Annotated in this window: 54 protein-coding genes, 2 tRNA genes and 1 pseudogene (1 of these 57 cut by a window edge); 29 read left to right on the top strand and 28 right to left on the bottom strand. The window is 67.9% G+C overall.

Annotated features, from left to right (window positions below; all coding sequences use genetic code 11):
• Window positions 1-22, bottom strand: the start of a protein-coding gene (locus OR37_RS06315; RefSeq protein ID WP_004617171.1) for a hypothetical protein. It extends 800 nt beyond the left edge of the window; only the first 22 of its 822 coding nucleotides appear in the window; its start codon is at window positions 20-22; the stop codon falls past the left edge of the window.
• A gap of 200 nt (window positions 23-222) precedes the next feature.
• On the bottom strand, window positions 223-1,101 hold the full coding sequence (locus tag OR37_RS06310) for an HpcH/HpaI aldolase/citrate lyase family protein (protein WP_004617169.1): 879 nt from the start codon (window positions 1,099-1,101) through the stop codon (window positions 223-225).
• 120 nt (window positions 1,102-1,221) lie between these two features.
• On the opposite strand from OR37_RS06310, the gene OR37_RS06305 reads away from it, so the two are divergent.
• Window positions 1,222-1,602 carry a DUF2237 family protein gene (locus OR37_RS06305; RefSeq protein ID WP_004617167.1) on the top strand — a complete coding sequence of 127 codons (381 nt, stop codon included), beginning with the start codon at window positions 1,222-1,224 and terminating at the stop codon, window positions 1,600-1,602.
• A 7-nt stretch (window positions 1,603-1,609) separates the two neighbouring features.
• On the opposite strand, the gene OR37_RS06300 is transcribed toward OR37_RS06305, so the two are convergent.
• Entirely contained in the window at window positions 1,610-2,575 is a 966-nt protein-coding gene (locus tag OR37_RS06300) for a complex I NDUFA9 subunit family protein (protein ID WP_004617165.1), read from the bottom strand.
• Between the two features lie 168 nt (window positions 2,576-2,743).
• Here OR37_RS06300 and OR37_RS06295 point away from each other — a divergent pair.
• The 9 genes from OR37_RS06295 to ptsN all read left to right on the top strand — a co-directional run bounded on the left by OR37_RS06295 (window position 2,744) and on the right by ptsN (window position 9,241).
• Window positions 2,744-2,830, top strand: a tRNA-Leu gene (locus tag OR37_RS06295).
• Window positions 2,831-2,976: 146 nt separating this feature from the next.
• On the top strand, window positions 2,977-3,594 hold the full coding sequence (locus OR37_RS06290) for a ribonuclease D (protein ID WP_004617163.1): 618 nt from the start codon (window positions 2,977-2,979) through the stop codon (window positions 3,592-3,594).
• Window positions 3,595-3,607: 13 nt separating this feature from the next.
• A complete protein-coding gene (lptC, locus tag OR37_RS06285) occupies window positions 3,608-4,228 on the top strand; it encodes an LPS export ABC transporter periplasmic protein LptC (RefSeq protein ID WP_004617162.1) in 621 nt (206 codons plus the stop codon).
• Between the two features lie 61 nt (window positions 4,229-4,289).
• Window positions 4,290-4,859, top strand: coding sequence for an LptA/OstA family protein (locus OR37_RS06280; protein ID WP_004617161.1), 570 nt, complete (start codon window positions 4,290-4,292; stop codon window positions 4,857-4,859).
• 7 nt (window positions 4,860-4,866) lie between these two features.
• Complete coding sequence (lptB, locus tag OR37_RS06275) at window positions 4,867-5,625, top strand: LPS export ABC transporter ATP-binding protein (protein WP_004617160.1); 759 nt, start codon at window positions 4,867-4,869, stop codon at window positions 5,623-5,625.
• Between the two features lie 201 nt (window positions 5,626-5,826).
• On the top strand, window positions 5,827-7,329 hold the full coding sequence (gene rpoN / locus OR37_RS06270) for an RNA polymerase factor sigma-54 (RefSeq protein WP_004617159.1): 1,503 nt from the start codon (window positions 5,827-5,829) through the stop codon (window positions 7,327-7,329).
• 54 nt (window positions 7,330-7,383) lie between these two features.
• Window positions 7,384-7,995 (top strand): exopolysaccharide biosynthesis protein, encoded by a 612-nt coding sequence (locus OR37_RS06265; RefSeq protein ID WP_004617158.1) that lies wholly within the window; start codon window positions 7,384-7,386, stop codon window positions 7,993-7,995.
• Between the two features lie 61 nt (window positions 7,996-8,056).
• Complete coding sequence (gene hpf / locus OR37_RS06260) at window positions 8,057-8,689, top strand: ribosome hibernation-promoting factor, HPF/YfiA family (protein ID WP_004617157.1); 633 nt, start codon at window positions 8,057-8,059, stop codon at window positions 8,687-8,689.
• A gap of 87 nt (window positions 8,690-8,776) precedes the next feature.
• Window positions 8,777-9,241 carry a PTS IIA-like nitrogen regulatory protein PtsN gene (gene ptsN, locus OR37_RS06255; RefSeq protein WP_035017040.1) on the top strand — a complete coding sequence of 155 codons (465 nt, stop codon included), beginning with the start codon at window positions 8,777-8,779 and terminating at the stop codon, window positions 9,239-9,241.
• Between the two features lie 153 nt (window positions 9,242-9,394).
• Here the strand turns inward: ptsN and OR37_RS06250 are convergent, their stop codons facing one another.
• From OR37_RS06250 to OR37_RS06235, 4 genes are all read right to left on the bottom strand, one after another.
• Window positions 9,395-9,667: a DUF1150 family protein gene (locus tag OR37_RS06250; protein WP_004617146.1), complete on the bottom strand. Its 273-nt coding sequence runs from the start codon at window positions 9,665-9,667 to the stop codon at window positions 9,395-9,397.
• Between the two features lie 84 nt (window positions 9,668-9,751).
• Complete coding sequence (locus OR37_RS06245) at window positions 9,752-10,177, bottom strand: Hsp20 family protein (protein WP_004617144.1); 426 nt, start codon at window positions 10,175-10,177, stop codon at window positions 9,752-9,754.
• A gap of 180 nt (window positions 10,178-10,357) precedes the next feature.
• Window positions 10,358-10,433 (bottom strand) — tRNA-Ala (locus OR37_RS06240).
• Between the two features lie 213 nt (window positions 10,434-10,646).
• Window positions 10,647-11,114, bottom strand: a complete 468-nt coding sequence (locus tag OR37_RS06235; RefSeq protein WP_004617142.1) for a TIGR02300 family protein — start codon at window positions 11,112-11,114, stop codon at window positions 10,647-10,649.
• Between the two features lie 118 nt (window positions 11,115-11,232).
• Between OR37_RS06235 and aroA the strand changes: the two genes are divergently transcribed.
• The 6 genes from aroA (at window position 11,233) to mscL (ending at window position 18,092) form a co-directional block, all read left to right on the top strand.
• Window positions 11,233-12,573, top strand: coding sequence for a 3-phosphoshikimate 1-carboxyvinyltransferase (aroA, locus tag OR37_RS06230; protein WP_004617140.1), 1,341 nt, complete (start codon window positions 11,233-11,235; stop codon window positions 12,571-12,573).
• A 2-nt stretch (window positions 12,574-12,575) separates the two neighbouring features.
• Entirely contained in the window at window positions 12,576-13,217 is a 642-nt protein-coding gene (gene cmk / locus OR37_RS06225; protein WP_004617139.1) for a (d)CMP kinase, read from the top strand.
• A gap of 146 nt (window positions 13,218-13,363) precedes the next feature.
• Window positions 13,364-15,073 carry a 30S ribosomal protein S1 gene (rpsA, locus tag OR37_RS06220; RefSeq protein WP_004617138.1) on the top strand — a complete coding sequence of 570 codons (1,710 nt, stop codon included), beginning with the start codon at window positions 13,364-13,366 and terminating at the stop codon, window positions 15,071-15,073.
• 147 nt (window positions 15,074-15,220) lie between these two features.
• The gene (locus OR37_RS06215; RefSeq protein WP_004617137.1) at window positions 15,221-17,182 is read left to right on the top strand and encodes a DUF3857 domain-containing protein; all 1,962 of its coding nucleotides are present in this window, start codon (window positions 15,221-15,223) and stop codon (window positions 17,180-17,182) included.
• A 117-nt stretch (window positions 17,183-17,299) separates the two neighbouring features.
• Window positions 17,300-17,590: an integration host factor subunit beta gene (locus OR37_RS06210; RefSeq protein WP_004617135.1), complete on the top strand. Its 291-nt coding sequence runs from the start codon at window positions 17,300-17,302 to the stop codon at window positions 17,588-17,590.
• An 82-nt stretch (window positions 17,591-17,672) separates the two neighbouring features.
• Window positions 17,673-18,092: a large-conductance mechanosensitive channel protein MscL gene (mscL, locus tag OR37_RS06205; protein WP_004617125.1), complete on the top strand. Its 420-nt coding sequence runs from the start codon at window positions 17,673-17,675 to the stop codon at window positions 18,090-18,092.
• Between the two features lie 55 nt (window positions 18,093-18,147).
• On the opposite strand, the gene OR37_RS06200 is transcribed toward mscL, so the two are convergent.
• Window positions 18,148-21,024, bottom strand: a complete 2,877-nt coding sequence (locus tag OR37_RS06200) for a M16 family metallopeptidase (RefSeq protein ID WP_004617123.1) — start codon at window positions 21,022-21,024, stop codon at window positions 18,148-18,150.
• A gap of 165 nt (window positions 21,025-21,189) precedes the next feature.
• Between OR37_RS06200 and OR37_RS06195 the strand changes: the two genes are divergently transcribed.
• From OR37_RS06195 to OR37_RS21960, 3 genes are read left to right on the top strand one after another with little or no spacing between them, the layout of a single operon-like run.
• Complete coding sequence (locus OR37_RS06195) at window positions 21,190-21,780, top strand: biliverdin-producing heme oxygenase (RefSeq protein ID WP_004617121.1); 591 nt, start codon at window positions 21,190-21,192, stop codon at window positions 21,778-21,780.
• On the top strand, window positions 21,767-23,380 hold the full coding sequence (locus OR37_RS21965) for a GAF domain-containing protein (RefSeq protein ID WP_200864125.1): 1,614 nt from the start codon (window positions 21,767-21,769) through the stop codon (window positions 23,378-23,380). Before OR37_RS06195 ends, OR37_RS21965 begins: the two co-directional genes overlap by 14 nt.
• Window positions 23,343-24,284, top strand: coding sequence for an HWE histidine kinase domain-containing protein (locus OR37_RS21960; RefSeq protein ID WP_004617117.1), 942 nt, complete (start codon window positions 23,343-23,345; stop codon window positions 24,282-24,284). Before OR37_RS21965 ends, OR37_RS21960 begins: the two co-directional genes overlap by 38 nt.
• Here the strand turns inward: OR37_RS21960 and OR37_RS06185 are convergent.
• From OR37_RS06185 to OR37_RS06165, 5 genes are all read right to left on the bottom strand, one after another.
• Entirely contained in the window at window positions 24,281-24,685 is a 405-nt protein-coding gene (locus OR37_RS06185) for a thiol-disulfide oxidoreductase DCC family protein (RefSeq protein WP_004617114.1), read from the bottom strand. The two genes, OR37_RS21960 and OR37_RS06185, sit on opposite strands and share 4 nt — an antisense overlap.
• Entirely contained in the window at window positions 24,682-25,239 is a 558-nt protein-coding gene (locus OR37_RS06180; protein ID WP_004617113.1) for an SRPBCC family protein, read from the bottom strand. Before OR37_RS06180 ends, OR37_RS06185 begins: the two co-directional genes overlap by 4 nt.
• A gap of 33 nt (window positions 25,240-25,272) precedes the next feature.
• Window positions 25,273-27,201 (bottom strand): acetate--CoA ligase, encoded by a 1,929-nt coding sequence (acs, locus tag OR37_RS06175; RefSeq protein ID WP_004617112.1) that lies wholly within the window; start codon window positions 27,199-27,201, stop codon window positions 25,273-25,275.
• Between the two features lie 125 nt (window positions 27,202-27,326).
• Complete coding sequence (gene adh / locus OR37_RS06170; RefSeq protein WP_004617110.1) at window positions 27,327-28,847, bottom strand: aldehyde dehydrogenase; 1,521 nt, start codon at window positions 28,845-28,847, stop codon at window positions 27,327-27,329.
• Window positions 28,848-28,968: 121 nt separating this feature from the next.
• Window positions 28,969-29,913 (bottom strand): GAF domain-containing protein, encoded by a 945-nt coding sequence (locus tag OR37_RS06165; RefSeq protein ID WP_004617109.1) that lies wholly within the window; start codon window positions 29,911-29,913, stop codon window positions 28,969-28,971.
• A 137-nt stretch (window positions 29,914-30,050) separates the two neighbouring features.
• Between OR37_RS06165 and OR37_RS06160 the strand changes: the two genes are divergently transcribed.
• On the top strand, window positions 30,051-30,806 hold the full coding sequence (locus OR37_RS06160; RefSeq protein ID WP_004617107.1) for a creatininase family protein: 756 nt from the start codon (window positions 30,051-30,053) through the stop codon (window positions 30,804-30,806).
• A 27-nt stretch (window positions 30,807-30,833) separates the two neighbouring features.
• Here OR37_RS06160 and OR37_RS06155 read toward each other — a convergent pair.
• Window positions 30,834-31,891 (bottom strand): annotated as a pseudogene (locus tag OR37_RS06155) (XdhC family protein).
• On the opposite strand from OR37_RS06155, the gene OR37_RS06150 reads away from it, so the two are divergent.
• Both OR37_RS06150 and OR37_RS06145 read left to right on the top strand, forming a co-directional pair.
• Window positions 31,884-32,762, top strand: a complete 879-nt coding sequence (locus OR37_RS06150) for a bifunctional regulator KidO (RefSeq protein WP_004617102.1) — start codon at window positions 31,884-31,886, stop codon at window positions 32,760-32,762. The pseudogene OR37_RS06155 and the gene OR37_RS06150 overlap by 8 nt on opposite strands.
• 155 nt (window positions 32,763-32,917) lie before the next feature.
• Complete coding sequence (locus tag OR37_RS06145) at window positions 32,918-33,622, top strand: glycosyltransferase family protein (protein ID WP_004617100.1); 705 nt, start codon at window positions 32,918-32,920, stop codon at window positions 33,620-33,622.
• Window positions 33,623-33,821: 199 nt separating this feature from the next.
• On the opposite strand, the gene ald is transcribed toward OR37_RS06145, so the two are convergent.
• On the bottom strand, window positions 33,822-34,934 hold the full coding sequence (gene ald, locus OR37_RS06140; RefSeq protein ID WP_004617098.1) for an alanine dehydrogenase: 1,113 nt from the start codon (window positions 34,932-34,934) through the stop codon (window positions 33,822-33,824).
• A 120-nt stretch (window positions 34,935-35,054) separates the two neighbouring features.
• On the opposite strand from ald, the gene OR37_RS06135 reads away from it, so the two are divergent.
• Window positions 35,055-35,528, top strand: a complete 474-nt coding sequence (locus OR37_RS06135) for an Lrp/AsnC family transcriptional regulator (protein WP_004617097.1) — start codon at window positions 35,055-35,057, stop codon at window positions 35,526-35,528.
• Between the two features lie 32 nt (window positions 35,529-35,560).
• Here the strand turns inward: OR37_RS06135 and OR37_RS06130 are convergent, their stop codons facing one another.
• The 7 genes from OR37_RS06130 to OR37_RS06100 form a co-directional block, all read right to left on the bottom strand.
• The gene (locus tag OR37_RS06130) at window positions 35,561-36,187 is read right to left on the bottom strand and encodes a hypothetical protein (RefSeq protein ID WP_004617095.1); all 627 of its coding nucleotides are present in this window, start codon (window positions 36,185-36,187) and stop codon (window positions 35,561-35,563) included.
• Between the two features lie 130 nt (window positions 36,188-36,317).
• The gene (locus tag OR37_RS06125; RefSeq protein ID WP_004617094.1) at window positions 36,318-38,516 is read right to left on the bottom strand and encodes a 3-hydroxyacyl-CoA dehydrogenase NAD-binding domain-containing protein; all 2,199 of its coding nucleotides are present in this window, start codon (window positions 38,514-38,516) and stop codon (window positions 36,318-36,320) included.
• Between the two features lie 18 nt (window positions 38,517-38,534).
• Window positions 38,535-39,740 (bottom strand): acetyl-CoA C-acetyltransferase, encoded by a 1,206-nt coding sequence (locus OR37_RS06120; RefSeq protein ID WP_004617093.1) that lies wholly within the window; start codon window positions 39,738-39,740, stop codon window positions 38,535-38,537.
• Between the two features lie 65 nt (window positions 39,741-39,805).
• The gene (locus OR37_RS06115) at window positions 39,806-40,186 is read right to left on the bottom strand and encodes a hypothetical protein (protein WP_004617092.1); all 381 of its coding nucleotides are present in this window, start codon (window positions 40,184-40,186) and stop codon (window positions 39,806-39,808) included.
• The gene (locus OR37_RS06110) at window positions 40,183-41,346 is read right to left on the bottom strand and encodes an acyl-CoA dehydrogenase family protein (protein ID WP_004617090.1); all 1,164 of its coding nucleotides are present in this window, start codon (window positions 41,344-41,346) and stop codon (window positions 40,183-40,185) included. The genes OR37_RS06115 and OR37_RS06110 overlap by 4 nt, the downstream gene beginning before the upstream one ends.
• A 2-nt stretch (window positions 41,347-41,348) precedes the next feature.
• On the bottom strand, window positions 41,349-43,142 hold the full coding sequence (locus tag OR37_RS06105; RefSeq protein ID WP_004617087.1) for an acyl-CoA dehydrogenase C-terminal domain-containing protein: 1,794 nt from the start codon (window positions 43,140-43,142) through the stop codon (window positions 41,349-41,351).
• Window positions 43,143-43,232: 90 nt separating this feature from the next.
• On the bottom strand, window positions 43,233-43,712 hold the full coding sequence (locus OR37_RS06100) for a MerR family transcriptional regulator (RefSeq protein ID WP_004617085.1): 480 nt from the start codon (window positions 43,710-43,712) through the stop codon (window positions 43,233-43,235).
• Window positions 43,713-43,907: 195 nt separating this feature from the next.
• Here OR37_RS06100 and OR37_RS06095 point away from each other — a divergent pair, with 195 nt between their 5' ends.
• A complete protein-coding gene (locus OR37_RS06095) occupies window positions 43,908-44,546 on the top strand; it encodes a S24 family peptidase (protein WP_004617083.1) in 639 nt (212 codons plus the stop codon).
• 18 nt (window positions 44,547-44,564) lie between these two features.
• Here the strand turns inward: OR37_RS06095 and OR37_RS06090 are convergent, their stop codons facing one another.
• The 5 genes from OR37_RS06090 to OR37_RS06070 form a co-directional block, all read right to left on the bottom strand.
• The gene (locus OR37_RS06090) at window positions 44,565-44,774 is read right to left on the bottom strand and encodes a hypothetical protein (RefSeq protein WP_004617082.1); all 210 of its coding nucleotides are present in this window, start codon (window positions 44,772-44,774) and stop codon (window positions 44,565-44,567) included.
• Window positions 44,775-44,977: 203 nt separating this feature from the next.
• Window positions 44,978-46,636, bottom strand: coding sequence for a lysine--tRNA ligase (locus OR37_RS06085; protein WP_004617080.1), 1,659 nt, complete (start codon window positions 46,634-46,636; stop codon window positions 44,978-44,980).
• A gap of 46 nt (window positions 46,637-46,682) precedes the next feature.
• Entirely contained in the window at window positions 46,683-48,320 is a 1,638-nt protein-coding gene (gene pgm, locus OR37_RS06080) for a phosphoglucomutase (alpha-D-glucose-1,6-bisphosphate-dependent) (protein ID WP_004617079.1), read from the bottom strand.
• Between the two features lie 87 nt (window positions 48,321-48,407).
• Window positions 48,408-49,352, bottom strand: coding sequence for a cation diffusion facilitator family transporter (locus tag OR37_RS06075; RefSeq protein WP_004617077.1), 945 nt, complete (start codon window positions 49,350-49,352; stop codon window positions 48,408-48,410).
• Between the two features lie 78 nt (window positions 49,353-49,430).
• A complete protein-coding gene (locus OR37_RS06070; protein WP_004617075.1) occupies window positions 49,431-50,309 on the bottom strand; it encodes an isoaspartyl peptidase/L-asparaginase family protein in 879 nt (292 codons plus the stop codon).
• Between the two features lie 70 nt (window positions 50,310-50,379).
• Here OR37_RS06070 and OR37_RS06065 point away from each other — a divergent pair, with 70 nt between their 5' ends.
• From OR37_RS06065 to OR37_RS06045, 5 genes are all read left to right on the top strand, one after another.
• Entirely contained in the window at window positions 50,380-51,378 is a 999-nt protein-coding gene (locus tag OR37_RS06065; protein WP_004617073.1) for an NADPH:quinone oxidoreductase family protein, read from the top strand.
• Between the two features lie 105 nt (window positions 51,379-51,483).
• On the top strand, window positions 51,484-52,422 hold the full coding sequence (locus OR37_RS06060; protein WP_004617071.1) for a WecB/TagA/CpsF family glycosyltransferase: 939 nt from the start codon (window positions 51,484-51,486) through the stop codon (window positions 52,420-52,422).
• Window positions 52,423-52,492: 70 nt separating this feature from the next.
• Window positions 52,493-52,711 (top strand): hypothetical protein, encoded by a 219-nt coding sequence (locus OR37_RS06055; RefSeq protein ID WP_004617069.1) that lies wholly within the window; start codon window positions 52,493-52,495, stop codon window positions 52,709-52,711.
• Window positions 52,712-52,787: 76 nt separating this feature from the next.
• The gene (locus tag OR37_RS06050) at window positions 52,788-53,678 is read left to right on the top strand and encodes an SDR family NAD(P)-dependent oxidoreductase (RefSeq protein ID WP_004617067.1); all 891 of its coding nucleotides are present in this window, start codon (window positions 52,788-52,790) and stop codon (window positions 53,676-53,678) included.
• Window positions 53,675-54,574, top strand: a complete 900-nt coding sequence (locus OR37_RS06045) for a DMT family transporter (RefSeq protein WP_004617066.1) — start codon at window positions 53,675-53,677, stop codon at window positions 54,572-54,574. The genes OR37_RS06050 and OR37_RS06045 overlap by 4 nt, the downstream gene beginning before the upstream one ends.
• Here OR37_RS06045 and OR37_RS06040 read toward each other — a convergent pair.
• Window positions 54,562-55,551, bottom strand: a complete 990-nt coding sequence (locus tag OR37_RS06040) for an NAD-dependent epimerase/dehydratase family protein (RefSeq protein ID WP_035017037.1) — start codon at window positions 55,549-55,551, stop codon at window positions 54,562-54,564. The two genes, OR37_RS06045 and OR37_RS06040, sit on opposite strands and share 13 nt — an antisense overlap.
• Window positions 55,552-55,561 lie beyond the last annotated feature (10 nt).

The raw sequence follows: 55,561 nt of genomic DNA, 5'->3' as shown, positions 1-55,561 counted from the left end.
GCTGGGCGATCAGGTCGGCCATCGGGTCGAGGGCCTGGGGAATCCGCGAGGAATCGTCCGGCGTGGCGGGGGGGTGCGGGGCGGGTTGAGCCGGCGTCGGCGCCAGGGACTGAACGGCGCTCGAAGGGGCGGCAGCGGGCGTCGCGGTCGGAGCTTGCTGGGCCAGTGCCGGGCTAGCGACCAAGACGACGGATAGAACAATAGCCCGCATACGAACCCTTCTTAGTCCCCCTGGCCCGCGATCGCCGCCGCGACGGCGACAAGACGCTCGGCCTGAGCCAGATGCAAGCGTTCGGCCATCTTGCCGTCGACCCGCAAGGCTCCTTTGCCAGCATTTTCGGGCGCGTTGAAGGCCGCGATCACCGCCTGGCTCCAGGCGATCTCCTCGGGCGACGGGGAGAAGACCTTGTTGCAGATCTCCAGGTGCTTGGGATGGATCAGGGTCTTGCCGTCGAAGCCGAAATCGACGCCCTGGACGCAGACGGCTTCCAGGGCCGCCAGGTCTTCGATGTCGTTGTGCACGCCGTCCAGAATGGTCAGGCCATGGGCGCGAGCGGCGGCCACCGACAGGGTCAACAGGGGCAGGAACGGCGCGCGATCGGGCGTCTGGCGCGCCCGCATTTCCTTGGCGAAGTCGTTGACGCCCATGACCCAGGTCGACAGCCGCGTGCCATGGACCGCGCCGGCGATTTCCCACAGGTGGAAGGCGGCCTTGGCCGTTTCGATCATGGTCCAGAGCCGGGTGTGCGGCGGGGCGGCGTTCAGATGCTGGTCGTAGAGGCGCACGTCGGCGGCGTCATCGACCTTGGGAACCAGAACCGCGTCTGGACCGGCCTCGGCGGCGGCGCGAAGGTCCTCGGCGCCCCAGGGGGTGTCGAGACCGTTGACGCGGATCACGACCTCGCGCGCGCCGAAGCCGCCGGCCTTGACCGCAGCGACAGCCGCCTCGCGGGCCGCAGGCTTGGTCTCGGGGGCGACGGCGTCCTCCAGATCCAGGATGATCACGTCGGCGGGCAGCGTCCGGGCTTTCTCGACCGCCTTGGCGTTCGAGGCCGGCATGTAGAGCGCGCTGCGGCGCGGGCGGATGGCGGCGTCGGTCATGAAATTCCCCTGCGTCCTGTCCGGCGGACCTTACCAGCGCCGCGACGCGGCAAAAGCTTTCCCGTGCGAGAATCGCGCGAACCGGCTTGGCGCCGCCGGGCGCGCGCGTAGGATCGCGCCATGACCACGCGGTATGACAAGAGCGCGCGCAACGTGCTGGGGGGCGAGCTGGCCCCGTGCTCGATGGATCCGCTGACGGGCTTCTACCGCAACGGTTGCTGCGAGACCGGTCCGCATGACCTGGGCCTGCACACCGTCTGCGCGGTGATGACCGATGACTTCCTGGCCTTCTCCAAGGCGCGCGGCAACGACCTGTCGACGCCCCGGCCGGACCTGGCCTTTCCGGGGCTGAAGGCTGGCGACCGCTGGTGCCTGTGCGCCGGCCGCTGGACGGAGGCCCTGGAGGCCGGCATGGCGCCTCAGGTCGTGCTGGAGGCCACGCACGAGGAGATGCTGGCCGTCGTGCCGCTGGGCGTGCTCAAGGACCACGCCGCCGCTTGACCCGAATCTAGAATGCGCCAGCGGGGGTCGGAGCGTACTGGCCGCCCTTGCGGTAGCGGTAGAGGTACGACGGGATGACGGCCTCGACGGCGGTCGGCGTGACCCCCGCCTCGGCCAGGCCCGGCAGGCCGGCCTCGGCGACGTTGTCGCTCTTCAGCATCTCGACCTGGTCGGTGGTCAGCGGGGGGGCGAGCGGCAGGATCGAGGCCTGGATGTCGCCCAGCGAACCGATCAGCGACGCCACCGGCCACGGAACGGGCGCCAGCGGACGCTTGCGGCCAGTCTCGGTCAGGATCAGCTCGAGAATCTCGCGCATCGTATAGACGGTCGGGCCGCCCAGCTCATAGGTCACGCCGACGGCGGCTGGGTCGGAGACCGCCTTGGCGATCACGGCGGCCACGTCGCCGACGAACACCGGCTGGAACCGGGTGTCGCCGCCCACCAGCGGCAGCACCGGCGCCAGGGCGGCCATCTGGGCGAAGCGGTTGAAGAAGTCATCCTCGGGACCGAACACGATCGAGGGCCGGACGATCGTCGCGCCCGGGAACGCCTCGCGCACCGCGACCTCGCCTTCGCCCTTCGTGCGGGCATATTTGGCGACGGCGTCCACGTCGGCGCCGATCGCGCTGACGTGGACCAGATGCTTGACGCCGGCGTCGGCCGCGGCCTTGGCGACGTTGCGCGCGCCCATCATGTGGATCGACTGGAACTTCTGGCGGCCGCTCTCCCAGAGCACGCCGACCAGGTTCACGCAGGCCTCGGCGCCCGCCAGCGCGCGGGCCACCGAGGCCGGGTTGCGGACATTGGCCTGCACGACCTCGATCTGGCCCACATCGCCGAGCATCCGCATGCGATAGGCCAGGTTCGGCTGGCGCACCGCCACCCGCACCCGATGGCCCGCCTTGGCGAGCGCCCGCACGACCTGGCCGCCCACGAAACCCGTGCCGCCGAACACCGTGACCAGACCTTGCATCTTCGTCCCTCGTCGCAAGCGATGACTCCACCGCGATAATGGGGGGATTAGACGACGCGGCGCTTGTCCGCAAGAAATCACGATTTGTCGTTTTTTGTCTGTTGACGCGGTCTGAAGCTTTCCCTAAACGTCCCGGCCTCGCGGCGACCTAAGCGGTTGTGACAGCGGGCCCAGGTGGCGGAATTGGTAGACGCGCTGGTTTCAGGTACCAGTGGCTTAACGGCCGTGGAGGTTCGAGTCCTCTCCTGGGCACCACCCCTTTACCAAGCTTCTTCGGAAGCCGGGGTGGCGCCAAACTAGATATCCCGTTCATCGTGAGTATAAGTGTCGCGCGCCTATATTGGGCGTGAGATCCGGCGCGACCGTTCGACGCGACGAAGTCCAGCGGAGAATTCTGAGACTTGGCCAATTTTGTTCACGAAGGCGACCTTCCCGACGGCGTGTTCGCCGGCGCGTCCATCATCGCGATCGATTCGGAGACCATGGGCCTGCGCCTGGGCCGCGATCCGTTGTGCGTGGTCCAGCTGTCGTCCGGCGACGGCGACGCCCATGTCGTCCGTCTCAAGCGCCCCGGCTACGACTGCCCCAACCTGAAGGCGCTGCTGACCGATCCGGCCATACTGAAGCTTTTTCACTTCGGCCGCTTTGATATCGCCATGTTCGAACTCCATCTGGGAGTCGTGACCGCGCCCGTCTACTGCACCAAGATCGCCTCGAAGCTGGCCCGCACCTATACCGACCGCCACGGCCTGAAGGACGTGACGCGCGAGTTGCTGGGCGTGGAACTGTCCAAGGCTCAGCAGTCTTCGGACTGGGGCGCGCAGACGCTCAGCGCCGACCAAGTGGCCTACGCGGCCTCGGACGTGCTGCACCTGCACGCCCTGCGTGAAAAGCTCAATGTCATGCTCGAGCGCGAGGGCCGCATGGGCCTGGCGCGGGCGGCCTTCGACTACCTTCCTCACCGCGCGTCCCTGGACCTGGCGGGCTGGGAGGACGTTGATATCTTCGCCCACAGCTGACGACGGGACGCGAATGACCACGGCCGCGGCCATGACCGGACGATCGATGAGCGCCGACCTCGCGCGCTGGCGTCGTCGCTCGCGCCGCGTCAAGCTGGCCCGCGTGGTCCTGCCCGCCGGGATCGCCTTCATGGTGGCCATGATCGGCGTTCAGGTCGGTTGGCGCTCCTACATGGCCGCCACCCACCCGCTGGTCGAGGCCAAGACCGAGATCCGCCTGATCACGCCGCGATTCTACGGCCAGTCCAGCGACGGACGCAGCTTCAAGATCACCGCGCGCTCGGCCGTTCGCGACGACGCCGACCCGCGCCGCATCTTTCTGGACGAGCCGGCCCTGACCCTGGGGCTGGGCTCGCCGACCCCCACGCGCATGACCGCCAAGCACGGCGTCTATCGTCAGGACGACTTCAGCCTGGACCTGAAGGGCGACGTCCGGCTGGACGACGGGGCGGGCTATCGGTTCGCGTCCGAGGCGTCCCTGGTCGACACCAAGACCGGAAATGTCACGGGCGAAACCACGATGAACGGCGAAGGTCCCACCGGACAGGTGCAATCCAGCGCCTACTCCGTATATGACAAGGGCGATCGCATCGTCTTCCGCGGCGGGGTTCGCGCGCGGTTCGAACGGCAGTAAAGAAGAAATAGCGCCGGTTCGCTTCGGAAGGCGGATCGCGACGGATGAGGACATGGTTCTGATGAAGCGATGGACGGCCGCAGCGGCGACGACCGCGTTGATCCTGTGTGGGATTGGGGCCAGCGGCGCGGCCTATGCTCAGAAGGGCGATTCCAGCACGCCGATCGACGTGGCCGCCGATCAGCAGGAAACGATCAACAGCCGGTGCATCACGATTTTCCGCGGCAACGTGGAAATTCTGCAGAATCGCTCCCGGATGCGCGCCTCGCTGGTCACGGTCTACAGCGCCAAGAAGCCCGGGGCGGAGAACGCTTGCGGCAACGCCCAGCGCATGGAAGCCGAAGGACCGGTCTATCTGGTCAACGAGCTGCAACAGGCGCGTGGCGAGCACGCGGTCTACACCTTTGACAACAATATCGCGGTCCTGACTGGCGACGTGGTGGTCGTGAAGGGCAAGGATGTGGCGCGTGGCGACAAGCTGACCGTCAACACCAAGACCAACGACGCTCGTCTGGAGTCCAACACGCCTGGCCGCGCCGCCCCGCGCCGCGTCCGCGCGGTGTTCTATCAGGACGACAACAAGAACGACGCGTCGGCCCCGGCCCAGACGCCGCCCGCCCCGCGCCAGTAGGACCCGCATGACCCTGTCTCCCAGCGACGCGGACGGCCTGTTCGTCGATTCCGTCGGCAAGTCGTTCGGCGACCGCCCGGTCGTCAAGAACGTGTCCCTGCGCCTGAAGCGCGGCGAGGTCGCCGGCCTGCTCGGCCCCAACGGCGCGGGCAAGACCACCTGCTTCTACATGGTCACCGGCCTGATCGCCGCCGACTATGGCGCGATCTATCTGGACGGCGAGAACATTACCGCCCAGCCGATGTTCCAGCGCGCCCGCCTCGGCGTCGGCTATCTGCCGCAGGAGGCGTCGATCTTCCGCGGCATGACGGTCGAGCAGAATGTCATGGCCGTGGTCGAGATGCGCCAGAAGGATCAGCGCAAGGCGCGCGAGCAGGTCACCGGCATCCTGGAAGAGCTGCGCATCACCCATATCCGCAAGTCGCCGGCCGTCGCCCTGTCGGGCGGCGAACGTCGCCGCGTGGAAATCGCCCGAGCCCTGGCCAGCGAGCCGTCATTCATGCTGCTGGACGAGCCGTTCGCCGGCATCGACCCGCTGGCCATCGCCGACATCCGCGACGTCATCACCTATCTGAAGGGGCGCGGCATCGGGATCCTGATCACCGACCACAACGTGCGCGAGACGCTGGACATCATCGACCGCGCCTCGATCATCCACGCGGGCGAGGTGCTGTTCGAGGGTTCGCCCAAGGAAATCGTCGAGAACCCGGAAGTGAAGCGCGTCTATCTGGGCGACAGCTTCTCCGAACCCCGGCTTGGGGATTAATCCGCGAGAGGGCGGACGGCGAGACGCGCCCAGCACGTCTCGCGATTGACTAAGTCCTTGATGATAAAGGCTTAAGGCGCTCGGGCCGATCCCCTTCGGGACGGAAGGTCGCACCGGCCCGATTATTGCAGGCGTTGGCGACCCGTTAACCAAAACGCCCCTTCAATGACGGTCGAAGTTTTCGTTCGTCAGGAGGGCGCATTGGCGCTCAGCCACCGCCTCGAGATCCGTCAGGGTCAGGGCCTTGTCATCACCCCGCAACTGCAGCAGGCCATCAAGCTGCTGCAGCTGTCGAACATCGAGCTCGACGCCTTCGTCGAGGCCGAGCTGGAGCGCAATCCGCTCCTGCAACGCGATGAGGGCGATCACGAGCCGTCGGGTGATGTCGAACCTGCTCGCGACGCCAGCCTGACCCACGTCGACGCCGTGGCCGACACGACGGCCGGCCGCGAGATGGACGCTCCGCCGGAGGATGTTTCACCCGGCGAGCGCGCCACCGGCGACGGCGCGGAGTCCGAGTCCGCGGCCGAGCAGGCGGGCGGCCAGATCGACTGGTCGCGGGCGGGCGGCGGCGGCTTTGACGGCGACGACGGCTATGAGCGCGCTCTGACCGAGGTTCCGACCCTGGCCGCGCATCTGCGCGCTCAACTGGTCCAGGCCGGCCTCGACCCCGCGCGCAACGCCATCGCCGAGATCCTGATCGACGCCGTCGACGACGGCGGCTACCTGCGCCTGGACGTGGCGGAACTGGCCGAGCGACTGGGTTGTCCGCTCGCTCTGGTCGAGGCGGTGCTGACCACCCTGCAGGGCTTCGAGCCGGTCGGCGTCTTCGCCCGCGATGTCCGCGAGTGCCTGGCGCTGCAGCTGAAGGACCGGAACCGCCACGATCCGGCCATGGCCGCGATGCTGGACAATCTCGAGCTGCTGGCCAAGCGCGACCTGGCGGCCCTGCGTCGGCTCTGCGGCGTCGACGACGAGGACCTGCGCGAGATGATCGCCGAGATCCGCGCCCTGACCCCGCGTCCGGGCGCGGCCTATCACAGCGAGCCGGCCGAGACCTTGGTGCCGGACGTGATGGTGCGCGAAGGGCTCGGCGGCCTCTGGCATGTGGAGCTGAACACCGACACCCTGCCGCGCGTGCTGGTCGACCAGCGCTACCACGCCCGCGTTTCCAAGGGCGCGCGCAGCGATCAGGAAAAAACCTTCGTCGCCGACTGCATGGCCAGCGCCAACTGGCTGGTGAAAAGCCTCGACCAACGCGCCAAGACCATCCTGAAGGTCTCCAGCGAGATCGTGCGCCAGCAGGATGGCTTCCTGGCCTATGGCGTCGAGCACTTGCGGCCGCTGAACCTGAAGACCGTCGCCGACGCGATCGGAATGCACGAGAGCACGGTCAGCCGCGTCACATCCAACAAGTATATCTCCACGCCGCGCGGCGTGTTCGAGCTGAAGTTCTTCTTCACCTCGGCCATCCAGTCCTCGGAAGGCGGCGAGGCCCACTCGGCCGCCAGCGTTCGCCACAAGATCCGGGCGCTGGTCGACAGCGAGAAGACGGAAGGCGACGTCCATTCCGACGATCGCATCGTCGAGATTCTCAAGGCCGCCGGGGTCGACATCGCCCGCCGGACCGTGGCCAAGTACCGCGAGGCGATGCGGATCCCCTCGTCGGTCGAGCGCCGCCGCCAGATGAAGGAAACCGCTTAGAAGGCGTCTCCAAGGCCCTTCCATGCGTTCCCATCGGTGATGGGAAGGGTAGGAATGCACGAAAAGAGCCTGGCGGAAGTGATCGAGGGGTTCAGCGAGGACGCCAGCCCCACGCTGACGGTCGGCCAGATGCTGGAGGCCTTCGACAGCCGCGCCTTCGGGGCGGTGCTGATGGTGTTCGGGGCGTTGAACTGCCTGCCCCTGCCGCCGGGCTCCTCGACGATCCTGTCCCTGCCGATCCTGTTCATCGCGCCGCAGATCGCCTTGGGCGCCGATACGCCGTGGCTGCCGCGCCGGCTCGCGCACAAACCCTTGAAGCGCGACGACCTGCGGGGGCTCTTCCGACGGTTGGTTCCGATCGTCCGCCAGATGGAACTGATCACTCGTCCGCGCCTGCGGCCAATGTTCGCACCCGCCGGCGAGCGACTGATCGGCGTGGTCTGCACCTTGCTGGCCATCGTGCTCGTTCTGCCGATCCCCTTGGGCAATCTGGCGCCGGGCGCGACGGTCGCCGTCCTGGCCCTGGCGCTGCTGCAGCGGGACGGCGTGCTGGCGCTGCTGGGGTATCTGATGACGGCGGCCAGCGGCGCTCTGTTGTTGCTCAGCGCCCACGTCGTGGTCCTGGCCGCGCGCAAGCTCATGGCCGTCTTTTCCGGGCTCTTATGACGCCGCCCTTAAGGTCCAAAGCTCGCTTGACACCTGTTGGCGACAGGCGCGTTGTATCAGCATGCAAGTCCAAGTTTCCGGCAAGCATGTCGACGTCGGCGAGGCTCTGCGAGCGCGAGTCTCAGACGAAATCGCCCTGAGCATTGGCAAATACTTCGATCGCGGCGGCGCCGCCGAGGTCGTGGTCAGCAAGGATGGCTTCGCCTTCCGTGTCGATTGCTCGGTAAAGCTGGCTTCGGGTCAGCAGCTGATCAGCCACGGTTCCGGAGGCGACGCCCACGCGGCGTTCGACTCGGCCCTGGCCAAGATCGACACGCGGATCAGGCGGTACAAGCGACGCCTGAAAAGCCATTCGGCGGCGGCCACGGCCAAGCAGGTCGAGAACGCGGCGATGTTCGTGCTTCGCGCGCCGGCCGACGACGAAAGCGAAGAGCAAGACTGGGATGTGGATGTCGACCACCCGACGGGCGCGCCCGCGGCCATGGTCATCGCGGAAACCCAGGCCGCGCTGAAGACGATGACTGTTTCCATGGCTGTCATGGAACTGGACTTGACCGGATACCCGGCAATCGTGTTTAGGAACGCCGCCCACGGGGGCCTCTCCGTGGTCTATCGACGTCCAGACGGGAATATCGGCTGGATCGACCCCGAACGCACGAAGTCGCTGAACGGGCACGGGTCCACCGCCAGCTAACCCGACCATGGCATGGTCGGCGGCGCCGTCGGCGGATTCGCGGCGACGGCGCCAAGGCGGTCGACAATGAGCGAGCGTTGGAAGTCCATGACCATCGGCGATCTTCTGGACCCCGGAGCGGTGGCGCTGCGCGCCAGCGCCCCCGGCAAGCGCCAAGCCCTTTCGATGGTCGCCGACCTCGCCGCCCGCGTGCTGGGCGTGGAGGCCGATCAAGCTCTGGCCGGTCTGGTCGAGCGGGAAGCCGCCGGCTCCACCGGGGTCGGCGAAGGCGTCGCCCTGCCGCACGCGCGGCTGGACGGTCTGGATCGGGTCCGCGCCGTCGTGGTGCGCCTGGATACGCCCGTCGCCTTCGACGCGCTTGATGACAAGCCCGTGGACCTGCTGGTGGCGCTGTTCGCGCCGCCGGAGGCCAACGCGCAGCACCTGCGCGCCCTGGCCCGGGTCGCGCGCCTTATGCGCCAGCCCGAGCTCCGCGCGGCCCTGCGCCAGGCTCGCTCGACCGACGCGATCCACGTACTTCTAACGCACGAGACGACCGGCGCGGCGGCTTGATGCCAGCGACGAGCGGCCCCTAGAGCCTTTAGCCTGAAATCGGAATCGATTTCAGGCGTTAAAAAGGCTCTAAATCAAATGTTTAGAGCGTGAGGCTGAAACCGGTTCCCACTTTCAGCCTCACGCTCCTGAGGGGACCGCTCCTCCTTGTTTCTAGTGAACCGAAACCGGGGCCAGTTCGTGGGCCAGGGCGGCGGCGATCGCCGTGTCGCGGTCGATCATCACGGCCAGGCGCGCGCCATCGGCGCGGCACACGGCGTAGAGGGTCTGCTCGGGCGACAGGTTGAAGTCTTCGACGCCCTCCGGGACATCGGCGAGAATCTCGGCGGCCTTGATCGGCCGGACATAGACGAGGTCGGGCGCGCCAAGGGCCGCGAACGCTTCGCTCGTAAGGAGCGGGCTGCTGTGGTGGGTGTTGGGCGTCATGATGACCACCTCCTTCATTGAGGGAACGCGCCTTTCTCCGGCCGGTTCAGCGCCGCGCCGAAGGGACGTGTTCCGCGCGGCCTTTCAGCCCGCGCTGCGGATAGGGATGCGCTTGACCAGTCGCTCGGGTTCGGGACGGGCCAGGTCGATATGCAAGAGGCCGTGCTCCAGGGTCGCCGCGGTCACCTCCATGCCCTCGGCGAGGACGAAGGTGCGCACGAACCCCCGGGCGGCGATGCCTCGGTGCAGGAAGGCCCGCTCGGCGTCGGCGCGGCCATCGGCGTCGCGCTTGCCGGCCACGACCAGTTGCCCGGCCTCGACGGTCACGTGCAGCTGGTCGGGCCCGAAGCCGGCCACGGCCAGGGTGATGCGCACGCCGCCGTTCTCGGCCTGCTCGACATTGTAAGGCGGGTAGCTCTCGGCCGCGGCCTTGGCGGCGCGTTCGATCAGGTCTCGCGTATGCTCGAAGCCCAGCAGGAAGGGGCTGTCGAACAGAAGGGTTCTGGTCATCGCGAAGTCCTCGCTCAAGCGACTTCGTTCGCGGAGACAAACCCGAGGATCGGCGCCGATCCCCACGACACGGCCCTAGATGTGGAGGCCGTGGACGGAGGGTTCAAGAGGCAAGAAGGGGCAGACCGCGCCTGGGGCCCAGAAACGGACAAGGCCCGGACGTTTCCGTCCGGGCCTTGATGGTGGAGCTAAGCGGAGTCGAACCGCTGACCTCTTGAATGCCATTCAAGCGCTCTACCAGCTGAGCTATAGCCCCAAATTTTCCTGGAACACCTTGCGGTAACTCTCGGAAATACTTGGTCTCTTCGGCGTTTCGACTGGTGTCGCTCCCCGAAGAGGCGCGGAACCTAGTCCGGGATTTTTTTGGGATCAAGTCTCTTCTCGAACTTTTTTCGAGAAAAATGTCGCGCCCCTGAAAACCCCTGTGGATAGCGGGTTTCGACGGTTCGAAACCCGCTATCCAGCGGTGTTAGTCGTCGTCGCCCTCGCCGGGGAGGCCTTCGATCTCGTCGTCGAGATTGTCGTCGTCGTCCTCGTCCTCCAGGAACGGAACGTCGTCGGCCTCGTCCTCGGCGAGGTCTTCGTCCTCGGCGAAGTCGACGCCAAGGTCGTCGCCGCCGGCGGGCGCGGCGCCGGGTTCGGCGTCCTCGTCGTCGGTCTCGATGACGTCCGCCTCTGCGGCCTCGTCGATTTCCGGCGTTTCGTCGACCTCGTCCTCGTAGCCATCGACCTCCTTGGGCGCGACGGCTTCCTTTTCATCGTCGGCGTCATAGTCCGGCGTGATGGCGCGGGCGCGGACGCGGCGCGACTTCAGAGCCTCTTCCGGGTCGAACTGCTCGCCGCACTTGGGGCAGACGGCGGGACGACGGTTGAGGTCGTAGAACTTCGATTGGCAGTTGGGGCAGATTTGTTTTGCGCCCAAGTCGGGATTGGCCAAGTTGGCGACCCTTTGATCCGGATGGGAAAAGCGGCGGGTCACTTGCCATGACGAGAGCCCGCTGTCAAAAGCAAACCCCTTCGCGAAAACCACCAAGTACTAAGGAGCCGGTTTCGGCATGTCGTCGGCTGGATTGAAGAGCGCCCCCGGAAGCGCTCTGCGAGGGATCGTGCGCGCTCCGGGAGACAAGTCCATTTCCCACCGTTCGATGATCCTGGGCGCGCTGGCGACCGGGACCACGACGGTCGAGGGGCTTCTGGAAGGCGACGACGTGCTCGCCACCGCGCGGGCCATGCAGGCGTTCGGCGCGCGCGTGGAGCGGGAAGGCGTCGGGCGCTGGCGCATCGAGGGTCAGGGCGGGTTCGCCGAACCTTCCGACGTGATCGACTGCGGCAACGCCGGCACCGGCGTGCGCCTGATCATGGGCGCGGCGGCGGGCTTTGCGATGTGCGCCACCTTCACCGGCGACAGCTCCCTGCGGGGGCGGCCGATGGGGCGTGTCCTGGATCCGCTGGCCCGCATGGGCGCGACCTGGCTCGGGCGCGACAAGGGCCGCCTGCCGCTGACCTTGAAGGGTGGGAACCTTCGCGGCCTGACCTACACCCTTCCCATGGCCTCGGCCCAGGTGAAGTCGGCCGTGCTGCTGGCCGGCCTGCACGCCGAGGGCGGCGTCGAGGTGATCGAGCCGGAAGCCACCCGCGACCACACCGAGCGGATGTTGCGCGCCTTCGGAGCCGAGGTGATCGTCGAGGACCGCGTCGCGGGCGACAAGACCATTCGTCACATCCGGCTGCCGGAGGGCCAGACGCTGACCGGGACGCATGTGGCCGTTCCCGGCGATCCGTCCTCGGCGGCCTTCCCGCTGGTGGCGGGCCTGATCGTTCCGGGCTCCGAGGTGACGGTCGAGGGCGTCATGCTCAATGAGCTGCGCACCGGGCTGTTCACGACCTTGCGGGAGATGGGCGCGGATCTGGTCATCTCGAACCGTCGCATGGCCAGCGGCGAGGAGGTCGGCGACATCACGGCCCGGTATTCCGCGCTGAAGGGCGTGGTCGTTCCGCCGGAGCGGGCGCCGGCGATGATCGACGAGTATCCGATCCTGGCCGTCGCGGCCGCCTTCGCCGACGGTCCGACCGTCATGCGCGGCATCGGCGAGATGCGGGTCAAGGAAAGCGATCGCATCGCCCTCACCGCGGCGGGTCTGCGGGCCTGCGGGGTCGCCGTCGAGGAGGAGCCCGAAGGCATGACCGTGGTCGGAACCCGCGGCGGCGGCCATCCCGTTCGCGGCGGCGGCCTTGTCCATACGCACGGCGATCACCGCATCGCCATGAGCCACCTGATCCTGGGCATGGCCGCCCAGGAGCCCGTGGCCGTCGACGAGCCGGGCATGATCGCCACCAGTTTCCCGGGCTTCGCCGAGCTGATGCGCGGCCTCGGGGCGACTCTGGCGGAGGCCTGAGCATGGCCTTCGTCATCGCGGTCGACGGCCCGGCCGCTTCGGGGAAGGGCACCATCGCCGGACGCCTGGCGGCCCTGTACGACTATCCATTGCTGGACACCGGCCTGCTGTATCGCGCGGTCGGGGTCGCGATTCTCGACGGCGGCGGGGACCTGGACGATCCGATCGCGGCCGAGGCCGTGGCGCGCGCGCTCGACCTCTCGGCGCTGGACCGAACCGAGGTGCGCACCCGCGCGGCCGGCGAGGCCGCCAGCCGCTGCGCCGTCCACCCCGGGGTCCGCGCCGCCCTGCTGGATCTGCAGCAAGCCTTCGCCGCCCGCCAGCCCGGCTCGGTCATCGACGGCCGCGACATCGGCACGGTGATCGCGCCCCACGCCCCGGCCAAGCTCTATGTCACCGCCCGCCCGGAGGTGCGCGCCGAGCGCCGCTGGAAACAGCTGGTCGGGCAGGGCGAGGACGTGACCTTCGAGGACATCCTGGCCGACATCCACAAGCGCGACGCGCGGGACGGCGGCCGCAAGGACGCGCCGATGACGCGGGCGTCCGACGCGGTCTTGCTCGACACCTCGGAAATGACTATAGAGCAGGCCTTCGATGCGGCCCGCCGTATCGTCGAGGACGCGCGCGCCCATCACCGGCTCTAGCCGGAGGGCAAATCCACCGCCGGCCTCGCCGCGATCAAGAACATCGCGGGCCGTCCTTCTAAACATGATTCAACCGAACGCTCGGGAACCGTGTTCGTCACGGGCCCTTTCATGGCGTTCCCCAACCCTAGAGACCAAAGATCAGCATGGCTGACGATATGAGCTTCAATCCGACGCGCGACGACTTCGAAGCGCTCCTCAACGACTCGATGGGCGGCCGCGACTTCGCGGAAGGCAGCGTCGTGAAGGGCAAGGTCGTCGGCGTCGAAAAGGACTTCGCGATCATCGACGTCGGTCTGAAGACCGAAGGCCGCGTCCAGCTGAAGGAATTCGGCGTCGACGAAAACGGCAAGGCCACGGTCAAGGCCGGCGACACCGTCGAAGTCTTCCTGGAACGCCTCGAAAACGCCATGGGCGAAGCGGTCATCAGCCGCGAAAAGGCCAAGCGCGAAGAAGCCTGGACCCGTCTGGAAGGCGTCTACGCCCGTAACGAACCCGTCATGGGCGCGATCGTCGGTCGCGTGAAGGGCGGCTTCACCGTCGACCTGGGCGGCGCCTCGGCCTTCCTGCCGGGCTCGCAAGTCGACATCCGTCCGGTCCGCGACGTCGGCCCGCTGATGGGCAAGGAACAGCCCTTCGCCATCCTGAAGATGGACCGGCCGCGCGGCAACATCGTCGTCTCGCGTCGCGCCATCCTGGAAGAAGCCCGCGCCGAGCAGCGCACCGAGCTGGTGTCGCAGCTGCAAGAGGGTGAAATCCGCGAAGGCGTCGTCAAGAACATCACCGACTACGGCGCGTTCGTCGACCTGGGCGGCATCGATGGCCTGCTGCACGTCACCGACATGAGCTGGAAGCGCGTCAACCACCCGAGCCAGGTGCTCGCCGTGGGCGACACCGTGAAGGTCCAGATCGTCAAGATCAATCCGGACACCCAGCGCATCAGCCTCGGCATGAAGCAGCTGCAGTCGGATCCGTGGGACGGCGTGGAAGCCAAGTACCCGGTCGGCGCCAAGTTCACGGGCCGCATCACCAACATCACCGACTACGGCGCCTTCGTGGAGCTGGAAGCCGGCGTCGAAGGCCTGGTGCACGTCTCGGAAATGTCCTGGACCAAGAAGAACGTCCACCCCGGCAAGATCGTCTCGACCTCGCAGGAAGTCGACGTGGTCGTGCTGGACGTCGATCCGTCCAAGCGTCGCGTCTCGCTGGGCCTGAAGCAGGCCCTGGCCAACCCGTGGGAAGCCTTCCTGGAAGCGCACCCGGTCGGCTCGGCCGTCGAAGGCGAAGTCAAGAACGCGACCGAATTCGGTCTGTTCATCGGCCTCGACAACGACATCGACGGCATGGTCCACCTGTCGGACATCGATTGGAGCGTTCCGGGCGAAGAAGCCATGGCCCGCTACAAGAAGGGCGACATGGTCAAGGCGAAGGTTCTCGACGTTGACGTCGAGAAGGAACGCATCTCGCTGGGCATCAAGCAGCTGGCCGGCGACCCGATGTCGGGCGACACCTTCCGCAAGAACCAGACCGTGACCGTCACCGTCACGGAAGTCACCTCGGGCGGCATCGAAGTCCGCTTCGGCGAGGACGACGCCCCGATGACCGCCTTCATCCGCAAGTCGGACCTGTCGCGCGATCGTCAGGAGCAGCGTCCGGAACGCTTCGCCGTGGGTGACCGCGTCGACGCCCAGATCACCAACGTGGACAAGGCCGCGCGCCGCGTCTCGCTGTCGATCAAGTCGCTGGAAATGGCCGAAGAGAAGGAAGCCATCGAGCAGTTCGGCTCGTCGGACTCCGGCGCTTCGCTGGGCGACATCCTGGGCGCCGCTCTGCGTGAGCGCGCTTCCAAGGAATAGGCCTCTCCTCCTTGTGAGGTGAAGCTGACGGCGGCTGGAGCGATCCAGCCGCCGTTTTCTTTTTTCGCGCCGCCTTCCGCGCGGGCGTTTCCTTTCGCCGAAAACCCTGGCAAACTATTCAAGTTAAAGTTGTGTCGAGGGGCGCGCGTGCGGGGTCTCAAGTGGGCGGCGATCGCCGCGGTGTCGGGTTCGCTTTTGGCGGGGGCGGCGTTGGCCGACGACAAGCCCCTTTATGGCCCGCCGGCCAAGTGGGTGCGGGTGGCCGACATTCCGCCGCCGCCCAAGGATGATCAGGCCCCCTCGACCCAGGTCCTGCTGGACGACAGCCAGTCCTGGCATGACGGAACCGGTTCGACCTTCTACACCCGCCGCGTGGTCAAGGTCCTGAGGTCCGAGGGACTGCAGGGCGGCTCGCGCTCGGTCACCTGGGATCCGGTGCGCGAAAAGGTGACGCTCCACACCCTGGCCATCGTGCGGGACGGCCAGCGCATCGACCTTCTGAAGCAGGGCGAGGACGTACTGGTCCTGCGCCGCGAAAGGAACCTTGAACGCGCCATGCTGGACGGCCGCATGACCGCGTCGGTCCAGATCAAGGACCTGCGGGTCGGCGACGAGGTCGACTTCGCCTACACGCTCGAGCACCGCGAACCGCTGCTAGGCGGCCGCACGAACGACTTCGAACGGATGGGCTGGACCGGCGTCGCGGGCCGCTATCGCGCTCGCCTGCTATGGCCGGACGGAACGCCCCTGACCTGGCGCGCCACGGCGGCCTTCCCCACGCCTAAGGTCGATAAGTCCGGCGGCGTGAACGAACTGGTGGTCGACATCAACGACGCCAAACCCCCCAAGGCCCCTGTCGGCGCGCCGGCGCGCTTCCAGCGCCTCGGCATGCTGGAGGCGACGACCTATTCCGGCTGGGACGATATCTCCCGCCGCATGGCGCCGCTCTATGGCAAGGCGTCCGAGCTCTCGGCCGACTCGCCGCTGCGGGCCGAGGTCGCCGCGATCGCCGCCTCCAGCCCCGACCCCAAGGTCCGGGCGTTCAAGGCGCTGCAGCTGGTCGAGGACAAGACCCGCTATCTGTTCCTGGGCATGGGCGACGGCGGCTACAAGCCCGCCTCGGCGGACGAGACCTGGGCGCGCAAGTTCGGCGACTGCAAGGCCAAGACGGTGTTGCTGCTGGCTCTGCTGCGTGAACTGGGCGTCGCGGCCGAACCGGTGCTGGTGCAGACCGCCGGCGCCGATGGTCTGGACGAACGCGCGCCCTCGGCGTCGTTGTTCAACCACGTGCTCGTTCGCGCCCGCATCGACGGCAAGAGCTACTGGCTGGATGGAACTCGTTCGGGCGATATCGGCGGCATCGACGGCCAGCGTCCGCCGCCCTTCCGCTGGGGCCTGCCGGTGCGCGCGACCGGCGCCACGCTGGAGGAGATCGTGCAGGCGCCGCTCTCCAGGCCCGAAACCGAGGGCAAGATCCACATCGACGCCTCGGGCGGCCTCGACAAGCCCGCGCCGAGCACCATGACCATGACCTTCAGAGGCGACGCCGGCCTGGCCCTGGCGCGCGCTCTGCGCACCACCTCGCGCGCTGATGTCGAGCGCGGCCTCAAGCAGCAGCTCTCGTCCAGCAGCAGCTGGCTCACGATCCAGACCATCGATTTCGACTTCGCTCCCGATGGGGTCGCCAAGGTGATGATCGCCGGCTCGGCCGATATGGACTGGCGGATGAACGACGATATCGGCGCCCGGGAATACAAGTTCCCCGGGTCGGGATCGGGCGCCGCCGCGACCTTCCCGCGCCGCGAGCCCGGCCCCAATGACGACGCGCCCTATGCGACGCCGTTCCCGACCTACAGCAGCGCGGTGGTCGAAATCGTGCTGCCCAACAAGGGCGAGGGCTTCTCGGTCAAGGGCCTGAATTGGTCGGGACGTCTGGCCAATAGCGAGATCGTCCGAACGGCCACCCTCAACGACGGGGTCGCGCGCTTCACCCAAAGCAATCGCTCCGTCGGCCGCGAACTGCCGTTCAGCGAGGTCGAGGAAGCCAACAAGACCGCGCGACGGCTGGCCGCCGAGGGGGAGATCATCCGCGCGCCGAAGGGTTCTTAAGGGCTCGAATTAACCGAACCTCGTTCGAGAATCTTATGCAACCCCTTGAAGACTCAGCCGTCGTTGGGCAAAGGTCCGCTCGCGCCCTTCTCTCCCAAGGGCGTTCCGGGGATATCGATGATCAAGTCCGAACTCATCGCCAGGCTCGCGAATGAAAATCCGCACCTGACGCAGAAGGACGTCGAACGGGTAGTCGGCGTCATCCTGGAACGCATGATCGGCGCTCTGGAGGACGGCGGTCGCGTCGAGCTGCGCGGCTTCGGCGCCCTGTCGGTCCGATCGCGCCCCGCGCGCACCGGCCGCAATCCGCGCACCGGCGAGGCGGTCGAGGTCCGGGCCAAGCATGTGCCGTTCTTCAAGAGCGGCAAGGAGCTGCGCGCCCGCCTGAACGCGGACGGCGACGAATAACGGCAAACAATTCCAGGGGTTGACCCCGGGTCGCGAACGCCGTCAGCCTCCGAAGCTGTTTCGAGGCAGAGAGGGGTTCGCCATGAGCGTCGTCAAGGAATTCCGTGAGTTCATCGCCCGCGGCAACGTGATCGATCTAGCCGTCGGCGTGATCATCGGCGCGGCGTTCAACAGCATCGTCAAGAGCCTGGTCGACCAGGTGATCATGCCGCCGATCGGCCTGCTGACCGGCGGCCTTGATTTCGCCAAGCTGGAATGGGTGCTGCGGCCCGACAATCCCGCGACCGAGAAAATCGAGAAGGTGTCGATCCAATACGGCGCCTTCATCAACACCGTGATCCAGTTCTTCATCGTCGCGGTGGTGGTGTTCTTGCTGGTCAAGCTGGTCAACGAGATCCGCCGCAAGGACGCCGAGGAGCCCGCGCCCGCCGCGCCGCCGGCCCCGACGCCGGAAGAAAAGCTGCTGACCGAAATCCGCGACCTGCTGGCGAATAAGTCCTAGAAAGGGCGCGCGCCCGGCTTGGCGTCCAGGACCTTGATCCTGGACGCCGCCTCCATCAGCGGGTCAAGGACGGGCTGTCCAGGTCCAGCTTGGCGGCAGGAATGACCGTGGCGTTCGGCGCGGCCTTGAGCAGTGCATCGCCCATGACCTTGGCGTCGCCGGCGACGATCACGCTCATCTGGGCCGGGTCCAGCCTGTCCTTGGCGAAGGCCTGCACCTCTTCCGGCGTCACGGCCTCGACCTTGGCGGCATAGGCTTGAATCTCGGTCAGCGGCACGCCGTAGATGGCGAGGTTGCCGAGGATGTTGGCCAGCCCCTCCGACGTGCCCAGTTCGCGGCCATAGCTGCCGACCAACACCGACTTGCGGGCCGAGAGCTCGCTCGCGGCGGCGGGTTCGGCGGCCAGGCGGGTGATCTCGGCGCGGGTCAGGCCGATGACCTCGCCGGCCGACTCGTTCTTGGTCTGCACCCGGGCCGAGAAGCCGCCGATGCGCCCCTGAGGGGTCAGGCTTGAGCCGGCGCCATAGGACAGGCCGCGCTTGATGCGGATCTCCTGATTCAGGCGCGAGGAGAACCCGACGCCCAGCACCGTGTTGGCGACGACGCCTTGGTAATAGCGCGGGTCGGCGCGGGTGATGGCCGGCTTGGCTAGCACCACGGCCGCCTGGCCCGTGCCCGGCAGGTCGATGACCAGGTTGCGGGGCGCGTAGGCGGTCGGCGCGGCGGGCGGCGTCGGCGGAGCGGCGGCGGGTTTCTTCCACGACCCGAACGCCTTTTCGGCCAGGGCGAAGCCGGCCTCGGGCGTCAGGTCGCCGGTCAGCACCAGCACCGCGTTGTCGGGCCGCCAGTAGGCCGCGTGGGTCTTGACCAGGTCGGCCGGCTTGATCCGAGGCAGCGAGCCCGGCGTGCCGCCGGCCACGTGGCCATAGGCCGAGCCGGCGTAGAGCAAGGGCGCCGTGGCGAAGCCGGCGAGGCTTCCGGGGCGCTGGAACGAGACCGAAAGACCGTCGAGGGTCTCGGCGCGCACCCGCGCCAGCTCCTGGGGCGAGAAGGCCGGATGCTCGGCGACGTCGGCCATGATCGCCATGGCGGGCGTGGCGTTGCTGGCCGTGACGCTGAGGGTCAGCGAGGCGGCCTCCCAGCCCGAACCGGCTTCGAGATTGGCGCCCAGGGCCTCGATCTGGCGGGCGACATCGGTGGCCGAGCGGGTGGTGGTGCCCTCGGTCAGCAGTTCGGCCGTCAGGCTGGAGGTTCCGGCCAGGCCTTTCGGATCCGAGCTGGCGCCGCCCTTCACGGTCAGGTCGGCGGTGATCAGGGGCAGGTCGCTGGACTTGGCGACGATGACCCGCAGGCCGTTGGCGAGGGTCTTCTCGGCCGGTGTCGGTAGGACGGCGGCGACGGGCGCGCCGACCGGCGGCGGCTTCTGGCGCTCGGACTCGGGGGCGAGGGTGACGATCGGGCCGTCGTACTTGACCGAGGCGACCTTGGGGATCGGCGGCGTGGCGTCCTTTTCGCCGGCCGGTCGGTCCTTCTCCGGCAGATAGCGGATCACGGTGCGGCGGTCGTCGGCCAGATACTTCTGGGCCACGCGCTGGACATCGGCGGCGGTCACCGCCTGCAGGGCGGCCAGGTCCGTATTGGCCCGCGCCGCGTCACCCTCGACTTCCTGGGCGAAACCCAGGGCGAAGCCTCGGCCGTCGATCTCCTCCCGCTTGCGCACGGCGTCGGCCAGCAGGCCGGCCTTGGCCTCGGCCAGTTCGGCGGGGCTGACGCGCTGGTCTCGGACCCGGGCGACCTGGGCGCGCAGGGCGGCCTCGCCCTGGGCCACCGTCTTGCCGCCGGCCATTACGGCGCCGACGTAGAAGATGCCCGGCTGGGCGTTGTTCGGCGCGTTGGAGAACACCGACTGGGCGATCTTCTGCTCGTAGACCAGGGTGTCGTAGAGCCGCGAGGACTTTCCGGCCGACAGCACCGCGTCCAGAACGGTCAGGGCCGCGGCGTCCTTGTCGCGGGCCGACGGCGCCAGCCAGGTGATCGCCAGGGCCGGCAGCGGCACATTCGGGCCGTAGGTGTTGACGGTGCGCGGGCCGGATCGGGCGGGCTCGACCGCCGTGACCTGGGGGATCGGCGTCGAGGGCTTCTCGATCGGCGCGAAGTACTGGTCGATCATCGCGTCCAGTCGGGCCTGATCGAAATTGCCGACGACGATCAGGGTGGCGTTGTCGGGCCGGTAGTAGGTCTGGTGGAAGGCGCGGACGTCGTCGACCGTGGCCGCGTCCAGCTCCTCGATCGAGCCGATGCCCGGGCGCTTGTAGGGATGGGCGGCGTAGGACTGTTGCGGGATCGCCAGCGAGAAGAAACGGCCGTAGGGATCGGCCAGAACGCGCTGCCGCAGCTCTTCCTTCACGACGTCGCGTTCCGAGGCGAAGACGGGCTGGTCGATGACCAGGGCCTTCAGGCGGTCGCTCTCGGCCCACAGGAGCCGTTCCAGATGATTGGCGGGGGCGACCTCGTAATAGTTGGTGAAGTCGTCCCAGGTGGAGGCGTTGTTGAAGCCGCCGACGTCCTCGGTCAGGCGGTCCAGCGTCTCGCTGGGCATGTTGCGGGTCGCCTTGAACATCAGATGTTCGAAGAGATGGGCGAAGCCCGAGCGGCCGTTGGGGTCGTCCTTGGAGCCGACGCCGTACCACATCTGCACCGAGACGTTGGGCGTGGTCGTGTCGCGCGACGTGATCACCTTCAGGCCATTGGGCAGGACCCGCCGCTGGTAGATGATCGGGGGCGCGATGATCGGCGCGGCGACCAGGGCCTTGGACGCCGCCACGCTCACGGGCTTCGGCTTGGCCTTGGCTGGCGCCGCCATGACCAGCGGCGACAGCGCCGTCGTTGAAAGAGCGGCCGCCGCGAGGGCGAACTTGGCGGTGCGAAGCATGGGCGCGATAGCCTCCAAAAAGGGAACCGAGACCCTAGCACCTGCGACTTTTGGGTAAACCTTACCGAACCGTCATGCTTGGGCGGAACCGAACGGCGCTATCCGCATTAGGAACAGTTGTCTCGCCCCAGCATCCCCGCAGGGTCCGATACGCCCGGGGGGAAAGTGTCCGAATCGTCTCTGAGAGGCCGACTGCGCGAGGCCACCGCGCAAGATCACGCGATCCTCGACGCCAGGGTCGCGGGCTGGCGGATTGAAACGCCCGCCGGCTACGCCGCTTTCCTGCTCGCCTCCGCGATCGCCCTGACGCCGCTGGAGCTGGCTCTGGAGCGGGCCGGCGTCCAGACTTGGCTGCCGGACTGGCCGGTTCGCGCGCGGCGGGACGCCCTGGCGGCCGATCTCGCCGTTCTAGGCGTGGAGGTCCCCGTCTTCGAGCCGGCCTTCGTGCCCTCGCCGGACTTCGGCGCCGGGCTGCTCTACACCCTGGAAGGTTCGCGTCTGGGCGCTCGCGTCCTGGCGCGGCAGGCGCGCGGCGCCATGGATGGTCCCCCGCTAGCCTATCTGACCCACGGTCAGGGTCGGCCGCTCTGGCGCGATTTCCTTACATGGCTGGAGAGCATACCCAAAGTCGGGTCGCGGACAGACGCCATCCAGGCCGGCGCGCGATATGGCTTTAACCGTTTCTCGGATGCGTTCGAGATTGTCCCCTCGCCCCAGGGTCTGAATGTCCGAACCGTCGTCCATGACCGGGTTTGAGGTCGACCTGACGAACTGCGATCGCGAACCGATCCATATTCTCGGGTCGGTGCAGCCGTTCGGCTTCCTGCTGGCCGTCAATTCCGACTGGGTGATCGTTCACGCCTCGACCTCGACCCTGCGCTATCTGGGCTTGGCGCCTGCTGACGTGCTGGACAAGCCGTTGACCCAGGTGATGAGCGGCCACGCCATCCACGCGATCCGGGGGCGCTTGCAGGTGTTGCGCGGCGCCGACGCGGTCGAGCGGATGTTCGGCGTGCCGCTGACCGACGGCGGCGAGGACTTCGATCTGGCCCTGCACTATTCCGGTCGCCTGCTGATCATCGAGGGCGAGCCCAGCCTTGCCGACGCCCTGATCGAGGCCGCCTCGGCCGTGCGTTCAATGACCGCGCGCATCGTCGCGCGGCCCGACTTCGAGGGCTTCTGCCACGAGGCCGCCCGTCAGGTCCGGGCCCTGACCGAGTTCGACCGGGTGATGATCTATCGCTTCGGCCACGACGGGGCCGGAGAGGTGATCGCCGAGTCGGTTCGGCCCGGCATCGGCTCCTTCCTTGGGCAGCGCTATCCGGCGTCGGACATTCCGGTCCAGGCCCGCGCTCTCTACGAACGCAACTGGCTGCGCATCATCGCCGATGTCGACGCCCAGGTTTCGCCGATCGTCCCCGAGGTCAGCGTCTCGGGCGAACCGGTGGACCTGTCCATGAGCATGTTACGCGCCGTCTCGCCGATCCACATCGAGTATCTGCGCAACATGGGGGTGGCGGCCTCGCTGTCGATCTCGATCCTGCGCGACGGCAAGCTGTGGGGTCTGTTCGCCTGCCACCACTACGCGCCCAAGCACATCAGCTATGAGCGCCGCACGGCCGCCGAACTTTTCGGCCAGCTGTTTTCCCTGACCCTGGAAAGCCGCGAACGCGAGGTCGAGACCCGGCGCCTGGCCGAGGCCCGCAATCTGCACGACCGCATGATGAATGCGGTGGTCAAGGCCAACCAGGGCGCCGACAGCCTCAGTCCCTATCTCGACGATCTGTGTCGTCTCGTGCACTGCGACGGTCTGGCCCTGTGGCTCGAGGGGCGGCTGACCCTGCGCGATTCCACCCCTGACGCCAGCGACGTCCATAGCCTGATCCGTCTGCTGAGGGAGAAGGACACCCACGCGGTCTTCGCGACCAGCGAGATCAGCGCTCTGATGCCCTCGGCGGCGGCCTGGGCCGCAAAGGCCGCCGGCATGATGGCCGTGCCGCTGTCTCGCGCCCCCCGCGACTACATGATCTTCTTTCGCAAGGAAGAGGCTCAGACGGTGGTTTGGGCGGGCCAGCCGGCCAAGCTGGTTCAGGTCGGACCGCTTGGCGACCGCCTGACGCCGCGCAAGAGCTTCGAGGCTTGGGAAGAGACCACGCGCGGCCAGAGCCGGCCGTGGACCGTGGTCGAGAGATCTCTGGCCGAGAGTATGCGCGCCAGCCTTCTGGAGATCGTCTTCCGGCTGACCGATCTGGCCGACGAGGAGCGCCAGCGCGCCAAACCAGCGTCAGGAACTGCTGATCGCCGAACTGAATCACCGGGTGCGCAACATCCTGGGTTTGATCCGTGGTCTGATTAGTCAGACCCGCTCCGGCGTCGCCAGCGTCGAGGAGTTCGCCGAGGTGGTCGGCGGGCGGGTCCAGGCCCTGGCCCGCGCCCATGATCAGATCACCCGTCATCAATGGGGGCCGGGGGCGCTCAGCGATCTGATCACCGCCGAGGCCGAGGCCTATCTGTCGAACAAGGCCGAGCGCGTGACGCTGACCGGCGCGCCGATCGCCCTGGCGCCGGACGCGTTTTCGATCCTGTCGTTGGTCATCCACGAGCTGATGACCAACTCGGCGAAATACGGCGCCCTTTGCGACCAGCGCGGCCAGGTCGGGATCGACTGGACCCGCGACGCCAAGGGCGACCTGATCATCGATTGGCGCGAGCGGGACGGCCCGCCCGTCAAACCGCCGACCCGGAGGGGCTTCGGCTCGACCATCATCGAGCACTCGATCCCGCATGACCTGAATGGCGAGGTCAGCCTCGATTACCGGCCCGAGGGCTTCCAGGCCCGAATCCGCATCCCAGGCCGCTATGTCACCAGCGAGGGCGTGGTCGCGACCGTGAAGCCGGCGCGGCGCGCCGAGACGCCGGTGCGGGCGCCCGATCGGATGCTGGTGGTCGAGGACAACATGATCATCGCGCTGGATCTCGAAGACATGCTGACCCGGCTGGGGGTCAAGTCGATCACCCTGGCCTCCAGCGTGGCGCAGGCCCTGGACGCCCTGGCCGAGGACATGCCGCCCTTCGCCATCCTGGACGTCAATCTGGGTCACGAGACCAGCTTCCCGATCGCGAAGGCCCTGCAAGACGCCGGCGTGCCGTTCGCCTTCGGCACCGGCTTTGGCGACAGCGCGGCGTTTCCCGACCGCTTCAAGGACGCGCCCGTGCTGCAGAAACCCTACAGCGCCGAGGCCTTGGCCGGGCTTTTCTAGTCCAGGATGAACCGCGCTCGTTGCTCGTCCGTCGGGACCCGGCAGCGATCCCTCTTCCCCAGAAGCCGATAGCGGTTGGCCGCGATCCAGTCATAGGCGGCGTCGGCGGGACCGCGCGGCAGGCGGTCGACGACGGCCAGCCAACGCCACGGCGCGGGCAGTCTGCGCAACAGCGCGGCGACGGCGGCGGTCTTGGTCAGCGGGCGACCGCGATCGAAGAATAGGAAACTCTCGGGCGCGTTGGGGTCCAGGCCGTGGGTCAAGGCGAGCTTCCGGCCGTAGGGTGAAAGGATCGGCGTGAAGCGGACGACGCCCGCGCGGTCCAGCCGCAGAACGGTCCGGACCGCGCCGTCGCACAGGTGGCAGACGCCATCGAACAGCATAAGGCCGTCGGGGCTCATCCGGCTTCGCACTCGCGCCGCAGGGCCTTCAGCGAGGCGGGGACGTCGCGGCGCATCATGCCGCTGATCAGGCGGGCTGGAACCGCGAAGGGGGCGGTGGCCCACAGATCGTAGGTGACCCGCGTGCGCGCGCCGCCGTCGAGGGGCTCCAGCGTCCAGCTTCCCTCGCAGGCGCGGATGTCGCCGCCGATGCAGGTGAATCCGACCCGCCGGTCGGGCTCCAGCGTCACGCGCGAGGTCGAGCGTAGGGTGGGCATGAAGAAGGTCCACTTGACCGCGTGCTCGCGGATCTCGGTCCCGTCCGGCGCGCGCGAGACGACGCGGCAGTGTTTGACGCCCGGACTCATCCGGGCGGCCCGATCGCAGTCGAGGATGATGCGGAACACGACCGCCGGCGGGGCGGCGATATCGATGCTGGCGTGGACCACGCCCCGGCCCTGGTCGTCGGCATGGGCCTCGACCGCGACGCCGTCGTCCTTCACCGCGAATTCGCTGGCCGCCTCCGCGGGTTGGGCGAGGACGAGCAGGACGAGAAGGGAGACCAACCGGCGCATTACCTGGAGGCTAACGCGCCGGTGTGGCTTTCGTCAGGCGCCCGCGCGGTTTTTCACCAGGTCGTCGACCACCGACGGATCGGCCAGGGTCGAGGTGTCGCCCAGGTTCTCCAGCTCGTTTTCGGCGATCTTGCGCAGGATGCGGCGCATGATCTTGCCCGAGCGGGTCTTTGGCAGGCCCGGCGCCCACTGGATGACGTCCGGCGTGGCGATCGGTCCGATCTCGCGGCGGACCCAATCGATCAGCTCCTTGCGCAGGCTTTCCGACGCCTCGACGCCCGCGTTGAGGGTGACGTAGCAATAGATGCCCTGGCCCTTGATCGGGTGCGGATAGCCGACGACCGCGGCCTCGGCGACCCGGGGGTGCGCGACCAGGGCGCTCTCGACCTCGGCCGTGCCCAGGCGGTGGCCGGAGACGTTGAGCACGTCGTCGACGCGGCCGGTGATCCAGTAGTAGCCGTCGGCGTCCCGCCGGCAGCCGTCGCCGGTGAAGTACTTGCCGGGATAGGTCGTGAAATAGGTCTCGATGAACCGCTGATGGTCGCCATAGACCGTGCGCATCTGGCCCGGCCAGCTGTCGGTCAGGACGAGGTTGCCCTCGGTCGCGCCTTCCAGCACGACCCCTTCGGCGTCGACCAGCTCGGGCTTGACGCCCGGCATCGGACCGCAGGCCGAACCGGGCTTCAGCGCGTCGGCGCCGGGCAGCGGAGTCATCAGTGTTCCACCCGTCTCGGTCTGCCACCAGGTGTCGACGATGGGGCAGCGGCTCTCGCCGACCACGCGGTGATACCAGAGCCAGGCCTCGGGATTGATCGGCTCGCCCACGCTGCCCAGCAGGCGCAGCGAGGCGCGCGAGGTCCGCTCGACCGGCGCCTCGCCTTCGCGCATCAAAGCGCGCAGGGCCGTCGGGGCGGTGTAGAAGATCTCGACCTTGTGCTTGTCGATCACCTGCCAGAACCGGCTGTTGCAGGGATAGTTCGGCACGCCCTCGAACATCACGCTGGTCGCGCCGTTCGCGAGCGGGCCATAGACGATGTAGGTGTGGCCGGTGACCCAGCCGATGTCGGCCGTGCACCAGTAGACCTCGCCGGGCCGGTAGTCGAACACCGCCTCATGGGTCCAGCTGGCCCAGACCAGATAGCCGCCGGTCGTGTGCAGTACGCCCTTGGGTTTGCCCGTCGAGCCCGAGGTGTAGAGGATGAACAGCGGGTCCTCGGCGTTCATCGGCTCGGGCGCGCAATGGATCGAGGCCTTGGCGGCGGCGTGTTCGTAGATGATGTCGCGGCCGGCGGTCAGGGGCACGTGGGCGCCCGTGCGGGTGACGACCAGCACCTTTTCAACGCCCGGACAATGGGCCAGGGCGGCGTCCACATTGGCTTTCAAAGGAATCCGCTTGCCGCCGCGCACGCCCTCGTCGGCGGTGATGACCAGCTTGGAGTCGCAGTCGTTGATGCGGCCTGACAGGCTGTCGGGGGAGAAGCCGGCGAACACCACCGAATGGACGGCGCCGATCCGCGCGCAGGCCAGCATGGCGTAGGCGGCCTCGGGGATCATCGGCAGATAGATCGTCACCCGGTCGCCCTTGGTCACGCCCTGGGCCTTGAACACGTTGGCCATCCGGCAGACCTGCTCGTGCAGCTCGGCATAGGTGATCTTGCGCGAGGCGGCCGGGTCGTCGCCTTCCCAGATCAACGCCACATCGTTGGCGCGGTGGCGCAGGTGGCGGTCGATGCAGTTGGCCGAGACGTTGAGGACGCCGTCCTCGTACCAGCGGATGCGGAAATCCTCGGTCCGGAGAGAGACGTCCTTGATCTTGGTGGGCGGGGTGATCCAGTCCAGACGCCCGGCCAGATCCTTCCAATAGCCATGCGGATCTTCGTCGGCGCGACGGCGCGCGGCCGCCAGGGCCTCGGCGTTAACATGGGCGCGCTCCGCCCAGGCCTTAGGAACCGGAAACAGCATACCGTCGCTCACCTGCGCTACTCCCTTTTATTATTGGCGCGGAATTAGGCGAAGCCAACCGCCCGACGCAAGAAGACCAATAAGGTTTCTCGCGTCGAACGGCCGGCGTCGGGTTTCGCGCGGGATCAGAAGAAGCCGAGGGCCTTGGCGCTGTAGCTGACCAGCATGTTCTTGGTCTGCTGATAGTGGTCCAGCATCATCTTGTGGGTCTCGCGGCCCACGCCCGACTGCTTGTAGCCGCCGAAGGCCGCATGGGCCGGATAGGCGTGATAGCAGTTGGTCCACACGCGGCCGGCCTCGATGCCCCGCCCGAAGCGGTAGCAGCGGTTGGCGTCGCGGCTCCATACGCCGGCGCCGAGGCCGAAGGCGGTGTCGTTGGCGATCGCCAGGGCTTCTTCCTCGGTCTTGAAGGTCGTGACGGCCAGGACCGGGCCGAAGATCTCCTCCTGGAAGATCCGCATCTTGTTGTGGCCCTCGAACACGGTCGGCTCGACATAGTAGCCGTCGGCCAGTTGGCCCGGCAGGATCGTGCGCTTGCCGCCGGTCAGCAGCTTGGCGCCTTCATTGCGGCCGATGTCCATATAGCCGAGAATCTTGTTCAGCTGCTCCTCGGAGGCCTGAGCGCCGATCATGGTGGCGGGATCCAGCGGGCTGCCCTGGACCACGGCCTGGACGCGCTTGAGCGCCCTTTCCATGAATTTCTCGTAGATCGACTCCTGGACCAGCGCCCGGCTGGGGCAGGTGCAGACCTCGCCCTGGTTCAGGGCGAACATGGTGAAGCCCTCAAGCGCCTTGTCCAGGTAGTCGTCGTCCTCGCGCGCCACGTCGTCGAAGAAGATGTTCGGCGATTTGCCGCCCAGTTCCAGGGTCACCGGGATCAGGTTCTGGCTGGCGTACTGCATGATCAGCCGGCCGGTCGAGGTCTCGCCGGTGAAGGCGATCTTGGCGATGCGCGGGCTGGACGCCAGCGGCTTGCCGGCCTCGACCCCGAAGCCGTTGACGATGTTCAGCACGCCGGCCGGCAGCAGGTCGCCGATCAGCTCCGCCCAGACCATGATCGAGGCTGGGGTCTGTTCGGCGGGCTTCAGCACCACGCAGTTGCCGGCCGCCAGGGCCGGCGCAAGCTTCCAGCAAGCCATCAGCAGCGGGAAGTTCCACGGAATGATCTGGCCGACCACGCCCAGCGGCTCGTGGAAGTGGTAGGCGATGGTGTCGTGGTCGATCTCCGAGATCGAGCCTTCCTGCGAGCGCAGGCAACCGGCGAAGTAGCGGAAGTGGTCGATGGCCAGCGGGATGTCGGCGGCCATGGTCTCGCGAATGGGCTTGCCGTTGTCCCAGGTCTCGGCGGTGGCCAGGACCTCGAGATTCTCTTCCATGCGGTCGGCGATGCGCAGCAGGATGCGCGAGCGGTCGGTGGCGCTGGTCTTGGCCCAGGCGGCCTTGGCGGCGTGGGCGGCGTCCAGGGCGCGCTCGATATCGACGGCCTGCGACCGTGCGATCTCGCAGATCTTGCGGCCGTGGATCGGCGAGCTGTTGTCGAAATAGCGGCCATCGGCCGGCGCGACCCACTGGCCGCCGATGAAGTTGTCGTAGCGGGCCTTGAACGGCGGACGCGACAGGGACTCGATGAATTCGGGCTTGGTCATGGGCTTCCTCCGGGCGCCAATGATCGGCGTCTGTTGGAAGCGAGTTTGGCGTCGTCGGTCGAAGGTCGGCGCCGGGGTCGAAGCCCGCGCCTCTCCGAACTGTCTCACATTCGAGACAGGTTCAGTGGAATTCCCGCCCGCGCACCAGGTCCAGGCGTTTGAGCTTGCGATTCAGCGTGGCGCGGGACAGGCCCAAGACCGCCGCCGCGGCCGACACGTTGCCGCCGGTCTGGGTCAGGGCTCGGCGGACGGCGGCGCGTTCCGCTTCGTTGAGGTCGGCGGTGCGGTCGGGCGACGGAAGACCCTTGCGCAGGGCTTCGTCGGTCAGCTTCAGGGCGATGCGCGCCGCGCGGCTGGCGCCGATGACCAGGTCGTCGCCGTCCACCGCCAGCATCGGCGTCGAGGCTCGGTCGGCGCCCGCGTCGGGCAGGAGCACGATCCGCGCCTTCGGGAAAGCCTCGCGAAAAGCGCGCGCCTCGATGCGGCGGGCGGCGTCGGTGACCGCCCGCTCGACCAAGCCCGTGAGCCCCTCGAGGCCCGGGCGGCAGGAGGAGACGTCCAGCGCCCCGGCCAGCCGGCCCGCGGCGTCGAACAGCGGCGCGACCGTGCAGGACAGGCCGATATTGCGCGTGTGGAAATGTTGGTCGCGATGGATGGTCAGCACGCGCTGCTCGGCGATGCAGGTGCCGATGCCGTTGGTGCCCTCGCGCGCCTCGCTCCACATGGCGCCATTCCAAAGGCCCCAGCGGCGAAACACCGGATCGTCGGCGGCCACGCCTCGGCGATCGACCGGAACGCCCTCGGCATTGGTTAGCAGCACGCAGCAGCCCCCGTCGCCGACCGCCTGGAAAAGGGCGTCGAGATTGTCCTGGGCCGCGGCCAGCAGCGATCCCATCTGGTCCTGGGCCGCGCGCAACTCGGCCTCGGAGAGAATTTCGGGCGGCTTGCGGTTTTCGGGGTCGAGGTGGTGCTGGGTCAGGCTGCGACGCCACGAGGCGGCCAGCGGCGTGGCCGCGCCGTCGCGCAGCACCGACAGGACCTTCTCGGCATGGCCAGGATCGGCCATTGCTTTCCTCCTCGACCGGCGAACCGGCTTATGCCGCAACATGACGCCGCGACGGCGTCGGACGCAAGTGTGACATTTTGGGGTCGGCTCGCTTTGGGTTTGGGCGTAAAGGGTCCGGACTTTCCAAGGAGCGTCCCATGCTGTTGGCCCTGTCCGCCTGGCCCGAAATCGAAGAGCGCCTGAAGACCAGCACCAGCGTGGTGGTTCCGATCGGTTCGAACGAGCAGCACGGCCCGACCGGTCTGCTGGGCACCGACTGGCTTTGCCCGGAGATCATCGCGCACGAGGCCAGCAAGCGGGCGGCGGACAAGATCCTGGTCGCGCCGACCTTCAATATCGGCATGGCCCAGCATCACTTGGCCTTTCCGGGCACGATCTTCCTGCGCCCGTCCACCTTCATCGCCGCGATCGGCGACTGGGTGCGGTCGCTGAGCGCCCACGGCTTCACGCGCATCTATTTCCTGAACGGCCACGGCGGCAATGTCGCCTCGATCGAGGCCGCGTTCTCGGAGATCTACGCCGACTACAGCTTCCGCCAGCAGCGCGCGCCGTTCGCCCTGAAGCTGAAGAACTGGTGGGATCTGGCCGGCGTCAACGCTCTGGCCAACCGCCAGTTTCCGACCGGCCATGGCAGCCACGCCACGCCGTCGGAGATCGCCGTCACCCAGTGGGCCTATCCGGAGAGGATCAAGACGGCGGCCTATTCGCCCCAGATCGCCCCGACCGGCCCGATCCGCGAAGCCCTGGATTTCCGCGCCCGCTACGCCGACGGCCGTATGGGCTCCGACCCCGCGCAGGCGACGCCCGAGAAGGGCGGCGAGCTGGTCGATCGCGCGGTCAAGTCCCTGCTCGAGGACTTGGCGGCCTTCTCCGCGGAGACGGCGCCCGCCTAACACCCCCAGCCCCAAACATGCCGCCCGCTAGGGTTTTTCCGTGTGCCGGGCGGCCATGATCTCGCCGATGACCGAGACCGCCACCTCGAACGGCGCCTTGCCGCCCAGGTCCAGGCCGATCGGGGCGCGGAGCTTGGCCAGGTGGCGGTCCGTCAGCCCCGCCGCTTTCAGCCGCGCCAGCCGCTCGGGCAGCCGCCGTCGCGCGCCCAGCAATCCGACATAGGGCGCGGGCGAGGGCAGGGCCGTCATCAGGGCCACGTGGTCCAGCTCCAGGTCATGTCCGCAGACGGCGACGGCGGTCCAGGCGTCGAGCCCGATCGCCGCCAGCGCCGTCGCCGCGTCTTCGCGGCGATAGGCGACGCCAGGCAGCGGCGGCGGATCGACCGGTCCCTTGGGACGGACCAGCACCGTCTCGAAACCCGATTGCGCGCCAAGGCTGGCCACCGCCAGCGCCGTTGGATCGCCGCCCAGCACGATCAGCCGGGGCGCGGGATCGTAGGCGCGCTCGAACGCGCCGGGCCAGACGACTTGCGGCGTCTCGGCGCATAGCCGGCGCGCGCCATCCGTCACCCAGAAGGCGGGCGCCCGGCACGTGGCCAGGTCCAGCAGGACTCGGACGGCCGGGTCGTCCGGCGCGATCCGCTCCGCCAGGATCTCGATCCGCGCGCCGCACAGCAGACGAATATCGGGCCACGGACTGCCCTCGCCATAGACGAGGCGGCGGGGCTGGCCGTCGGCCAGACAGGCTCGCGCGTGGCGCTCGACATCGGCCTCGATGCAGCCGCCGGACAAGAAGCCGGAAACAATTCCGTCGCCGAAGACCATCTGGGTCCCGACCGGGCGAGGCCCGCCGTCGCCCAAGGCGACGATGGTGGCCAAGGCGGCGGGGCCGCGCGAAAGGGCCTCCGCCAAGGCGGGACGGGCGTCGTCGGCCATTCCATGCATCGGCCAGGCGCCGTCGGAGCGGTTTGAAGTCATCGGGGCGACATTAACGCCTCGGCAAGTTTCCAGAAACCGGATGTTCAAACCTTGGCGCGTAACGTCGCGATCTGTTGTTGTGTTCGCGCACGGATGGCGATGTCCATTTCGGTCTCAAAACTCGGTCTGGCCGCGGCCCAGTTCGGCCTCGACGGCGGAAGTTCGTCGGCGCCGCGCGGTCGCTCGCCCGAAGCCGAGGCGCGCGACATCCTGAACATCGCCGCCCGCGCGCGCCTGTCGGTGCTCGACGCCTCCGGCCTGTTCGCCCGCGCCGAGACGCTGGTGGGCGACCTGATTCCGCGTCCGACGCCGTTCCGCGTCTGCCTGGCCGCCGCCCGCGCCGATCGCGGCGCCGACTTCGTCGAGACCGAGGCCCGCGCGACCTTGCGCCGCCTGGGCGTCGAACGCGCCGACGCCATCATCGTCCACTCGCCGGCGGAGCTCTGCGGTCCCCATGGTCCGGCGCTATGGGACCGTCTACATCGGCTGAAGGACCAGGGCCTGTTCGCCAAGATCGGCGTCTCCGCCCATGCCACCGACGATCCCGTCGGCGTCGCCCGGCGCTTCAAGCCCGACATTCTTCAGGCCCCGGCCAGCCTGCTCGACCAGCGCCTGCTGGCCGACGGCTCGTTGCAACGCATCGCCGGCATGGGCGTCGAGGTGCACCTGCGCTCGATCTTCCTGAACGGTCTGCTCTTCCTGCCGCCCGATCGCGTCCCGGCCCAGTTGAAGGGCGCCTCGGGACGCCTGTCGCGGGTGCGCCGGATGATCGCCGAGGGCCGTTCGGACCCGCTGCAGGCCGCCCTGGGCTTCGCCCTGTCGCGACCCGAGGGCTCGGCCGTGATCGTCGGCGTCAACTCGGCCGCCGAACTGTCGGCCGTGGTCGCCGCCGCGTCCAGCCCGCCGCCGGACCTGGACTGGGACGAGATGGCGATCGACGATCCCGTCGCGCTGGACCCGCGACGTTGGGTCGCCTGACCAACCGCTAGAATCGAACGCGACAGTGTGCGTCGCCAGCGCGTCCGCGCGCCTGCCCCGCCGGCGGCGCAAGTCGATTCATCTCCTGTAAGCTTTTGATTCATTTGACTTTCAAGAAGTTCGCCTAGGCTGTTCCCAAACTAGGGAGACGCGTCATGATCCTCGCCGTCCTGCAGGCCCGCATGGGGTCGACCCGCTTGCCGGGCAAGTCGATGGCCACGCTGCGGGGCGAACCGATGATCGTGCGCCAGCTGGAGCGCCTGCGTGGCGCGCGAACCCTGTCCAAGATCATTGTCGCCACCAGCGCCGACCGGGCCGACGACGCCCTGGCCGGCTTTCTGGTCTCGCGCGGCCACACCGTCCATCGCGGCGCCGGCGCCGACATTCTGGCCCGCATCGCGCGCTGCGCCGAGGCGATCAGCGCGGTCAGCCACGTGGTGCGTTTGAAGGGTGATGCGCCCTTCATGGACCCCGGCGTGATCGACGACGCCGTCCGGATGGCCCTGGCCAGCGGCGCCGACTACACCTCCAACCGGGTCCAACGCAGCTTCCCGGCCGGTCTCGATGTCGAGGTGATCAAGGTCGGCGCCTTGCGCGAGGCCGCCGCCGAGGCCCGCGACCCGATGGCCCGCATCTCGCCGACAGCCGCGATCCGCGAGCGGCCCCAGCGCTGGAGCCAGGCTCACCTGATGGCGCCTCGGGACTGGTCGCGGCTCGACTGGCGGGTCAAGACCGCCGCCGACCTGGCCTTCGCCCGGTCGGTCTACGACGCCTTGCATCCGGTCGACCCGGATTTCCGCATGGGCGACGTCCTGGACTTGGTCGAGAGCCGCCAGGACATCGCCCGCTTCGCGGCCTGAATTTTCGTTCGATCCCTCCCAAAACCTTAAAGGGCGCCGCGCGAGACCCGCGCGGCGCCCTTCTTTTGTCTGGAGCCTTTAGCCTGAAATCGGAATCGATTTCAGGCGTCAAAAAGGCTCTAAATCAAATGTTTAGAGCGTGAGATAAGCTGAAACCGGTTCCCACTTTCAGCCTCACGCTCTAGCTGGCCCCGAAGTTCTACTTCCAGGCGCCGTAGGGGTCGATCGAGGTCTTGCCCAGGGCCTCGGCCACGGCCGGGTGGGTCAGTTCGCCGGCCAGGACGTTGAGGCCGCGCGCCAGGTGGACATTGGTCTTCAGCGCGTCCAGACCCTTGTCGGCCAGGGCCAGGCCGAACGGCAGGGTGGCGTTGCCGAGGGCTTCCGACGAGGTGCGCGGCGCGGCGCCGGGCATGTTGGCCACGCAGTAGTGGACGACGCCGTCGACCGTATAGGTCGGCTCGGCGTGGGTGGTCGGCTTGCTGGTCTCGAAGCAGCCGCCCTGGTCGATCGAGACGTCGACCAGCACCGAGCCGGGCTTCATCTGCTTCAGGTGCTCGCGGCGCACCAGCTTGGGGGCGGCGGCGCCGGCTGTCAGCACCGCGCCGATCACGACGTCGGCCTTGAGGATCTCTTCCTCGACGGCGGCGAAGGTCGAATAGCGGGTCAGGATGCGGCCTTGATAGAGGTCGTCCAGTTCGCGCATCCGGGGGATCGAGCGCTCCAGAACCACGACCTCGGCGCCGAGACCGGCGGCCATGCGGGCGGCGTTCGAGCCGACCACCCCGCCGCCCAGCACGGCGACGCGGGCCGGCGGCACGCCGGGCACGCCGCAGAGCAAGAGGCCCATGCCGCCATTGTGCTTCAGCAGCGTCTCGGCCGCCGAGAAGACGGCGATCCGGCCGGCCACTTCCGACATCGGGGCCAGCAGCGGCAGGCCGCCCTTGGCGTCGGTGACGGTCTCGTAGGCGATGGCGGCCGCGCCGCTTTTCAGCAGGCCTTCGGTCTGGGCCGGATCGGGCGCCAGGTGGAGGTAGGTGAACAGGATGTGGCGAGGTTCGAGCTTTTCCCACTCGACCTTCTGCGGTTCCTTGACCTTCACGATCATGTCCGCGCCGGCGAAGACCGCGGCGGCGTCGGGAGCGATGGTCGCGCCCGCCTTGACATAGACGTCGTCGGCATAGCCGGCGCCCAGGCCCGCGCCCGATTGGACGAGGACGGTGTGGCCGTGGCCGACATATTCACGAACGGCCGTGGGAGTCAGGCCGACCCGGTGCTCGCCCGGCTTGATCTCGGAAGGGACGCCAACGCGCATGATGCTTTCCTCCAAAAGCGCTTTGAACCCGGTTTACGCCTCCAACCTCGCAGGTTCCTTGGGTTTTTCGTGCGACACAAACCGTGTTATGCAGGAATCCCGCGAAAAAGGGCCGTTCTGGTGAAGAAAGCGTCCGTCGACCTCGACAGCTTCGATCGGAAGCTTCTCCGCCTGCTGCAGCGACGCGGTCGCGCCAGCTATGTTGAAATGGGCGAGGCGGTGAATCTTTCCGAGTCCGCGTGCTTGCGGCGGGTGCGGGCTCTGGAGGAGGCGGGGGTGATCGGCCGCTACGCGGCCGTGATCGACGAACGGGCCGTGGGCCTGCCGCTCAGCGTCTTCGTGACGGTCACCCTGTCCTCGCAGGCCGAGGCGGCGCTCAGTGCTTTCGAGAAGGCCATCGCCACGGTTCGCGAGGTGGCCGAGTGCTATCTGATGACCGGCGGGTCGGACTACCTGCTGCGGCTGGTGGTGCGGGACGTCGACGATCTGGAGCGCGTCCACGCCCAGGAACTGACCCGCATTCCGGGCGTCGTGCGGGTGTCGTCCAGCATCGCCATGCGCACGGTGGTCAAGCGCGCCGAGCTACCGCTTTGAGCCCGCGCTTTCGGACGGATACCTGACCCGTTCTAATCGTCCCAGCCCTTGCGCTTCTTCTTTTTGCCCAGGGCGAAGAGGCCTGGATAGGGCCCCTTTCCGACCCGATAGAGGCACCAGTCGTCATCCTTGGCGCAGTCGCCGTCGAAGGCGGCCTTCTTGTCGGGATCGACGGCCGCGTACATCGGCGCGGTCCGCGCACGCTGGCCGTCGGCTTCGGCGCAGGCGTTTTTCTGGTCGCGATTGAACCCGACGACCTTCTCGTGCCGGCATCCAAGGCCCCGACGCAGGCTTTCCCGGGCCTGAACGCTTTCCTCGGACAGCTTGCGGGCGGTGAAGCCGGGCGGAGCGACGACCCCGGTCGGCGCGGGGGGAGCGGCCGGACCGGACGGGACCGCCGGGATGGGCGACGGCGACGGGCGATCCGTCCGCCGAAGTGGTCCTTTCTGCTCGGGGCTGGGCCTGGAGGGCGCTTGGGCGATCTCGGGCCGGATCAGTTCGGCCTGGATGATCGGCGGCTCGATCATCTCGGGAGTCCAGCGGGCGTCCAGCACCAGCGCGGTCAGAACGCCGACATGGGCCAAGGCCGCCAGGGCCAGGATCGCCAGGTCCCGCCGCGTGGGCCGCCGCCTCGTCGTTCCGGCGATCGCCACGCTCATCGAACCTCCAGCGCCCCGCGCTCGCGTCAAAGGTCGGTACGCCGGCCGTGCGGCGCAAGCGGGGCCATGGCGGACAAGAAAAAGGCCCGGCGTCGCCGCCGGGCCTTTCCTGTCGGTTTCGCGGACCCGTTTAGGCGGCGGCCTTGGCCTTGCCTCCGAAGCGGCCGTAGAAGGTCTCGCCCTTTTCGGCCATCTCGCGCAGCAGGGCTGGCGGGGCGAACCGCTTGCCGTACTTCTGGGCGAGACCGTCGCAGGTTTCGACGAAGGCCTTGGCGCCGACGCTGTCGATCAGGCTGATCGGACCACCGGTCCAGGGCGCGAAGCCCCAGCCGAGGATCGCGCCGACATCGGCCTCGCGCGGGTCCGTGATGACGCCTTCCTCGAAGCAGCGGGCGGCTTCGACGGCCTGGCGGTACAGCAGCCGGGTGCGGATCTCCTGGATCAGCGCCTGATCGGCGTCGGCGATCTTCACCGGGGCGAGGTCCGATAGACCCTTCCACAGGGTCTTGGGGCCATTCTCCGGATAGTCGTAGAAGCCCTTGCCGTTCTTGCGGCCGAAGCGCTGCAGCTCGACCACCATCTTCTCGATGATCGGGGCGAACGGACGGTCCTCGAACTTGTCGCCAAGGTCCTTCTTGGTCTGCTGGGTGACCTTGTAGCCAAGGTCCAGGGCGACGTCGTCGTTCATCTCCAGCGGACCGCGCGGCATGCCCGTGGCGCGGCCGACATTGTCGATGATGGCCGGGGCGATGCCGTCGGCCAGCATTTCCAGGCCTTCCTGCACGAAGGTGCCGAAGCAGCGCGAGGTGTAGAAGCCACGAGAGTCGTTCACGACGATCGGGGTCTTCTTGATCTTCAGGACGTAGTCGATCGACTTGGCCAGGGCTTCCTGGCTGGTCTCTTCGCCCATGATGATCTCGACCAGGCCCATCTTGTCGACCGGCGAGAAGAAGTGGATGCCGATGAAGTTCTTGGGTCGCACCGAAGCCTTGGCCAGGCCGGTGATCGGCAGGGTCGAGGTGTTGGAGCCGAAGATGGCGGTCTCGGCCAGCTGGGCCTCGGCCTTCTTGGTCACTTCGGCCTTGATCTCGCGGTTCTCGAACACCGCCTCGATGACGAGGTCGCTGCCCTTGACGTGATCATAGTCGGTGGTCGGGGTGATCAGGGCCAGGACCGCGTCGGCCTTGTCCTGGGTCATCTTCCCGCGCGAGACCGCCTTCTTCAGCAGGGACTCGGCATAGGCCTTGCCCTTTTCGGCGGCTTCCTGCGATTGGTCGATCAGCACGGTCTCGATGCCGGCCATGGCTTGGACATAGGCGATGCCCGCGCCCATCATGCCGGCGCCCAGCACCGCGACCTTCTTGGCTTCCGACGGCGGGACGTTGGCTGGCCGGCCCGAACCCTTGCCCAGCTCCTGCAAGCTGAGGAACAGCGTGCGGATCATGCCCTTGGCCTGGGGCGTCATCATCGTCTTGATGAAGTAGCGGGTCTCGATGCGGATGGCCGCGTCGAACGGCACCTGCGTGCCCTCATAGACCGCCTTCAGGATGTTCAACTGGGCCGGATAGTTGCCATAGGTCTGCTTGCGCAGCATGGCGTTGCCCATCACGAAGACCTGGCTGCCGGTCGGGGTGTAGGGGCCGCCGCCGGGCAGCTTGAAGTCCTTCTTGTCCCACGGCGCGACGGGATCGCCCTTGGTCTTGACCCAGGTCTTGGCGGCTTCCACGACCTGGTCGGCCGGGACGACCTCGTGCACGACCTTGTTGGCCAGGGCCTCGGCCGGCTTCATCGACTTGCCTTCCAGCAGGTACGGCGCGGCCGCCATCACGCCCATCAGGCGCGGCAGGCGCTGGGTGCCGCCGGCGCCGGGCAGCAGGCCGACCTTGGCTTCCGGCAGGGCCAGCTGGATCTTCGGATTGTCGGCGACCACGCGATAGTGGCAGGCCAGGCAGATCTCGAGACCGCCGCCCATGGCCAGGCCATTGATGGCGGCCGCGACCGGCTTGCCGCAGGTTTCCAGCGCGCGGAAGGCCTTGTTCAGCGCGAAGCCGGCGTCGAACGCCGCCTTCAGAGCCGCTTCGCCGCCCGCCGAACCGCCGGCCAGACCGCCGCCGCCCAGCTCGCCCAGGTCCGCGCCGGCGCAGAAGCCGGTCGTCTTGCCCGAGGTGATGACCGCGCCCTTGATGGCCGCGTCCGACTTGATGGTCTCGACCACCTCGCCGATTTCCTTGATGACCGAAGCGGTCAGGGTGTTCATCGAGCGGCCGGGCACGTCGAAGGTGACGAGGGCCACGCCGTCGGAATCGACCTCGATCTTGAAGTTTTCCATGGTGTTAGCTCCTCGGCCTTAGACGCGTTCGATGACGGTGGCGGTGCCCATGCCGGCGCCGACGCACAGGGTGATCAGGGCGGTTTCCTTGTCCGAGCGCTCCAGCTCGTCGAGGACCGTGCCCAGGATCATCGCGCCGGTGGCGCCCAGCGGATGGCCCATGGCGATGGCGCCCCCGTTCACGTTCATCTTGTCGTGCGGGATATCCAGCGCCTGCATCATGCGCAGCACGACCGAGGCGAAGGCTTCGTTCAGTTCGTAGAGGTCGATGTCCTTGACCTCCATGCCCAGCTTCTTGAGCAGCTTTTCGGTGACCAGGGCCGGGCCGGTCAGCATGATCGAGGGCTCCGAGCCGATCGAGGCCGCGCCCTTGATGCGCGCGCGCGCCTTCAGGCCCAGCGCCTCGCCCATCTCCTTGGAGCCGATCAGCACGCCGGCGGCCCCGTCGACGATGCCCGAGCTGTTGCCGGCGTGGTGGACGTGGTTGACCTTCTCGACCTGCGGGTAGCGCTGCTGCACGACCGCGTCGAAGGCCATTTCGCCCATGCCGGTGAACGACGGGTTCAGGGCGGCCAGGGTCTGCATGGTCGTCGAGCCGCGCACGGTCTCGTCGTGGTCCAGCAGGGTCAGGCCCAACTGGTCCTTCACCGGGATGACCGACTTCTTGAAGCGGCCGTCGGCCCACGAGGCGGCGGCGCGCTTCTGGCTCTCGACGGCGTAGGCGTCGACGTCATCGCGGCTGAAGCCATACAGGGTGGCGATCAGGTCGGCCGACACGCCCTGCGGGGCGAAATAGGTCTTGAAGGCCGAGGACGGATCGGTCGGCCAGGCGCCGCCGTCGCTGCCCATCGGCACGCGGCTCATGCTCTCGACGCCGCCGCCGATCGCCAGCTGGGCTTCGCCCGAAGCGACCTTGGCCGCGGCCATGTTCACGGCTTCCAGGCCCGAGGCGCAGAAGCGGTTGATCTGCACGCCGGCGACGCTCTCGGCGTAGTCGGCGGTCAGCACGGCGGTGCGGGCCACGTCGCTGCCCTGCTCGCCCACCGGCGAGACGCAGCCCAGAACCACGTCGTCGACCTTGCTGGTGTCGAGGCCATTGCGGTCGCGAAGGGCTTCCAGAACCTGGGTTGCCAGGGACAGGGCGGTGGTCTCGTGCAGAGACCCGTCCTTCTTGCCCTTGCCGCGCGGGGTGCGCACGGCGTCGAAGATGTAAGCGTCAGCCATGGAATGGCTCCTTCCTGCGAAGCGGTGTTCGTGACGTGGGCGCGCGCCGTGAGAACGGCGCGACGCTAGGGTTTCCAGTTTCCGATCGGATACTTGCCGATGGGCTCGCACTTCAGGCCGCTGGCGGCGGCCTTGGCGCGGTAATAGAGGCGCGACCCGAACTCGGGCGGCGGCAGCTCGCAGGCGGTGAAGCCCGAGGTCGTCACCTCCAGCTTCCACTCGGCGATCTTCGAGCGCAGCAAGGTGTTGCAGACGTCCTTGCCCGGCGGGGTCAGCGGCAGCTTGAAGGCGCCTGGCTGCGGGCGCTTGCCGACCAGCTCGCCGGAGAAGTTGAGCGGTCGCGGACCGGGCGCGGCGCGCACGCAGACCACGGCGGCGCGGGCGTCGGCCTGGGCCGGCGCCGCCGCCGGACCCGCCAGCAAGCCGATGAGGGGCAGTACGATCACAGCGTCCTCGCGATCAGCAGTTTCATGATCTCGTTGGTGCCGCCGTAGATGCGCTGGATGCGGCTGTCCTTGTACATGCGCGCGATCGGATACTCGTTCATGAAGCCGTAGCCGCCGAACAGCTGCAGGCAGCGGTCGACGATCTTGTTCTCCAGGTCGCTGACCCAGTACTTGGCCATCGAGGCGGTGGCCGCGTCCAGCTTGCCCTCCAGATGCTGGCCGATGCAGTGGTTGACGAAGACGCGGGCCACGGTCGCCTCGGTCTTGCATTCGGCCAGGACGAACTGGGTGTTCTGGAAGTCGATGACCGCCTTGCCGAACGCCTTGCGGTCCTTGACGTAGGCGATGGTCAGCTCCAGCGCCCGCTCGATCGTCGCCATGCCCTGGACGGCGATGTTCAGCCGCTCCTGCGGCAGCTGGCCCATCAGCTGGAAGAAGCCCTGTCCCTCGTCGACGCCCAGCAGGTTCTCGGTCGGAACCTTGACGTCGTTGAAGAACAGCTCCGAGGTGTCCTGGGCTTCCTGACCCAGCTTGTCGAGGTTGCGGCCGCGCTCGAAGCCTTCCGCTCCGTCCGTCTCCACGAAGATCAGCGAGGTGCCGCGCGCGCCGGCGGTCGGGTCGGTCTTGACCACCACGCAGATCAGGTTGGCGGTCTGGCCGTTGGTGATGAAGGTCTTGGAGCCGTTGATGACGTACTGATTGCCGACCTTCTTGGCGGTGGTCTTGATCCCCTGGAGGTCGGAGCCGGCGCCCGGCTCCGTCATGGCGATGGCGCCGACCAGCTCGCCGGTCGCCATGCGCGGCAGCCAGCGCTGCTTCTGTTCCTCGGTGCCGTAGTGGAAGATGTACGGCATGACGATGGCGTTGTGCAGGCTGGCGCCGAAGCCGTCGACGCCCTTCAGGCCCAGCTGCTCCATCAGCACGACCTCGTGCCGGTAGTCGCCGCCGGCGCCGCCATATTGCTCGGGCGTGGAGAGGCCCAGCAGTCCGGCCTCCCCCGCCTTGGTCCACATGTCGCGATCGACGCAGTGGTTCTTGCGCCATTTCGCGACCGTCGCCTCGGGCGCGTGCTCATCGAAGAACTTGCCCACCGCGTCCTCGAAGATCGCGATGTCTTCCTCGGCCATGAAGGCGGGTTTTTCGACGTTGAGCACGCTCATGATTAGAAAGCCTCCGCTGGCAGCGCCATCAGGGTCGCTGAACCGGTCTTCAGCTTGGACAGATGCGACGCTGCGTCAGGCAAGATGCGTTCGATGAAATAGCGACCGGTCGTCAGCTTGGTCGTGTAGAAGGGATCGGACGAGCCGGCGGCGATCTTGGCGTTGGCGGCCTTGGCCATCAGAGCCCACATGTACGCCAGGCCGGTAAGGCCGAAGAGGTGCATGTAGTCGGTCGACGCCGCGCCGGCGTTGTCGGGGTTCTGCAGGCCGTTCTGCATCAGCCACATCGTGCCGTCCTGCAGCTGGGCCTTCACGCCGGACAACGCCTCGATGAACGGCTTCAGGGCCGCGTCGCTGTCGTTCTCGCCGATGAACTGGTCGATTTCCTGGAAGAAGGTCATGACCGCGCGGCCGCCCTTGGCCGCCAGCTTGCGGCCGACAAGGTCCAGGGCCTGCACGCCGTTGGTGCCTTCGTAGATCAGGGCGATGCGGCAGTCGCGCATGAACTGGCTGACCGGGAAGTGCTCGGTGAAGCCGCTGCCGCCGTGCACCTGCACCGCGTTCGAGCAGACCTGGAAGCCCTTGTCGGTCAGATAACCCTTAAGAACCGGCGTCATCAGGCCCATGTAGTCGCTGGCCTTCTCGCGGACCTTCTCGTCCGGATGCAGGTGCGAGAGGTCGCCGTGCAGGGCGGTCCAGAACAGGAAGGCTCGGCCGCCCTCGATCAGGGCCTTGCTTTCCAGCAGCATCCGGCGGACGTCCGGGTGGACGATGATCGGGTCGGCCGGACCGTCGGCGTTCTTGGGGCCCGTGAGCGAGCGGCCTTGCAGGCGGTCCTTGGCGAAGGCGACGGCGGCTTGGTAGGCGGCCTCCCCCTGGGCGACGCCCTGCATCCCGACGCCGAGGCGAGCCTCGTTCATCATGACGAACATGATCTTCAGGCCGGCGTTCTCCTCGCCGATCAGATAGCCGACGGCGTCGTCATACTGCATGACGCAGGTGGCGTTGCCGTGGATGCCCATCTTTTCTTCCAGGCCGACGCACTTGACGCCCTGGTTGCGCTCGCCGACCGAGCCGTCTTCCTTGGGGAAGAACTTCGGCACGATGAACAGCGAGATCCCCTTCACGCCGGCCGGGGCGCCCTCGATGCGGGCCAGCACCAGGTGGACGATGTTGTCCGACATGTCGTGCTCGCCGGCCGAGATCCAGATCTTCTGGCCGGTGATCTTGTAGCTGCCGTCGGCCTGCGGAACCGCCTTCGTGCGCAGCAAGCCCAGGTCCGTGCCGCAGTGCGGCTCGGTCAGGTTCATGGTGCCGGTCCATTCGCCGGTGACCATCTTGGGCAGGTAGGTCTGCTTCTGCTCGTCGGTGCCGCCGAAGTGGATGGCCGAATAGGCGCCGTGGGCCAGGCCCGGATACATCGAGAAGGCCATGTTGGCCGAGCTCGACATCTCGCTGAACGCCAGGTTCACCACATAGGGCAGGCCCTGGCCGCCATAGGCGGGGTCGGAGCCAAGGCCCGTCCAGCCGCCTTCGCACAGCTGCTTGTAGGCGTCCTTGAAGCCCGGAGGGGTGGTGACGGTGTTGGTCGCCGGATCCAGCTCGCAGCCGTTCTTGTCGCCCACGACGTTCAGCGGCGCCAGGACCTCGCCGGTGAATTGAGCCGCCGCGTCCAGGATCTGCTCGACCACGTCGAACGGGGCGTCGGAGAAGCCGGGCAGGTCGCCATGCTGATCGATATTGAGCACGTCGCGCAGGATGAAGGCGTGATCGCGAACGGGCGGCTGGTAGGTCATGAAACGGTCCTGGCTAGGATCGGGAGGAGGAAAGGTTAGGCGACGCCGGCCTGGGCGCTGTCTTGTTCGAAGCCGGCGTCGCGATGTGTCTTACTTGCCGAGCATCGCTTCGCTGTGACCATCCAGGCGGGCGCGCAGCACCTGCTCGTAGTCGGCCGCGCGGGGCAGCAGGTCGGGACGGATTTCCGCGAGACGCTTTTCGAGGCGGTTGCAGGCCTCGCGCAGCTCGACCAGCGCGTTGTCGATGTCGTCACGCTGTTGTTCCAGCGCGTTGGCGCGCTCGCGGAACTTCTTCAGCGAGCGGGCCATCTGGGCCGCGCCCTCGTCGTTCTCGTCATAGAGGTCCAGCAGTTCGCGGATCTCGGTCAGCGACAGACCCACGCGCTTGCCGCGCAGGATCAGTTGCAGGCGCACGCGGTCCTTGTGGGAATAGACCCGGTTCAGGCCCTCGCGGGCCGGGTTCAGCAGACCCTTGTCTTCATAGAAGCGCAGCGCGCGCGGGGTCGCCTTGAATTCGTTGCAGAGCTGGCGGATCGTGAAGGTCCGCTCGGGGCGTCGCAGGTCGGCCATGGGTTAAAACCTCCCGAAAAGAGGGCCTGGCTACCGCGGCCGGGCCGCTTAGTTATCGACGATCACCGTAAACCCGATCTCGGGTGATCGTCAACGCTTACGTAAACGTCAACTTGTGGGTCGGTGATAGGTTTACTTTCCTAGGCCGCGCGGCCTATTTTCCGGGTGAAGGCCGACTGCAGGAGGAGGACGCCGATGGCGACCCTGTCTCACGGCGAAATCTGGCGCGCGATCGACGCCCTGGCCGCGCGCTTCGACATGACGCCTTCGGCGATGGCTCGGATGGCGGGCCTGGATCCCACCAGCTTCAACCGTTCCAAGCGTGGTTCACCCGAGGGCGGCGGCCACGCGCGCTGGCCGTCGACCGAAAGCCTGGCCAAGCTGCTGGAAGCGACGGGCGTGAATTTCTCGGAATTCGCGGCGCTTACCGAACACGCGCCGCCCGCCGGTCGTCCCAAGGGCGCGCCGCTGATCGGCCTGTCCGAGGCCGGGCGCGAGGGTCTGTTCGACGCGGCCGGCAGGCCGGTTGGCTCGGGCTGGGACGAGATCCCCGCGCCGGATTTGGGGCAGGGGCTGTTCGCGCTGGAGGTGACGGGGGACAGCCTGGCGCCCGTCTATCGTAACGGCGACCGCCTGCTGGTCTCGCCGACCGTCGAGCCGCGTCGGGGCGACCGGGTGGCGGCGCGGACCCACGCGGGCGAGGTCCTGGTGCGCGAGCTGGGCCGGGTCACGGCCCGCGCGATCGAGCTCGTGGGTCTTGGACGAAGCGGCGACCGCCTGCTGTCGCGGGACGAGGTCGCCTGGATCGCGCGGATCGTCTGGGTCAGCCAGTAAGGCCGACGCCGAAGAGGCTCAGGTGCGCGGGCAGCCGGCGTGGGTGTCCAGCAGCCAGGCGATCAGCGGACCGGCCGCCGGGTCGGCGCACGAGATGTCCACGCGGTAGGACGCCCAGGTGTCGTTGTGGGCGGCCTCGACCTGGGCCTCGGGGAATTGTTGGACGATGCCGCCGAGCAGCGAGTCGAACTCCTGACGGTCGGTGGGGCGGAGGGTGAACGAAGCCATGGGACTTAACCTTGGTGACTCTTCCGATGTCTGATCGTCAAAGCCTAGACTCCGAAGGGCGCATAAACCCTTAATCGCGTTTTCAGGTTCCGTTCATTTTCAAGGACATGATGTCGCGGGGCGGATGGATTCGCCGTGTGCGCGTCTTCGCTCGACCGCGTATGGCGGCGCCCCCTCCGCGGCGGCAGAGGGGAGTTACGCGGCTAGTCCAACTTTTCCTCGATCAGCGCCACCGTCCGATCGATCCCGAAGATCGCGGCGAAGGAGCCGAAGCGCGGGCCCTGGCTCTGGCCCAGCAGCACTTCGTACAGCGCCTGGAACCAGGCGCGCAGCGGGTCGAAGCCGTGGGTCTTGCCGACCTCGAACACCTCGTTCTGGATCAGCTCGGCGTCCTGGGTTCCGGCCGGCATGGCTTTCAGCTTGGCCAGCAGGTCCAGCATCGCCGCGCGTTCCTGGTCGGTCGGGGCGCGGAAGGTCTTCGAGGGCTTCACGAAGTCCTCGTAATAGTTGATCGCGTAGCCGGCCAGGCGATCCAGCAGCGGCTGGCTTTCCGGCGTCGCGCCCGGGATGTAGCGCGACAGGAAGCCCCAGAGGATTTCCTTGGTCGAGGCGTCGGCGGCCGAAACGAGGTTCAGCATCAGGCTGAACGACACCGGCGAGCCCTGCTCGGGCGGCTTGCCCGAGTGGATGTGCCAGACCGGGTTGTCGAGCTGCTTGGCCGGCTCCTGGCGACCGAACGCGTCCAGCTGCTGCAGGTACTCGTCGGTCGCCTTGGGAATGACGTCGAAATAGAGCTTCTTGGCCGACTTGGGGCTCTGGAACATGTAGTACGAGAGGCTTTCCGGCGCGCCGTAGCGCAGCCAGTCCTCCATGGAGAGACCGTTGCCCTTGGACTTGGAGATCTTCTGGTTGTTCTCGTCCAGGAAGAGCTCGTAGTTGAAGCCCTCCGGCGGAGTTCCGCCCAGCGCCTTGCAGATGGCGCCGGAGGCCTTGACCGAGTCGATCAGGTCCTTGCCCGACATCTCGTAGTCGACGCCCAAGGCGGTCCAGCGCATGGCCCAGTCGGGCTTCCACTGCATCTTCACGTGGCCGCCGGTGACCGGGACCTCGACCTTGGAACCGTCCTCGTCCTCGAAGACGATCGTGCCCTTGTCGACATTGCGCTCCAGGGTCGGGACCTGCAGCACCTTGCCGGTGGTCGGGCTGATCGGCAGGAACGGCGAATAGGTGGCGCGGCGCTCCTCGCCCAGGGTCGGCAGCATGACCTTCTGGATGGCGTCGAAGCGCTCGAGCGCGATCAGCAGGGTCGCGTCGAACAGGCCGCCCTTGTAGCAGTCGGTCGAGCTGACGAACTCGTACTCGAAGCCGAAGCCGTCCAGGAACGCGCGCAGGCGGGCGTTGTTGTGGGCGCCGAAGCTGTCGTGGGTGCCGAACGGGTCGCGGACCACGGTCAGCGGCTTGCCCAGATCCTCGATCAGCGGCTGCTTGTTCTCGATGTTGTCGGGAACCTTGCGCAGGCCGTCCATGTCGTCGCTGAAGGCGATCAGGCGGGTGGGCATATGATCGTCGGTGAGCGCGCGGAAGGCCTGGCGCACCATGGTCGTGCGCGCCACCTCGCCAAAGGTGCCCAGGTGAGGCAGGCCCGACGGCCCGTAGCCTGTCTCGAAGATCACGGCCTTGGAGAGGGCCGGATAGGCTTTCACCGCCTCATCGGTCTTGCCGGCGTCGATCAGGGCCTTGGCGGCGTCCTGGTCGGCGCGGTCGGGGAGGCGCACGCGCAGGACGCGGGCGATGGTGGCGCGCGCCTGCTCGAACGGCCAGGAGCGAGCGTCGCGGGCGAGGGGGGAGAGGCCTTCAAACATGGCGCGGCGTATAAACGCTGCGACGCCAAAGGGCTAGGGCGGACCCTCAGCCCTTCAACGCGCCCGCCACCACTTCGCGCGCCTCGGCCTGCACCTGCTTGAGGTGATCGGGGCCCAGGAACGACTCCGCATAGACCTTGTAGACGTCCTCGGTGCCCGATGGCCGGGCCGCGAACCAGGCGTTCTTCGTGCACACCTTCAGGCCGCCGATCGCCTCGCCGTTGCCGGGGGCGTTGGTGAGGATGTCGGTGATCGGCTCGCCGGCCAGGGTCTTGGCGGAGACGTCGCTGGGGCTGAGCTTGGCGAGGCGCGCCTTGTCCTCGCGGCTGGCCACGGCGTCGACGCGGGCATAGGCCGGCGCGCCATACTTTTCCGTCAGACCGTTATAGAGCTGGCTGGCGCTCTGGCCCGTCACCGCCTGGATCTCGGCCGCCAGCAGGGCCAGCTGGATGCCGTCCTTGTCGGTGGTCCACGCCCCGCCGTCGTGGCGCAGGAAGGCCGCGCCGGCCGACTCCTCGCCGCCTAAGCCGACCGAACCGTCCAGCAGGCCGGGCACGAAGTACTTGAAGCCCACCGGCACCTCCAGAAGGCGACGGCCGAGGCCCGCCACCACCCGGTCGATCATCGAGGACGACACCAGGGTCTTGCCGACCGCCGTGTCCGCGCTCCAGCCGGGACGGTGGCTGAACAGGTACGAGATGGCGGCGGCCAGATAGTGGTTGGGGTTCATCAGCCCGCCATCGGGCGTGACGATCCCGTGGCGGTCGGCGTCGGCGTCGTTGCCGGTCGCCACGTCATAGGCCGCGCCGCCCTTCATGATCCCGATCAGGTTGGCCATGGCCGAGGCCGACGAACAGTCCATGCGGATCTTGCCGTCGGCATCCAGCGGCATGAACGCCCAGCGGGCGTCGACCGCGTCGTTGACCACCGTCAGGTTCAGCCCATGACGCTCGGCGATCGCGCCCCAATAGGCGACGGCCGCGCCGCCCAGCGGATCGGCCCCGATCCGCACCCCGGCGGCGCGGATGGCCTCGACGTCGATCACCGCCGGCAGGTCTTCGACATAACGGCCCAGGAAGTCGTAACGGCCGGCGGCCTTGATCGCTCGCTCGAACGGCAGGCGCTTCACGCCGGCGAGCCCCTCGGCCAGCAAGGCGTTGGCGCGGGCGGCGATGGCCGAGGTGGCGTCCGAGCCCGCCGGACCGCCGGACGGCGGATTGTACTTGATGCCGCCGTCGCGCGGCGGGTTGTGCGAGGGGGTAAGCAGCAGGCCGTCGGCCTGCGCTCCGCCTTGGCGGTTATGGGTCAGGATGGCGTGCGACACCGCCGGGGTCGGGGTGAAGCCGTCGCGGCTGTCGACCAGGATCTCGATGGCGTTGGCGGCCAGCACCTCGATCACCGTGCGCCAGGCCGGCTCGGACAGGGCGTGGGTGTCGCGGCCGATGAACAGCGGACCGGCGACCCCCTCGGCGGCGCGGTAGTCGGCGACGGCCTGGGCGATGGCCAGGATGTGGCGCTCGTTGAAGCCGCCATCCAGGCTGGAGCCGCGATGACCCGAGGTGCCGAAGGTCACCTTCTGGGCCGGATTGGCGACGTCGGGCGCGATGTCGAAATAGGCGCGGACCAGGGCGTCAAGGTCGATCAGGTCTTCGGGAAGAGCGCGAAGGCCGGCGCGGTCATGCATCGGGACACCCTTTTGGATAGCGACGGGTTGATCCCGTAAGCGGGGTAGAAGACGATTTCACTAAAATATCGCGCACGCGAGCAGGGGTCATGGCGGCGCGGCTCGGGCATAGGCGGCGCGCGCCCGGCCCGAACGGACGAAGACCCGGGTGATGCGAGGATCGACGCCTCGGATCAGGGCGGCGAAGTCGTCGGCGGCGTCCTCGATCTCGCCGGCCGTCAATTGGTCCTGGAAGTCCAGCGTCACGCCCAGCAGAATCTCGCGCGGCCCCAGATGCATGCTCAGCACCTCGGCCACGTTCTCGACGCGGGCGTCGCGGGCCAAAGCTTCGCGCACGGCCTCGACGATGCGCGGGGCGGCCGCCTCGCCGGTCAGCAGGCTGCGGGTTTCGTTGGCCAGGAAGGCGGCGATGAGGACCAGCAGCACGCCGATCGCCACCGAGGCCGCGCCGTCCGCCCAGGCCAGGCCCGCGACCGAGCCCGCGACCCCCAGCGCCGCCAGGCACAGGCCCAGCAGCGCCGCCCCGTCCTCCAGCAGCACCGCGAAGATCGACGGGTCCTTGCTGCCCTTGAGGGCGCGGAAGAACGGAACCTCGCCGCGCAGCGTCTTGAACTCGCGCCAGGCCACGACGAACGACCCGCCCTCGAACAGGGCCGAGAGACCGATGACCGCGAAATTGATCCAGGCTCGGTCGATCGGTTCGGGCCGCAGGATCTTGTGGACGCCCTGATAGACCGAGACCGCTCCGCCCAGGGCGAAGATCATCAAAGCCACGACGAAGGACCAGAAATAGAGCTCCATGCCGTAGCCGAACGGATGGCTCTGGCTGGGCGGTCGATTGGCGCGGGCCAAGCCCAGCAGCAATAGGCCTTGATTGCCGGTGTCGACGCTGGAGTGGATCGCCTCGGTCAGCATGGCCGATGAGCCGGTCAGCAGGGCGGCCGCGAACTTGGTCACGGCGATGGCCAGGTTCCCGGCCAGGGCCGCGAACACCACCTTGTGCGAACCGCTGGTCTTGGGGGCAGACGCCATGGGGCGGCAAACGCGGGGGCGACCGGCCGTGTTCCCGCGCTTCGCCGCGCTATCGGCTTGAGGGTCTTGGCGGCGGCGTCAGAAGGCCGCGCTGACGATGGTTCCGTCCTTCAGCAGCGCCGCGCGCTTGAGGCCGCTCGAGGCGAAGGGCATGGCGACATTTCCGTCTCGATCGACCGAGACCAGACCGCCATGGCCGCCCAGGTCCGCCACGCTGGCGATCGCCTGGCGCGCGGCCTCTTCCAGGTCTTGGCCCCCGAAGCGGACGCGATGGGCGACCTGGGCCGCGACGGCGGCGCGGATGAAATATTCGCCTTGGCCTGTGCAGGACACTGCGGCGTGGCCGTCAGCCCAGGCGCCGGCGCCGATCACCGGGGAGTCGCCGACTCGGCCGGGCCGCTTGCCGAACACGCCGGCCGTCGAGGTGGCTGCGGCCAGACGCCCGTCCGTGTCGCGGACCACGCAGCCGACCGTGCCGACAGGCAGGGCGTCCGGTGGGTGATTGTCCTCGAACGCTCCCGCGCGGGTGAACCATGCCTCGGGGTCTTCCACGGGCTCCAGGCCCTGCTCGGCGGCGAAGTCGATCGCGCCCTGGCCGGCCAGCATCACGTGCGGCGTGGCCTCCATCACCGCGCGGGCGGCCAGGATCGGGCTTTTGAAGCCTCGCAGGGCGGCCACCGAGCCAGCCTTCAGCGTGGCGCCGTCCATCAGGCTGGCGTCCAGTTCGTATTCGCCGTCGGCGTTGGGCGAGGCGCCCTTGCCGGCGATATAGAGGCCGCTGGCCTCGAGGGCGACCACGGTCTCGACCGCGACGTCGAGCGCGCTGACCCCGGCGGCCAGACGATCACGGGCGGCCTCGACCAAGCTACGCATATGCGCGATCTCGACCGCATAGTCGTGGCCAGGCTTCGCGCCCGCGCCGCCGTGCAGGGCGAGGCTAAAACGTTTGTTTGACATTCTGCTTCCTTGGCCCGGCGTCCCGCGCTAGCGTCCGGACCTCTTAATCAAGAAATCCGGGAGAGGCGATATGAAGGCGGTGCTCAGCAAGGAAGTCGGCGGCCCCGAGACCCTGGTGCTCGAGGAACTGCCCGATCCCGTCGCCGGGCCCGGCCAGGTGCTGATCGACGTCAAGGCCTGCGGCGTCAACTATCCCGACGTCCTGATCATCGAGGACAAGTACCAGTTCAAGCCGACGCGCCCGTTCGCGCCCGGCGGCGAGGTGTCGGGCGTGATCTCGGCGGTGGGCGAGGGCGTCAGCCGCTTCAAGGTCGGTGATCGCGTGCTGGCCTCGACCGGCTGGGGCGGCTTCGCCGAGAAGCTGGCGCTGGAAGAGCAGCGCTGCACGCCCATTCCCGACGACATGCCCTTCGACGAGGCCGCCGCCTTCGTCCTGACCTACGGCACCTCTTACTACGCCTTGAAGGATCGCGGTCACATCAAGGCGGGCGAAACCCTGCTGGTCCTGGGCGCCGCCGGGGGCGTGGGCCTCGCCGCGGTCGAACTGGGCAAGGCCATGGGCGCGCGCGTTATCGCCGCGGCCTCCAGCCAGGAAAAGGTCGACCTGGCCGTCAAGCACGGCGCGGAAAGCGGGGTGGTCTATCCGCGCGGACCGTTCGACAAGGATGGCCAGAAGGCGCTGGCCAACCTGATCAAGGACGCCTGCGGACCGAACGGTTGGGACGTCGCCTATGACGCGGTCGGCGGCGACTATTCCGAGGCGACGATCCGCGCCGCCGGCTGGAACGGTCGCTTCCTGGTCATCGGTTTCCCGTCGGGCATTCCGAAAATCCCGCTGAATCTGACGCTGTTGAAGTCGTGCGACATCGTCGGCGTCTTCTGGGGCGCGGCGGTGGCGCGCGATCCCAAGGGCCACGCCCAGAACCTCAAGGAACTGATGGCGCTCTACGCCGAGGGCAAGATCCGGCCCTATGTCTCCGAGCGCTTCCCCCTGGCCCGCGCCGGCGACGCGATCGCGCACCTCTCCAGCCGCAAGGCCATGGGCAAGGTGGTGATCACGGTTGAATGAAAAGGTTAGCGGGGATCGTGGTTAAATCTCGCTAAGTATGCTTTTTAGCGAAAGAAATAGGACATGGCCGCATGGTGCGCTCCGTAATTGGGAGACTCCGCGGCGATGTTCGTCCAACGGGAGCAAAACGGCGCGAGGGACGCGGCCACGGCCGCGCCTCCAGTCGCGCCCCGGCGCCCTTACCGCCTGACCCGGCGTCCGGACGAGCGCGTGCGCGTGCTGGGCGGCGCCATGGACTTGGTGCGTCCCGAAGAGGTGTTTCACTTCGTGACGGGAAAGCTGGAGGCGGGGCAGAGCGCCCTCGTCGCCAACCACAATCTCCACAGTCTTTATCTGATCGGCCGCGATCACCAAATCGGCGAATTTTACAAGATCGCCGACCTGATCGAGGTCGACAGCGTGCCGCTGATCTTCTGGGCGCGTCTGGTGGGCCGGGCCAGCCGGCGCTTCCACCGCTGCACCTATCTGGACTGGCGCGACGATTTCTGGCGACTGGCGAGCGAGAAGAACTGGAAGGTCTTCTTCCTAGGCGGCGCGCCGGGCGTGGCCGAAAAGGGCGCCGAGCGGATCCGCCAGGATTGGCCCGACGCCAGGATCGCCACCCATCACGGCTATTTCGACGTCACGCCGGGCTCGCCCGAGAACGAGGCGGTGCTGGCCGCGATCCGGGCGTTTTCGCCCGACATCGTGCTGGTCGGCATGGGAATGCCGCGCCAGGAAATCTGGACGCTGCAAAACCATAAGGCCTACGGACCGGCGGCGACCTTCACGGTCGGCGGCGCCTTCGACTACGAGGCCGGCGTGCAGAAGCCCGCGCCGCGCTGGATGGGGCCGATGGGCATGGAATGGCTGTTCCGCCTGATGGCCGATCCCCAGCGCCTGTTCTCGCGCTACTGCGTGGAGCCCTGGTCGCTGATCGGTCCGGCCATGCGCGACGTGGGCCGCGCCGTCACCCTTCGCCTGATCGAGGGCGACGTGAAGACCGCCGAGGCGGCGCGCTGGGAGAAGATGCGCGCTCGCAATGAAACGCCGCGTGAAGCATGATGATCGCCGTGGGAGCCGGAAACGGCGCGGTCGTCACGCTTGTCGGCAGCAAGGAAAGGCTTGGGGGATAATGAGCCTGGATATTCGCGTCATGACGCTGGAGGCCAACGAGCGATCCGGCTTCGCGCATCGGGCCGTGGCGGGCGTGGGCCTCGCCGGACTGGGTCTGGCCTGGGTCGCGCTGCTGGCGCCTTGCCTGTTGTGGCTGGCCGTCAGTCATCTGGGGCGAACGATCGAGCCGCTGGTGCGCCGCGCGCCTGATCGCCGCTTGCGCGCGGAAAACCCCTAGCCAACCGCCCCTGCCTCCGCTCATATGATCATTGATCACCGACCCGGGAGAGGTCGGGCGAGCGGAGGAATTCAGCATGGTCGGACGTCTGGACGGCAAGGTCGCCGTCGTTACCGGTGGCTGCTCGGGTATCGGCCTGGGCGCGGTCGAACTGTTCGTGGCCGAGGGCGCCAGCGTCATCGCCGCCGACCTGCAGGCTGAAAAGGGCGAGATGTTGGAGCGGCGCTTTCCCGACCGGGTGCGCTTCTCGCGCTGCGACGTCACCGTCGAGGACGAGCTGGCCAAGACCATGGCCCTGGCCGAGAGCGCGTTCGGCGGTCTCGATATCCTGTTCAACAACGCCGGCCACGGCGGTACGCCCGCCGGCGTTCAGGAACTGACCGTCGACGGTTGGGACAAGACCTTCGCCCTCCTGGTGCGCGGTCCGGCTATCGGCATGAAGCACGCGACGCCCCTGATGCTGAAGCGCGGCGGGGGTTCGATCATCAACACCGCCTCGATCGCCGGCCTGCAGGCGGGCTTCGGACCCCTGGCCTATTCGGCGGCCAAGTCGGCGGTGATCCATATGAGCCGCTGCGCGGCGGCCGAGCTGTCGCCGCTGAAGATCCGGGTCAACGCCATCTGCCCGGGCCTGATCGCCACGTCGATCTTCGGCGCCTCGATGGGGCTGCCCCGCGAGGTCGCCGACCAGATGGCCGCCCAGATCGCCTCGATCGGCCCCAAGATCCAGCCGATGCCCAAGTCGGGCCTGCCCGAGGACATCGCCGCCGCGGCGCTCTACCTGGCCAGCGACGACTCGCGCTTCGTCACCGGGACCCACATCGTCGTCGACGGAGGCATCACCGTCGGTCCGCGCAGCGCCTGGGACAAGGACACCCCGTCGCCGATCCTCGCCGCGATGGGCATCTCGCCCGAGCAGGCGGAGGCGATGCGCGCCCAGCTGCTCGCCGCCGGCGCGGCCGGGTGACCCTGACGCCGAACCTGCGCGGCGCGCTATGGATGCTGGCCTCCGCCCTCGGCTTCACGGCGATGACCACCTTGATCAAGTATCTGGGGCCGGGCTATCCGGCCGCGCTGCAGACCTTCTATCGCCAGCTGGCCGGCGTCGTCGTGCTCCTGCCTCTGATCGCCCGCGACTGGCGGGCGGCGTTCCGCACGACGCGACCGGGCATCCTGATCTTTCGCTCCAGCGCCGGCGTGCTGGCGCTGATCATGGGGTTCTACGCCTATCAGAAGCTGCCCCTGGCCGACGCCAACGCCCTGTCGTTCACCCGGACACTGTGGCTGGTCCCGCTGGCCGGGCTGGTTCTGCGCGAGCCGATCGGGCCCTTGCGGATCGGCGCGGCGGTGGTCGGCTTTGTCGGCGTCTTGATCATGCTGCGACCGGGCGCGGGCGGCGCGTCGCACTGGCTGGGCTGGCCGCAGGCCTGCGCCCTGGCTTCGGCGTTCCTGTTCGCCCTGACCATCACCGGCATGAAGGTGATGACCCGCGACCACAGCCCATTCGTGCTGCTGGTCTACGCGGCGGTGCTGGGCGTGGTCTTCGCGATCCCGCCGGCGCTGTTCGTCTGGAAGTGGCCAAGCTTGCGCGACCTGGCGCTACTGTCGGCCATGGGCGTCATCGGCACCTTCACCCAAGGCGCCTATATCAAGGGCATGGAGGCGGGCGAGGCTGCGGTCATGGCGCCGATCGACTATACGCGGCTGGTCTTCGCCGTGGCGGCGGGTTTCCTGTTGTTCCACGAGGTTCCGCGCGCGGCGGTGATCGTCGGAGCGGCGATCGTGATCGCCTCGACGCTGTTCATCTCGTGGCGGGAGCACCAGTTGGCCCGGCGCGCGGCGATGGCGCCTCAGCCGGCATAGGCCCGGCGCCAGGCCACGAAGCGCTGCAGACCGTCGGCCAGCTTGACCTTGGGCTTGTAGCCGCACAGGGCCCGCAGCTTGTCGATATTGGCGAAGGTGGCGGGCACGTCGCCCGGCTGCATCGGCAGGAAGATCTTGGTCGCCTCGACGCCTAGCGCCGCCTCCAGGGTCGAGATCATCTCCATCAGCCCGACCGGATCGTTGTCGCCGATGTTGTAGAGCTCGTGGCCCCCCGCCGCCGGGGGGTGGTCCAGCACGCCGAGCACGCCGTCGACGATGTCGTCGATATAGGTGAAGTCGCGGGCCATCCTGCCCTCGCCATAGACCTCGATCGGCTGGCCCTTCAGCATCTTCTCGGTGAAACCGTAATAGGCCATGTCGGGCCGGCCCCAGGGGCCATAGACCGTGAAGAACCGCAGGCCCGATTGCGGGAACCCGTAGAGCTTGGCGTAGCTCTGGCTCAGAAGCTCGCAGGACCGCTTGGTGGCCGCGTACAGCGAGACCGGATGGTCGGCCGGATCGGTTTCGCGAAAGCCGTCGCCGTTAAGTGGTCGCTCGCCATAGACGCTGGACGACGAGGCGTAGACGAGGTGCTCCACGCCGGCATGGCGGCAGGCTTCCAGCACCGACAGATGCCCGGCGAGGTTCGAGCGCTCATAGGCGAACGGGTTGTCGATCGAATAGCGAACGCCAGCCTGGGCGGCCAGGTGGATCACCCGTCGGGCCCCGGACGTCTTCACCAGATCGGCGAAGGCCGCGTGGTCGGCGATGTCCATGCGGACCGTCTTGTAGCCCCGCCGGGATTCAAGCCGCGCGGCTCGGGCCTCCTTCAGGGCTGGGTCATAATAGGCGTTGAACACGTCGACCCCGATCACGGTCTCGCCGCGCTCGAGAAGGCGCTCGGCCACGTGACAGCCCACGAAGCCGGCGGCGCCTGTCACGATCACGGGCGGGACGATGACCGGGGTCTGGTCCATCCCGTTAGTT

Origin of the sequence: Caulobacter vibrioides OR37, assembly GCF_000372645.1 — a bacterium.
GTDB classification, from domain to species: domain Bacteria; phylum Pseudomonadota; class Alphaproteobacteria; order Caulobacterales; family Caulobacteraceae; genus Caulobacter; species Caulobacter vibrioides_E.
This window is presented reverse-complemented; position numbering and strand designations above follow the sequence as displayed.

Bases quoted from the DNA above. Each gene is read 5' to 3' on its own strand.
- OR37_RS06265 (WP_004617158.1), top strand. From the start codon at position 7,384: ATGCACGAAAAGAGCCTGGCGGAAGTGATCGAGGGGTTCAGCGAGGAC.
- OR37_RS06070 (WP_004617075.1), bottom strand. From the start codon at position 50,309: ATGTCAAACAAACGTTTTAGCCTCGCCCTGCACGGCGGCGCGGGCGCG.
- OR37_RS06085 (WP_004617080.1), bottom strand. From the start codon at position 46,636: ATGTTTGAAGGCCTCTCCCCCCTCGCCCGCGACGCTCGCTCCTGGCCG.
- OR37_RS06100 (WP_004617085.1), bottom strand. From the start codon at position 43,712: ATGGCCGACCTGCGACGCCCCGAGCGGACCTTCACGATCCGCCAGCTC.
- OR37_RS06305 (WP_004617167.1), top strand. From the start codon at position 1,222: ATGACCACGCGGTATGACAAGAGCGCGCGCAACGTGCTGGGGGGCGAG.
- OR37_RS06310 (WP_004617169.1), bottom strand. From the start codon at position 1,101: ATGACCGACGCCGCCATCCGCCCGCGCCGCAGCGCGCTCTACATGCCG.
- OR37_RS06245 (WP_004617144.1), bottom strand. From the start codon at position 10,177: ATGACCAGAACCCTTCTGTTCGACAGCCCCTTCCTGCTGGGCTTCGAG.
- OR37_RS06105 (WP_004617087.1), bottom strand. From the start codon at position 43,142: ATGACCTACCAGCCGCCCGTTCGCGATCACGCCTTCATCCTGCGCGAC.
- rpsA (WP_004617138.1), top strand. From the start codon at position 13,364: ATGGCTGACGATATGAGCTTCAATCCGACGCGCGACGACTTCGAAGCG.
- ptsN (WP_035017040.1), top strand. From the start codon at position 8,777: ATGACCATCGGCGATCTTCTGGACCCCGGAGCGGTGGCGCTGCGCGCC.
- OR37_RS06120 (WP_004617093.1), bottom strand. From the start codon at position 39,740: ATGGCTGACGCTTACATCTTCGACGCCGTGCGCACCCCGCGCGGCAAG.
- OR37_RS06150 (WP_004617102.1), top strand. From the start codon at position 31,884: ATGTCCATTTCGGTCTCAAAACTCGGTCTGGCCGCGGCCCAGTTCGGC.
- OR37_RS06125 (WP_004617094.1), bottom strand. From the start codon at position 38,516: ATGGAAAACTTCAAGATCGAGGTCGATTCCGACGGCGTGGCCCTCGTC.
- OR37_RS06165 (WP_004617109.1), bottom strand. From the start codon at position 29,913: ATGGCCGATCCTGGCCATGCCGAGAAGGTCCTGTCGGTGCTGCGCGAC.
- OR37_RS06200 (WP_004617123.1), bottom strand. From the start codon at position 21,024: ATGCTTCGCACCGCCAAGTTCGCCCTCGCGGCGGCCGCTCTTTCAACG.
- OR37_RS06280 (WP_004617161.1), top strand. From the start codon at position 4,290: ATGAAGCGATGGACGGCCGCAGCGGCGACGACCGCGTTGATCCTGTGT.
- acs (WP_004617112.1), bottom strand. From the start codon at position 27,201: ATGCTGTTTCCGGTTCCTAAGGCCTGGGCGGAGCGCGCCCATGTTAAC.
- OR37_RS06060 (WP_004617071.1), top strand. From the start codon at position 51,484: ATGTTCGTCCAACGGGAGCAAAACGGCGCGAGGGACGCGGCCACGGCC.
- OR37_RS06090 (WP_004617082.1), bottom strand. From the start codon at position 44,774: ATGGCTTCGTTCACCCTCCGCCCCACCGACCGTCAGGAGTTCGACTCG.
- OR37_RS06075 (WP_004617077.1), bottom strand. From the start codon at position 49,352: ATGGCGTCTGCCCCCAAGACCAGCGGTTCGCACAAGGTGGTGTTCGCG.
- OR37_RS21965 (WP_200864125.1), top strand. From the start codon at position 21,767: ATGACCGGGTTTGAGGTCGACCTGACGAACTGCGATCGCGAACCGATC.
- OR37_RS06055 (WP_004617069.1), top strand. From the start codon at position 52,493: ATGAGCCTGGATATTCGCGTCATGACGCTGGAGGCCAACGAGCGATCC.
- hpf (WP_004617157.1), top strand. From the start codon at position 8,057: ATGCAAGTCCAAGTTTCCGGCAAGCATGTCGACGTCGGCGAGGCTCTG.
- pgm (WP_004617079.1), bottom strand. From the start codon at position 48,320: ATGCATGACCGCGCCGGCCTTCGCGCTCTTCCCGAAGACCTGATCGAC.
- OR37_RS06065 (WP_004617073.1), top strand. From the start codon at position 50,380: ATGAAGGCGGTGCTCAGCAAGGAAGTCGGCGGCCCCGAGACCCTGGTG.
- OR37_RS06250 (WP_004617146.1), bottom strand. From the start codon at position 9,667: ATGACGCCCAACACCCACCACAGCAGCCCGCTCCTTACGAGCGAAGCG.
- OR37_RS06210 (WP_004617135.1), top strand. From the start codon at position 17,300: ATGATCAAGTCCGAACTCATCGCCAGGCTCGCGAATGAAAATCCGCAC.
- lptB (WP_004617160.1), top strand. From the start codon at position 4,867: ATGACCCTGTCTCCCAGCGACGCGGACGGCCTGTTCGTCGATTCCGTC.
- OR37_RS06180 (WP_004617113.1), bottom strand. From the start codon at position 25,239: ATGCGCCGGTTGGTCTCCCTTCTCGTCCTGCTCGTCCTCGCCCAACCC.
- OR37_RS06185 (WP_004617114.1), bottom strand. From the start codon at position 24,685: ATGAGCCCCGACGGCCTTATGCTGTTCGATGGCGTCTGCCACCTGTGC.
- cmk (WP_004617139.1), top strand. From the start codon at position 12,576: ATGGCCTTCGTCATCGCGGTCGACGGCCCGGCCGCTTCGGGGAAGGGC.
- OR37_RS06160 (WP_004617107.1), top strand. From the start codon at position 30,051: ATGCTGTTGGCCCTGTCCGCCTGGCCCGAAATCGAAGAGCGCCTGAAG.
- OR37_RS06095 (WP_004617083.1), top strand. From the start codon at position 43,908: ATGGCGACCCTGTCTCACGGCGAAATCTGGCGCGCGATCGACGCCCTG.
- mscL (WP_004617125.1), top strand. From the start codon at position 17,673: ATGAGCGTCGTCAAGGAATTCCGTGAGTTCATCGCCCGCGGCAACGTG.
- lptC (WP_004617162.1), top strand. From the start codon at position 3,608: ATGACCACGGCCGCGGCCATGACCGGACGATCGATGAGCGCCGACCTC.
- aroA (WP_004617140.1), top strand. From the start codon at position 11,233: ATGTCGTCGGCTGGATTGAAGAGCGCCCCCGGAAGCGCTCTGCGAGGG.
- OR37_RS06040 (WP_035017037.1), bottom strand. From the start codon at position 55,551: ATGGACCAGACCCCGGTCATCGTCCCGCCCGTGATCGTGACAGGCGCC.
- OR37_RS06110 (WP_004617090.1), bottom strand. From the start codon at position 41,346: ATGAGCGTGCTCAACGTCGAAAAACCCGCCTTCATGGCCGAGGAAGAC.
- OR37_RS06130 (WP_004617095.1), bottom strand. From the start codon at position 36,187: ATGAGCGTGGCGATCGCCGGAACGACGAGGCGGCGGCCCACGCGGCGG.
- OR37_RS06300 (WP_004617165.1), bottom strand. From the start codon at position 2,575: ATGCAAGGTCTGGTCACGGTGTTCGGCGGCACGGGTTTCGTGGGCGGC.
- OR37_RS06145 (WP_004617100.1), top strand. From the start codon at position 32,918: ATGATCCTCGCCGTCCTGCAGGCCCGCATGGGGTCGACCCGCTTGCCG.
- adh (WP_004617110.1), bottom strand. From the start codon at position 28,847: ATGACCAAGCCCGAATTCATCGAGTCCCTGTCGCGTCCGCCGTTCAAG.
- ald (WP_004617098.1), bottom strand. From the start codon at position 34,934: ATGCGCGTTGGCGTCCCTTCCGAGATCAAGCCGGGCGAGCACCGGGTC.
- OR37_RS06050 (WP_004617067.1), top strand. From the start codon at position 52,788: ATGGTCGGACGTCTGGACGGCAAGGTCGCCGTCGTTACCGGTGGCTGC.